Here is a 57671-nt window from a genome sequence, read left to right on the forward strand (position 1 = left end):
TACGACGTGATTGTGCTGGGCTCTGGCCCTGGTGGCTATGTGGCGGCCATTCGTGCCTCGCAATTGGGATTGAAGACCGCGATTGTGGAGCGTGAACTGCTTGGAGGCATCTGCCTCAACTGGGGCTGTATTCCGACCAAGGCGATGCTGCGCAGCGCGGAAGTCTTTCACCAGATGAACCATGCAAGCGATTATGGTCTCAAAGTCGCTGGCGAGATCGAGGCTGATCTGGAAGCGATTGTGAAACGTTCGCGCGGCGTTGCCAAACAGCTTAATCAGGGCGTCACCCATTTGATGAAGAAGAACAAAATCACCGTCCACATGGGCGAGGGGCGGCTGTCGGGTCCAACCTCGCTCACGGTGACAAGCGATAAGGGCGAGGAAGAACTCACCGCCAAGCATATCATCGTCGCCACCGGTGCGCGTGCACGCGATCTGCCTTTTGCGCCCGCAGACGGGAAGCGCGTTTGGACCTATCGCCATGCGATGACCCCGCCCGAAAAACCGACCAAACTTCTGGTGATCGGATCAGGCGCAATCGGGATCGAATTTGCCAGCTTCTACAACGACATTGGCGTTGATGTGACCGTGGTCGAGATGCTCGACCGGATCGTGCCGGTGGAAGATGCAGACGTATCGACCTTCCTTGAAAAGAGCCTGACCAAGCAAGGCATTGCGATTATGACCGGGGCAGGGGTCGAAGACCTGAAGGTTGGCGACAAGAGCGTGACGGCGACGATCAAGGACAAGGACGGCAATACCGAAACCACCGAGTTCAGCCACGTGATCACCGCGATTGGCATCGTGCCCAACACCGAAGATATCGGCCTCGACGATCTTGCCGAGATGGACAAGGGCTTTATCCAGATTGACGAATATGGCCGCACCAAGTCGGATGGCCTGTGGGCGATTGGCGATTGCACGCCGGGGCCATGGCTCGCGCACAAGGCAAGCCACGAGGGCGTGACCGCAGCCGAAGCGATTGCGCAGGAACTCGGCAACACCGAGGTCCACCCCCACGCAATGGACCGCTCGAACATTCCGGGCTGCACCTATTGCCACCCGCAAGTCGCCAGCGTCGGCATGACCGAGGCCAAGGCGAAGGAAGCGGGCTACGAACTGAAAGTCGGCAATTTCCCCTTCATCGGCAACGGCAAGGCCATCGCGCTTGGCGAAGCGGAAGGATTTATCAAGACCGTGTTCGACGCGAAAACCGGCGAGCTTCTGGGCGCGCATATGGTGGGCGCTGAAGTCACCGAGCTGATCCAGGGATACACCGTGGGCAAGACGCTTGAGACGACCGAGGCCGAGCTTATGCAAACCGTCTTTGCGCACCCGACGCTGTCAGAAATGATGCACGAAAGCGTGCTCGACGCCTACGGTAAAGCGATCCATATTTGATTGGGGAGGCCTCAAGCAGCGAAGCGGTAGGCCGCAAAGACGCGCTTCTTTACGAATTCGCGTCCCGCCACTCGCGCTTGATCTTCTTCGCAAGGCTCCATTTGTGAACTTCGGTCGGGCCATCGTAAATGCGAAAGGCGCGAACCTCACGGAACAGCAGTTCGACGATAGAATCGCCCGTGACACCAGTGCCGCCCATGCATTGCACGCAGCGGTCAGCGATCTGGAACAGGGTTTCCGCAACGAAGGTCTTGGCCATCGAGCTTTCAGTGGTCCCAAGGTCACCCGTGTCGAGCACGCCAGCGCACCAGTCGATCATCAGCTCACAAGCTTGAAGGTCGATCTTGTTCTGGGCCAGCATGAAGCCGACGCCCTCGTGGTCGACCAAAGGTTTGCCAAAAGCTTGTCGGCGGCAGGCGTAATCGGTCGCGATCTCCTGCGCACGAATGGCAAGCCCGAGCCAGCGCGAGCAGTGCGTCAAACGGGCAGGCGCAAGGCGCACTTGCGCATATTTGAACCCTTCGCCCGCTTCGCCGAGCATTTGATCGACAGGAATACGAAGGTCGTTAATGGTGATGACAGCATGACCGCCGGGCATCGAATTGTCGATTGTGTCGAGTACGCGGTCGATCTGGATCGCGGGATCGGGAAGATCGACGAGGAACATACACGCGCCGCCTTCCGAAGACGGGTCGATGGAACGGGCCATCACAATGCCGACCTTCGCACCCTCGGCCCCGGTGATAAACGCCTTTCGTCCGTTCACGACCCAGTGGTTGCCGTCGAGCCGGCAGGTGGTCTGCATCATTGAGGGATCCGAGCCCGCGCCACCTTCGCTGGCCGGTTCGGTCATGAAGAAAGCCGAGCGCGCCTCTCCCGAAACGAGCGGCGCAAGGAACCGCTCTTTGATCTGCGCATCGCCAACTTGGGAAAGCAGGTACATATTGCCCTCATCGGGCGCCATGACATTGCAGGCCAGCGTCCCTAGTGGCGACAGTCCGGTTGCGCGCAGAACCTTTGCGGTTTCTGTATGCGTAAGATGCGATCCATCCTCGAGAATGTGCGGGGTGAGAACGCCCGCCTCCCTCGCAAGACCGCGAAGTTCCTGCACCAGCTCATCGGCCGGTCCATGGTCGCCCCAGCGCGGATCGCTCTCAAACGGAACGACCTGTTCCCGAACGAAAGTTTCGACACTGTTTGCGATGGTAGAGGCGCGCTCGCTCGACATTAGCCTGCCGCCTTTGCCGCAGCGGCGTCATTGATCGATTTCGGGTCGAAGTAATACGGCTTGATCATGCAACATTTGCCATCGCGGAACTTGAAGACCTCGCAGATTTCCGAAGGCGGTATCGAGGAGTCGGCATATTGGATTTCAAGGATTGTCACCGCATAGTCGCCTCCGGTGGTGGTAACCGTGCGCGAAAGGCCGGCGATGTCGGCAAGGCTGAAGACCTTAAGGTACAGCTCTTTTAGTCCGTTTTTTCCTTTGAAATCGCCTGCCATGGGAAGGCCGGGCGCTTCGGATGCGACGAAATCGTCGGTCAGCATCGAGGCGGCCTTGTCCCAATCGCCCTCTCCAGTCGAGGCATAGAGTTCGTCAATGAAGGCAACTTTTTCATCGTGGGTCATTGTCATATCGCTTCTCCCTTTGCCTTGTGTTCTCGACTATAGCGCGTGCAATTTGACCTAGCCGATTTGATAGCCCGCCGTCAGGCCGAGAGATCGTTAGGCTAAGAGAGAGACAGAGGAGAATTACGCGTGAGCGAAAGCTGGCACCAAGTTTCAAAAGAGACCGAATTTCCCGCAGATGGCAAATTGTCGGCAAAGGCCGGTGAATGGCAGGCGCTGATCGTGCGCGAGGGGGATGAGTATTTCGCTTATAACGATTGCTGCACCCATCAGGCAGCCGCGCTGTCGGGTGGCCGCGTCCGGCGCGGTACCATCATGTGCCCCTTGCATGGTGCGCGCTTTGAAGTGAAGTCGGGCCGCTGTGTCGGCGGGGCTTACCCTGCGCTTAAATCATTCTCAGTCCGGATCAGCGACGGGATGATAGAGGTTGGCGTGCCTGCAACACCGCCGGGGCAGGGCGAAAAACCAACGCTCACAAGCTGACCTGCCTTTTCCCATAGCTGTCTTGGCGGAAGGCGCGCTCTATACCAGTTGCCACAGACGAGGGAGAGAGACGATGCCTTTTACCGGACCTTACGAGGACCGGCTCGCCATTCGCGAGTTGATCGATGCCTATGCCGATGCCGTGACGATGCGCGATGCGCAGGCGTGGGGGTCGACATGGGCCGAAGACAGCCGATGGGAAATGCCCGACTATCCGGAATTTCCGGCACAAGACGGCCGCGCAAATATCGTCGCCTTGTGGCAGGGCGCGATGGAGCAATATCCCGGCATTATGTTCGAGGCATGGCCCGGCTCCATCGAAATTGACGGCGATCGCGCCACCGTCCGCAGCTTCACCGCTGAGGTCTATGACCAGGACGGCAACACTGTGCGCGATCGCGGCCAGTACGAGGACGAATGCGTCAAGATCGATGGGCGCTGGTATTTTGCGAAGCGGTCTTTCCGCAACATTCATAAGCAAATCCAGCCCAAGGGCTGCTGAGAGAGGAACCGAAGAAATGGCAACGCGGAAATACTGGCGGCTTGATGCGCGTCCGGTTGAACATGATTATACAAGCGCGCTTTCTCTCCAGACTGAAGAGTTGGCCCCGCCCGGCAAAGGTCACGTTCAGGTCGAGGCGCAGTATCTGTCCATGGACCCGGGTGTGCGCGTGTGGATGACCGCTCGCGAAGATGGCTATTCCCCGCCTATTCCATTGGGGGAGGCGATGCAGGGACAGTTTATCGGCCGTGTGAGTGCGTCGGCGCATCCCGACTTTGAAGAAGGCGAGCTTGTTCGCGGATTTGGTCACTGGGCTTCGCACAGCACTGTTGATCCAGCGCTCGCCGGGCTCACAAAACTCGATGAGAATGTTGCCGATACTCGTCAACATTTCGGCGTTCTTGGATTGAATGGCGAGACGGCGATGTGCGGGCTGACCGATGTATTGGAATTGAAAGAAGGCGAAACCGTGCTCGTCTCTGCCGCAGCGGGCGCAACGGGAAGCGTTGCGTGCCAGATTGCGCGCAACATGGGCTGTAAGGTTATCGGCATCGCGGGCGCTGACGATAAATGTGCATGGCTAACGAACGAGCTGGGTGTCGATATCGCGATCAATTACAAGACCCAGAATGTAGCCGAAGAGTTGGCGAAGATTGAGGGCGGGATTAACGTCTATTTCGAAAATGTCGGCGGCGATCTGCTTGATGCAGCGCTCCCCAATATGGCGCTTTACGGCCGGATCGGTATTTGCGGGTTGATTACCGGATACACCAGCGAGAGCGGCAATGCGGGACCGGCCCGCTTCGATCAGATCTTGATGAAGCGTCTCACGGTTAAGGGCATTTTCCTGCCTGATTACCTTGCCCAAGGCAAAAACTACTACGCCCCCCTTCGCCAATGGTACGATGAGGGGCGTCTAGTTGGTGAATTCGATCAGACAGCCGGGCTTGAGAACACACTTACCGCGTTTACCCGCCTGATGACTGGCAAGAACACCGGCAAGGTGATCGTTGCGCTCTGACAGGAGAAGACCGCGCATCAATGCGCGGTCATTCCCCCGTCCACCACAAGCTCGGCGCCGGTCACATAACGGCTCTCGTCGCTGGCAAGGAAAAGGCAGGCGTTGGCGATATCGACCGGCTCACCCAAACGTTGCATCGGCACCGCGCCTACGACTGCATCGAAGATATCAGGATTTTTCTTCGCTTCGGCCTGCATATTGGTGTCGATCATTCCCGGATGGATGGTGTTCACGCGAATGTTCTGAGCAGCGCATTCAATAGCAACGGACTTTGACATCAAACGCACGCCGCCTTTGGTTGCGGAATAGGCGGTACAGGTCGGGACGCCAACGATGCCCCCGACTGATGAGATATTGATGATTGATCCGGGTTTCCCTGCTTCACGCATGGCCGCAACCGCGCCGCGGGTGCCGTAGAAGACGCTGTCCAAGTTGACCCTTAGCTGTTTGTCCCACCCTTCGTTCGTGAGATCTTCGATAAGGTGAAGAACTGCAATCCCGGCATTGTTGACGAGAATATCGGGCGCCCCATGGTCATTGGTTACCTTGGCAATGACCTTTTCCCAGTCTTTGGCATCAGCCACATCATGCTTCAGCGCGATCGCAGTCCCTCCGTCAGAATTGATGCTTTCAGCGACCTTTGCTGCGCCAGCCTCGTCCATGTCTGTGCAATAGACCACAGCGCCTTCCTCCGCGAACCGGCGTGCAATCGAGCTACCAAGCCCCGGCTCCGATGCAGCGCCGGTTACGATTGCGATTTTGTGTGCCAATCTCGACATAATTAGCCATCTCCCTTTTCTCTTGGGTGCTACCATCCAAGGTTTCAGGCTTCAGGCGAACTGATGTTTTATACAGGTGTCGCCAGAATTCCGCTGAGCGATGGTTGAGAGCAAAGGAGAGGATCATGAATATGAACCGTAGATTTTTGCTGCAGAGGCGACCCGAAGGCACACCCGTGCCAGAGGATTTCGAGATTGTTACCGAGCCTATTCCTGAACCGGGGGAGGGTGAGATAGTGATCCGCAATCACTACGCCTCCCTCGACCCGGCGCAGCGTGGCTGGATGGATGATGCGCCCAGCTATATGCCTCCCATCGCTCTTGGCGATCCTGTGCGCGCAACCACGGTTGGCAGGGTCCACGCCAGCAATCATCCCGACTTTGCCGTGGATGACTGGGTCATGGGATTGAACGCGCTTGAAGACTATTCGCTGGCTACGGCGGGTGGATTTACAAGCAACATCGATGTCTCTCAGGTTGAAAGTCCCACGCAGTTTCTAAGCGCAATGGGCGCGGTCGGCCTCACCGCCTATTTCGGCCTGCTCGAAGTGGCGAAGCCAAAGCCGGGCGAAACACTCATCGTATCCGGCGCTGCGGGCGCGGTTGGTTCGGTGGTCGGGCAAATCGGAAAGATCAGCGGGTGCCGCACCATCGGTATCGCTGGAGGAGCAGAGAAGTGCCGCCGTCTGACCGAGCGTTACGGCTATGATGTTGCAATCGATTATAAGGGAAAGACAGTTGACGAATTGGCGCAGGAGATTGCAGCTGTGGCCCCGCAAGGCGTTGATATAGTCTTCGAAAATGTCGGGGGCGCTGTCCTTGATGCCGAATTGCTTAACCTTGCAAAACACGCGCGGGTCGTTTTGTGCGGCCTTATCAGCGAGTATAATTCGCCCGAAAAACACGGCGCGCGCAATTTGTGGCGGGTTTTGACGCAGGAAGCGACGCTTCACGGCTATCTCATCTCTGCCTATGTCGATCGCTTCGCCGATGGCGGCGCGCAAATGGGGCAATGGATGGCAGAAGGGAGGCTCGTCATGGATGAAGACGTGCAGGAGGGACTTGAGAATGCCTATGCTGCTTTCATGCGCCTCTTCTCAGGTGCGAACACCGGCAAGCTGATCCTCAAGATCACCTGATCCCGACCAAGCTCATCAAGCCAAACAAAAAGGGCGGCGAGTTGATTGAACTCGCCGCCCTTTTTTCGTCCGGTAGGTTTGGAGTTTAGAACCGTTTGGTCAACTCGACCATGACGGTGCGTGGCAAGGTGCCAAAACCCAGCTGGTCGGCGGGAACGCCAGCTGCCGTACCGGTGCCGCTACCCGTGCCCGGACCATCGACCACCCCGGTCACGTAGAACTCATTGGTCAGGTTCTTGCCGATCACCGCGAGCTGCCAGTTGCGGTCTGCGGCACCAAAGGTGAAACCGGCATCCAGAGTGGCGTAGCTGTCTTGTTTCGAAAGCGGATTTCCGAAGCCCGAGGCAAGATAGCTGTCGCTGTAACGGACGTTTCCGTTGAAGCTGATGCGGAAGTTGTCAGACACATCGGTTTCGTAGAAGACACCAAGGTTACCCGTCCATTCAGGTGCCACTGAAAGAGGAGCACCGGAGAGGTCCTGACGCGAATCAACCGCAGAGACGGTGATGCTGCATCCAGCGGCCGGCGTTTGGCCTGCATAGCAGGGGCCGAGCGGGAAGCTATCGTACTTTGCGTCATTGTAGTTGATCGAGCCGGTGATGTTCAGACCAGGCACGGCATAAGGCGCGAATTCAAAGTCGAGTTCAATGCCTTTGGTATTCGCGTCCGCCGTAAGGGTTTGGAATGCGAAGATGGGCGAGTTGAAGAAGTCGACCTGGAAATCGTTGTAGTCGTAATCGAAGATGTTGAGCCCGAGCCGCAGTTGATTGTCCGCAAGCGTCGCTTTGACACCAGCTTCAAAACCAGAAGCAGTTTCCGGGTTGAAGGTCAGATCGCTCAGAGGGTCGGCCGACAGGCCCGAGTTGATACCGCCGTTCGAGAAACCACCAGACTTATACGCGGTCTTGTAAGCACCGTAGATCAGCAGATCAGGGGTCGGCTTGTAGGTCAACGTTACTTCAGGCGTGAAATCGCTGAAGCTCTGATCGGCAGTGATAGTGCCAAGCGGATCGCTGCCCGGACGGAAGATGCCGGTAAGCGCAGGGTTCACGTATGGCTGTGAGAAAAAGCTCTCTTTGGACTCGTCGGTATAACGGCCCCCTACCGCGAGCTCGAGGTTTTCGAGAAACTCGACACGAACCTGACCAAAGATCGCCAGCGTTTCGCCCGACGTATCGCTGATCTTTTCAGATGCGGCATAGACCAGCCCCGGACGCGGCGCGTCGGTGTTGCGCACGCCGCCGTAGTAACCGTATTGGAAGAAGTCACGCTGCGTGCTCTGGAAAAGACCGCCGATCATGAAATTGAAAATCCCGTCGAAATCCGACGTGAAACGCAGCTCTTGCGAGAACGCTTCCCATGTTGCGTCTTCGGTGGCCCAGGTCGGCGTTGCATCGCTCGTCTGGAAGTCGCACGCGCACGCCCAGCTGTTGTTGTTCCATTGGTAATTGGTCACAGAGTTGATGAGCACGTCACCTGCCACATACTCGATACCGCCGTTCACAGCCCAGCTGCGATAGCTATTGTAGAGCGCGCCATCTTCACGTGCGAAGTCGGCATCTGCTGCAATCTCGAGGGGGAAATTGTTTTGATGCGTGACGAAATCTTCCTCGCAAGGAAAACCTGTAAGCTGGCTTATTCCGCTTGGCAGTCCGCACTGGAAAGCCACATAGTTCCAGCTGTTGTTGAGCGTATCGTTGCGGTTGTGCGTAACCTTGACCGTCATGGTGAGGTCGCTGGTCGGCTCAAACTCCAAAGTGCCGCGCGCAAGGAACACTTCCTGTTGAGGCATCGGGCTCTCGACAGGAGTAGAGATCAGCGTTTCCGGATTTCCGAAGCCTGCTGCCGTATCCACGGTGGTGTAGCTGCGATTGACTGACTCGTTGCGGTAGTAGCCGCCGTCCATATCAGAGTAACGGACAGCCAAACGGATGCCAAGGGTATCGGTTATCGGGCCGCCGACGGCACCTTCGAATACATATTGTTCGGCCTTGAACTCATATCCGGCCTTGACGTGGCCTTCCCAGATATCGGTCGGACCCTTGGTGGTCAGCGAGATCACACCGGCGGTCGCGTTCTTACCGAAGAAGAGAGCTTGCGGGCCTTTCAGCACCTCAACGCGCTCGAGATCGAAAAACCCTTCCTCGATGACGCGGCCCTGGCCGTAATAGGCTCCGTCGACAACCACCGCGACCGATTGCTCAATACCAATCGACGTCGATGAAGAACCAACGCCGCGAAGCGTGATTTGAGCCGACGAACCGTTGGAAGCCCGCCCGACATTCAGGTTAGGCGTCGCAGCGGCAATTCTCTCGATGCTGGTGATGTCGCGGCGCTCGAGCACTTCGGCAGAAAGCGCAGTGACAGCGACCGGCACATCCTGAACGCTTTCCTCGCGTTTCCGCGCGGTGACGAGAATCTCGTTAAGCCCGCCTTCCTGCTGCTCATTCGCGGATGATACATCAGATTGGGCCAATGCAGGTGTTGCAGTCGCCGCAAGACCCATGGCAACCGTCGATAGCAAAGTGGCACGATTAATCATTCTCATTTCCCTCTCCCAAGAGCCTTATTTTTCTTGTGACGTAAGGGAAACGGGGCGCATAGTGCACTATCCCATTGGCTAGCTGGCACTGTGCCTAGGTGGTTTGCGGTTGATTGGCGATGCGTATTGGCACCGCCAAATCATCCGTTTCGGTGCAAAAACTAGAACTGCACCCGCTTGGTGTAACCGCCATCGACGACGATATTGCCGCCCGTCATCGGGACGCTGGCAGGTGAGGCAACAAAGGCGATCGTTCGCGCCAATTCTTTGCCCGTGGTCATGCGACCCGCCGGAATGGCGGCGATGGTCGCGTTGTAGAAGTCGGGCATCTGGTCCTTGATCTGAAGCCAGGGGCCATCGTCGGTCATCACCGGACCAGGCGTGATGCAATTCACCCTGATGCCCTCAGCGGCCATGTTTTGCGCCAGCGCAGAGGCGTAGTTAATCACAGCGGCCTTGAGCGCGTTATATGGCTGTGCTCCCATGAATTCCTCGACCGCGCCGGTCGAGCTCATGCAGATCACGCTGGCATTGTCGGATTTGTCGAGATGCGGCTTTGCGGCGGCGAGACCGCGGCGAAGCGGAAGGATGTCGGCATCCAGAACAGCCTGCCATCCTGCATCGCTGTCCTCGCCAAGGTTGGCAGAGGTAAAGCTGATGAAAATGTCGCAGCCGCCCAGTGCCTCTGCTGCTTCGTTCACAAAGGCTGGAACAGCCTCTGCTTCAGTCACATCGAGCGATTTCGCGTGGACCTTCACACCCGAAGACCCAAGCTCGCCGACCACTTTATCGACCTTGTCCTGACTGCGGCCACACAGTGCGATGTCGCACCCTTCGCCTGCCAACGCGAGCGCGACCTCGCGGCCGATACCGCCATTTGCGCCCACAAGAATGGCTTTCAAACCTTTTAGTCCCAGATCCATCGCATGTTCCCTTTTTGCAAAATGCCTATTGGAACACACGGTGAAGCAGGTCGCACGGCCGCGCCACTGTAATTTCCATTAGGCTATTTTCTCTCGTCATCTTGATATTCCGATGAAGAGAGGGAGTTAGACGATGGGACAACTCGACGGGAAAACCGCCCTGATCATCGGCGCGAGCAGTGCCGACAATATGGGCCAGCATATCGCGCGCAGGTTCATGAAAGAAGGGGCTCGCGTTCTTGTTTCAGGGCGCAAGGTCGAGCCCTTGGACGCATTTGCCAGCGAGACGGGATGTTGTTTCGCGCCCGCCGACATCACGGACGAAGACAGCGTTAACGCGTTGGTCAAAGAAGCCAGTCGTGAGCTTGGCGGAATTGACGTTGCGGTGAATGCGACAGGGTGGGGGCTGCTCACTCCGTTTCTCGACAACACGCGCGAACAATTGGAGACGATGACGCAGCTGCAGTTCATCGGACCGTTCCAGTTTTTTCAGGCATTGATCCGGGTAATGGCGCAAAGCCGCGGTGGGCGGGGCGGCTCGATCATCCAGATCAGTTCGGCCACCTCGACCATCATGCTCAACAACCACGCCGCCTATATGGGCACCAAGGCCGGCATTGATCACGTCATTCGGTGTGTCGCTCATGAATTTGGCGAGGAGGGAATTCGCGCCAACACGATTTCGCCCGGCCTCACCGAAACGCCAATGACAGCCGAGGCGCAGGAAGTGCCCGGGCTGATGGAGAGCTTCAGAGATAGCTATCCGCTAGGCCGGTGGGGCACGTCGCAAGACATTGCCGCGGCTGCCGTTTGGCTCGCCAAGGACGAATGTTTCATGACCGGCGAGAATTTACAGGTGAACGGCGGCCTCACCTTGCGGCGCAATCCGACGGCCAAGGAAATGGATGCAGCTGTTGCAGCTGCGATGGATAGGCTCTGAGCGATCTCGTCCTTCCTTTTTGCTGCGTGCCTGCATTTCGGCATTCTCAGTGTCGTTTGTGTCCTGCTCGGTGTCGCTGCCGCAGTTTGATCAGCCGTTTTCAAGTTTCGCTTTAATATCAGCGCGCAATTGGTCCTTTCGGATCTTTCCGCTGGCGGTGCGCGGGTAATCGTCGACAAATTCCCAGCGTTCCGGGATCTTCTGCTTGGCAAGGCCACTGGCGATCACATGGTCGATCAGGCTTTGAACCTCTGGCGTTTCGCCATCAGCGATGATGTAGGCGCAAACGCCTTCGCCCAGTCGTTCATGCGGCATGGCGACTACGCTGGCGTCGGTTACGTTCGGATGGGTGCGGAGCACATCCTCGATCTCGACTGCACTGATGTTTTCGCCGCCGCGAATAATCAGATCTTTCTTGCGTCCTGTCACAGTCAGAGCGCCATTTTCGTCGAGCGTACCAAGGTCGCCCGTCTGAAAATACCCATCAGGTGTGATCGCATCCCGGCTTTGCGCTTCGTCTGCATAGCCCAGCATCATTGCAGGACCGCGGGCGATAATCTCGCCCTCTTGTCCGGCCGGGACATCGCGGCCCTCGTCATCGACGATACGGACGTCATAGTCGATCACTTCGCCGTCGGTTGTTGCCGCAAGAGTTTCATTCTGAGGCCAGCCATAGGTGACGAGCGGCACTTCCGATGCACCGAATACGCGGAAAGCGCGCAGGTTGCAAAAGGCCGCATTGGCCGCCGGAATAAGATCAGGTGGCACCGCCGCCCCTCCACAAGCGAAGAAGCGGAAGCCGGGCAGCGTTTTTTCCCGCGCCCGCGCACGGTCGGCAAGCTCGACGAGAAACGGTGTTGCTGCGACTGTTCCGGCGATCTGGTGTTCTTCGATCAGATCAACCGCTTCGTCGGCGTTCCAGCTTTCCATCAATATCGTTCGCGTCCCGCAAATGAGCGGCATTTCAAGGCCATTGGCGTAACCTGAAACGTGGGTGACAGGGGATGGCATGAGGATCGCATCGCCGTCGCGAATACCCCAATGTGCGCCGCTTTTGCGGATCACATGGTCAAGCGTTGCGTGAGCGTGAAGCACGCCCTTGGGGCGCCCCGTAGTGCCCGATGTAAACAGCACCATTTTGACGGCGCCCGCTGGAACCCGAGCAGGCTCGAATGACAATTGTCGTCCGCGTTCGATCAGGGATTTGAGGTCATTTGGACCATCGCCTCGAACGGTAAAAACGTGGGCCAGATCAGGCAGATCATTGCTGAGGCGCGTTGCCATGGCGGCAAAATCGAAGCGGCGAAATTCGGTGCAGGTGAAAATCGCCTTTGCGCCGCAATCGCCCAACATCTGGCGCACTTCAGCGTCGCGATAGATCGGTACGATCGGATTGACGACCAACCCTGCAAGCACCGCAGCAAGGTTTATCACCGCAGCCTCATGCCAATTGGGCAACTGAAACGCTATGACATCGCCCGGTTCAAGACCTGCATCGGTAAGGCTCGCGGCGAGGGCGCGCGCTTCATCAAGCCATTCGCTGCGGGTCAGATTGCGAACGCCATCGACTATCGCGACAAAATCGGGGTCTTCGCTCGAGCGGCATTGCGCAAGGCTGGCGATCGTCTCTTCGCGCCACTCACCTTGTGCGTGACTGATATGATGTGCGGGCGGCTCCTTCAGCCAGCTCCACGGTGCTTTTTTGCCCATTGATGGTCATCCCTCCGCGCTGCGACCTATCGTTATGCGCATCGTGCTTCACCTCTCATCTGTAACAGCTTGTGGAGGGATACAAGCTGCGTCACAACTTGGTGCAAACTGGGAGAATTGGGACGCCATGACAAAGGTAGAACGGATCAAATCCATCGGCAACGCAGCAGAGGCGATGATCGATTATGTCGAGAATAAACACACGCATCTGACCGACAGCGTTCTGCCGATCGCTGCCGATGCCTATTCCGACCCTGAGCAATGGCAGCGCGAGATTGATGTCGTTTTCAAAAAACTGCCGCTGATGCTGGCGTTTACTGCCGAATTGAAAGAGCCGGGCAGTTACAAAGCCATGGAAGCGGTGGGGATGCCGATCCTGATTACGCGCGACAAAAAGGGCCAAGTACACGCATTCTTGAATGTATGTTCGCACCGCGGCGCGCCAGTCGCCGAGGATGGTCACGGGAGCTGTTCGCGCTTTGTGTGCCCGTACCACGCATGGACTTATGGCCTTGACGGTAAGCTGCTCGCGGTTTCGGAAAAAGAGCTGTTTGGCGATGTAGACAAGAGCAAGCGAGCCTTGCGCGAACTGCCTTGCGAAGAACGCGCGGGGATGATCTTCGTTTGCCTTGATCCAGATGGATCAATCGACATCGACGAATTCTTCCAAGGCGCGCTGGGCGATTACGAGGATATGGATCTTGCCAATTGGTCATTTCTTGGCAGCCATGAAATCCAGGGTGCCAATTGGAAAATTGCCTATGACGGTTATCTCGAAGGGTATCACTTCGCCGCTCTGCACCCAGAGACAGTTCATCCGCGCACCCCGTCGAACCGGATGCATTTCGACTTCTTCGGGCCGCATATGCGGATCGGTTTTCCGCATCACGCAATTGCCGAGAACTTGAGCAATGTCCCGCGTGAGGAATGGGGCACTCAAGAGAATAACGGCTTTGATTTTGTCCGTATCCTGTTCCCCAACGTCTCAAGCTTTATCGCGCCGGAGATCACTCAGATCGCCCAGCTTTTTCCTGGGCCGACGCCTGACAAAAATCGGACCGTTCTCAATTACCTGCGCCGCGAGCCGTATAAGGATGATGAAGACCGCGAGACGACCGAAGGTTTCATCACCTTCTTTCGCGACGTGACTTATCAGGAAGATTATCTGATGGGTGACGCTATCCAGAAGGGGGTCGAAACCGGCGCGCACAAAGAGCTGGTGTTTGGCCGCAATGAAATCGGCAATCAGCATTTTCACAAATGGCTGAACTGGTATCTTGCCGAAGATCCCGATGCGCCAAAGCCTGTCTCTTGAGTGGGGTTACGCTGATAACATTGCTCAGACGCCGCGACGGCATGAGCAAGGCGGATTTCATCGATTATTACGAGGCACAGCACCGTAAGATCGGTGAGCGCGTGCTGAAAGGCTTTGCGACGCGCTATATCAGGCGGTTTATCCATCCGCTCGATGGCGAGGATCAACCTTGTGATTTCGATGTGGTGATGGAAATCGATTTTCCCGATCGGGCGCGGATGGATGCGTTTTTCGAAAGCGCGAGCCAGCCCGATATCGCCGCGATGATCGCCGAGGATGAAGAGAAGCTCTTCGACCGAACGCGCATTCGCGTCTTTACGGTCGAAGAGCACTCCTCAGAAATCTAACCGCGTTCTTCGTGGATGATGCGATAGGCGCGGTAAGTGAAAAGCCATTGGCCCTCGCGCTTTTCCAGACGGTCGTCATACCGGCCGGTGCCGCGCACCAATTGGCCGTCGTTGTGCGGGTCCTCGTACACTTCGTGAGTATATCCGGTCGATGTGGCGGTATCGCCATCGACCTCAATCGCGCCCGGCTCCATGAAATAGACCATCGGCTTTTGCATCTTGCTCGTGCCGTAAACTTTCATGGATTCGATCCAATTGTTGACGATCGTCTCTTTGCCTTCGAACACGCCAAGGTCAGGATATTCCGGCAATTCCCAGCGCGCATCGTCCGCCCAGATTGAGCCCCAGATTTCCGGGTCTTGGCTCATCACGCCGTGAGCATGGGTGTTCATCAATTCGCGGATCGCAATCCGGTCTTCAAGAGGTCCAGTAAAGACCATCATTCGCGCTCCCTTACCAGGCGTGGTGTTCGCCATTCCAGTTGAAGAATTCGCCGCTGTCATCAATTGTCAGGCGATCAGCGAGCGTCATCGTTCCAGCAACGCTTTCCTCGGTGGTGATGTCTGCATCGGGACCGCCCATGTCGGTTTTTACCCAGCCCGGGTGGAGCAGGACGACGATGATGCCGCGTTCCTTCACGTCGATCGCAACCGAACGCATCATGCGGTTAAGGCCGTTCTTCATCGTGCCATAAGCGTACATACCGCCATAAGGCCAAGTGGATGCGGCAAGCTGGCTCGAATAATTGATGACCTTTGTGCCCTTATGCATCCGTGGCAAAAACGCCTTGAACACGGCGAGCGGCCCTTTGACCATGATCGCAAAGGCCTGGTCCCACCCATCCCAGTCGATATCGGTTTCAAGCTCGTTATTGGTGGGGCCTGTGACCCCTGCGACTATGTAAAGATAATCGACCGGCTCATCACCTGCTCCGGATGAGGCCGAAGCGACTGACGCTGGGTTGCCGATATCCATCGCATGAACGGTAATCGCACCATCGCTTTGATCGGCGGCCTCAGCCAAGTCGGACGCGCTGTCAGGTGAGCGGACGAAAGCAAAAACTTTGTCGCCGCGCGCGGCATGACGCTGTGCCAGTTCCAATCCAATCCCGCGGCTTGCGCCGACAATAAATACGTTTGCCATTAAGGCTTCCTTCCCTCGATCCAGTCGTTGAGCACTTCATGGAAAAAGCGCACTTTTGTTTCCTGCGCAGACAGATACGCGTCTGAATATCCGCGCGAATGCATCCCTGCCTGCATCCCTTCGGCAAGCTCCATGTCCTGATAGACAATCTGGCCAGACAGTTCAGGGATACCGCGCCCTTGATCAAAATCGCGATGTTCGCAGTGGGTCGCCTCTTGCAAAGGGCGGATCCCGGCCATGATCGACTCCACCTCGGTCTGCCCTTCTACGGGAAATGCCATGCACCACAGGTCAAAGTAGCATTTCTCCGGGTCTTCGGGGTGAGGCTCGCTGCGGAAGAAGACCAGGTTGTCGGGCAGGAAGCTGATCGTGACATTGGGGAACATCACCGTATGCGGACTGTCGGTGATCTCTTCTTCATTGAGGTGCTCGTAGTGGAGATAACCTTTTTCCTTCCAGAGCTTGCGTTTGGCAGCCTTAAGGTCTTTCCAGCCCTGAATCGCAAACTCTTCGTATGTCTCGTATGTCTCAGGGTCGATGTCCCATTTGCGCAGTTCGGCCTCGAACATGGCGTTACCGCCGCCTTCCGGTCTGTCAGTCAGGGAAGGGCGCATGGGCTGGACAGTGCGACCGAGCCCATTGGGCCAGATTTCAAGCCGCGCAGAATCCACATCCTGATCAATCCAGGGCGGAACCTGCGGATGGGCGGTGCGGGTGTGGTAGCTTTCCGAGAAATTGTCTGTGACGAACTTCCAATTGGCGTTGAGAGCGATGCGATACCACGCCACGCGCACGGCCTTGTCCATGTCGTAACGTTGATAAACCTCCATCATGGGATAGAGATAATCGTGCAAACTCGGCGCGTTGTCGTCCATTGTGTACCAGACAAACCCGCCCCACGTCTCGCAACGCAGCTCTTTCAGCTTTGCCTTGCCGCAAGGGTTGCCTCGCACAAAATCGTCTGCGTCTTGCGCATATTCGACCACTCCATCGAGGCCATGACGCCAGCCGTGATAAGGGCAGGTGAAGGCATCAACGCAAGAGGAATCCTGAACCAGACGCATCCCGCGGTGTGCGCAGGAATTGTAGAAAGCTTTCACTGATCCGTCGTGCTGGCGCACGCAGATCACCGATTCTTTCATAAAATTATGGACTACGAAGTCGCCTGCTTCTTCCAATTCGGCAGTGCGACCAGCGACGTGCCAAATCTTGGTCCAGAGGTGATCCCACTCCTTCTGCGCGAACTCTTTTGAGAAGTAGCGGTCACCGGTGATCGGATCACCGCGCAGGTTTGCCGGGTCGCGCCCGTTCATCGGCGGCGGAACTGAGGCTTGCTTATTCATTGCATCGTCTCCCAAACGATTTGCAGCACATATTGCAGCGCGTCCCAGGGAACGCATACTATCACTTTGGGCAGAATTCCGGCAGACCTGTCGGTTTCTAATCTTCCTCGGCGTAGAGCTGTTCGATCACTGTTATGAGCTTGTCCCTGACTGCGCTGCGGCGTGACGGGTTGCCGAGAAATGGGCGATTAACCAGCAATCCCAGATGAAGCGCCGCTGCAAAGTCGCTTGCAAGGTGCAAGGCTTCGTGCCGACCATCCCATTGCGGGAAGGCCTCCTCCATTTTGTCCATCCACTCCTTGTCGAAGGCTTTGGTCGCCGGAACCAGTAGTGCTGCCAAATCGGCATCGGTACGGGCCGCCATCGCCAGTTCGAGATAGGCGGAGTATTCGGGTGTCAAAACGCTTTGCCAGTGCAGTTCGGTAGCAAGTCGGATTGCCTCAGCTGGTTCGGCATCGCGCAAGGAACTGAGATATTCGCCTAGAAAAAATTCGAGCCGGCGATGCTGCACGAAGTCGATCAGCGCCGCGACCAGTTCGGTGCGATTGGCAAAGTGGTGGTGCATTGCGCCGCGTGAAATGTTTGCCCTTCGCACGATCTCGCTGGTGGTGAGCCCGGCGTAGCCACATTCGACAAGGCAATCGATCGCCGCCTGCATTATGTTCTCGCGGGTCATTGCAGCTTTGCGCTGCTGCCAACGAGGCTCTGCGAGATCATTTGCACCGTGGACGATGGGAGTTGGGTTCGATTGTGTCACAGTCATCTCTCTAAACTGCATCGGGCGCGGGGGCAAAAGCAGCCTAGTCAAAAGCCCAGTATCCCTTCCACGTCGCATAAGTGCACAAAACCGACAGCCCCGTCGGTTTTTCGTGGGCAGCCATATAAAGCGCCAAAAATGGCGGTCTGCCCCTCGAAGCGGCTGATGTATGGGAGGGAGAAAACTAATGGGTTATGCAGTAAGGCTGCTCGCAGGCATTTCGTTGGTTGCGTTCGGTGCTGGTCAGGTCGCGGCGCAAGATAATGATCTCGCGCAGTCAGGCGACACAGGCGGCGTAAACGAGATTCTCGTGACCGCTCAAAAAGAAGCGCAGAACATCCAGGATGTGCCGATTTCAATCACCGCGCTTGCTGGGGAAACCCTCGAAAACGCACAAGTGAACAACGTCCTCGACTTGTCCAACTCGCTGCCTAACGTGCAGATCAATTCCTTTTCTAATTCGCCCGACTCCGCAGTCTTCACGATCCGTGGCATCGGTGTGAATGATGCTGATCCTTATGTCGGCACGACTGTATCGGTGGTCGTTGACGGGGTGGTCGTAGGCGTAAACACCGCCGCACTGCTTTCGCTGTTCGATATTGAGCGCGTCGAGGTCCTTCGCGGCCCGCAGGGCACTTTGTTCGGCGCAAACACGACCGGCGGTGTCATCAACGTTGTCACCAAGCAGCCCACCGGCGTTTTGGAGGGCGAAGCGCAGCTGGTTTACGGTAACTACAACCAGATCGAGGCAAATGCCTCGCTCAATTTCCCCTTGGGCGAGGACTTCGCTGGCAAAATCAGCGTTCTGCACAACTCGAACGACGGCTACTTCCGCAACTATCTCGATGGAGAGCGGTTGGGCGCGCACAGCATCACGACGCTTCGTGGCTATCTCCAGTATGACAACGGCCTCTACGATGCGACGGTGATTGGGGAGTACTCGGCGAGCCGCAACGATTCCCAAACAGGTGTTTTGATTGCCGAGCCGGGTGAGTTGTTCTTCACACCCGGTCAGACGCAAGACCCCTTCGATTATATGCGGGGCCAGTCGAACGATCAGCCAAATTCGAATGATCGCGACACATTTTCAGCGACACTGACACAAAATCTTGAGACGTCATTCGGCACGCTGACCTCGATCACGAACTATCGCGAATACGACAATTTGCTGTTTTCCGATGATGATGCCGTAACACCCGTGCTGCTCCAGACACGGCGAGACATCAGCCACCATCAATTCAGTCAGGAATTGCGCAATCTTGTCGATTTGAGCGATACGACACGTCTGATCGCAGGGGTGTTCTATTTTGAGCAGGAATACTTCCTCGATCAGTCAACCAAGCTGGATGGCTTCGCGCTAGGTTTGGGGCAGCCACAAACGCAGGATCAGGAAAACAAATCGATCTCACTGTTTGCGCAGCTTTATCAGGAGCTGACCCCTGAACTGACTTTGCAGGCAGGGCTTCGGTTTGCGCACGAAAAGACAGAGGCGATCTCGACGAATGCCAACTCGATCAATCCTGATGGTGGGCCTGCGAAATTTGATGATCCTTTGATCCCCGGCTCTGAAGTGATCGCGACTGGCGACGAAAGCTGGGACAATGTCGGCTGGAAGATCGGCATGGATTATAAGGCAAGCGATGATGTGCTGCTTTACGGATATTATGCACGCGGGTTCAAATCGGGCGGATTTACCGGCCGTATCGTGATCGCCGAGGATATTGGCCCGTTTGATCCGGAAGAGGTGGATACCTTTGAAGTCGGCCTGAAATCGGACCTTGCCGATGGCCGGCTGCGGCTCAATCTTGCTGCCTTCCTCAACAAATATAACAATCAACAAGTGGTGCAAAACCTGACTTTCCCGTCTGGCGCGAACTCAGCCACGATCACCAATGCCGGTAAATCGGAAAGCAAGGGCTTCGAGATTGAGGCAACTGCCGTTCCCGTCGATGGCCTGACGCTGACCGGCTCGCTTGCGTACCTAGACGCTGAATATCTGGAATATGATACCCAAGTGCTCGATGCCACAGGTGCATTGGTACCGGTATCGTTTGCGGGCAACAAATTGCTCAATTCCCCCGAATGGAACGCTGCTGTTGGAGTGAACTGGGAAGGGCAAGTGGGGCCGGGCGAGCTCAATCTTGGCGGGCAATACAGCTATACCAGCTCCAAGTTCACAGGCTTCACCAACCTGCCTGTTGAGCTTGTGCCTTCGATTAATCTGGTAAACGCCTTCGCCAGTTACTCGCCAGACAATTCCGGCATCACCATCGGTGTATGGGCGCGCAATTTGTTCGACGAGGAATACTTCAACCAACGCCTGAACCTCACCGGGATCGGTACGCTCGCCTCGATTGGTGCGCCGCGCACCTATGGCGTGGATGTACGGGTTGAGTTTTGAACGGGTCGGGCATGTGGGCGTTGCGCGCCCGCCTGCCGAGCAATTTCTAGGGAGAGTTTGATGGGAAAGATGGATGGCCGAGTGGCCCTGATCACGGGCGGTGCGTCAGGATTGGGTGAAGAAGATGCGCGCACGCTTGCACGCGAGGGCGCCAAAGTGGTTATCACCGACGTTCAGGACGAGCTGGGTGAGAAGGTCGCGGCCAGCATTGATGGGTGCCTTTACCTCAATCACGATGTGCGAGACGAAGCGCGCTGGGGCGAAGTGGTCGCAGAAACCATCAAGCAGTTTGGTCGTCTCGACACGCTGGTCAACAATGCGGGCCTTGTGCGTTTCGCGACGGTTGAAGAATTGAGCTATGACGATTTCCGGCTTCAGACCGAAGTGATGATCAACGGTCCCTTCCTCGGCTGCAAGGCGGCAATCCCGCACATGTCTAAAGATGGTTCGGGCTCGATCATCAATATGGCATCGATCGCGGGGCTGAAGGGCATCAGCGCAATTCCGGCTTACTCTGCGGCGAAGGCCGGGGTAATCGGCATGAGCCGGTCAATTGCCGTCCATTGCCGTGAACAGGGCTATCGTATTCGTTGCAACGCGATTGCTCCGGGTGGAATTGCTACTCCGATGACCGCTCAGGCGATGGCCGAGCTTCCCGAGGGCAATGCAGGGCGCGATCAGGCTGAAACTCACGGGATGGGCCAACCAAGTGATGTTGCCAATATGGTGCTCTATCTCGCCAGCGACGACGGACGTCACATCACGGGAACGACTATCACAATCGACAATGGCGAAACGATGGAATGAGCGGCAGATTGGCCTTGAGAGAGGATTGAAAATATGGCCAGCATTGCATTTTCCGATACCCCCGAGCACGTACCGTCTGACCTGTTGGTGGACGTAGATATCTACGCACCGCCCGGCTTTGAGGAGGACTACCATCAAGCGTGGGCGGCGCTTCAAGCGGCCAATGCGCCGCTGGTCTGGACACCGCGTAACGAGGGGCATTGGGTGGCACTGGGCGGCGAGGTAATGGCCGAGGTGCAGTCCGATTGGGAGAGGTTTTCAAACCGCGTCATCGTCCTGCCCAAATCGATCGGTGAATTGCACGGGCTGATCCCGACCACGATCGACCCGCCTGAACATCGCCCCTACCGCAAGCTGCTCAATGCAAACCTGCAACCTGCCGCGATACGGGGGCTGCACGAAGAGATCAGGGCAACCGCAATTGAGCTCATCGAAAGCTTTCGAGCCGATGGGCACTGCAACTTCACGGAAAGTTATGCGAGCGTCCTGCCTATTCGCATCTTTCTGGCTCTGGTCGGACTTCCTGAAAGCGATGCTGTGAAGATCCGTTTGTGGGCAGAAAGCATGACCCGGCCTGATCCTGTTATGCCATTCGCGGATGCTCGCCAGGCGTTTTTCGATTATCTCGATCCAATTATCAGTGATCGGCGCGCAAACCCGGGCGAAGATATGCTTTCTCTCATGCTCGCCGCAGATCTGGACGGACGAAAGCTTACTCAAGACGAGGCGCTAGCGCTTTCAACACAGGTGCTCATTGCCGGCGTGGATACGGTCGTCAATTTCCTGAGCTTCGTAATGCTTGAATTGGCTCGCAAACCTGACGCACGGGCGGCCCTGCAAGAAAATCCGGCGGGTATGCCTGCGGCAACGAACGAATTGTTCCGCCGCTTTGGATTGGTCACTATCGCCCGCGAAGTCAGAAACGACATCGATTTTCACGGTGTCCAACTGAAAGCAGGCGACATGGTCGCCATACCGACCGCCGTTCACGGGATTGATCCTGAGGTAAACGCCTGCCCGATGGACCTCGACTTCACCCGAAAACGGCCGCGACATTCCGCATTCGGTAGCGGCCCGCATATGTGTCCAGGTCAAGAGCTTGCGCGTAGCGAAGTTGCAATCACGCTTCAGGAATGGCTGGCGCGCATTCCCGATTTCGAGGTTGCGCCAGACAGTGATCTTTCCACGCGCCCGGGTATCGTCGGCTGTATCGAGCGGCTTTGTTTGAAATGGAGCGCGTAATGACCGACGCGACGCGCGAAGGCGGCTGTTTATGCGGGGCCGTGCGGTACAGTGTCCCATGGCCGCCGCTTATGTTGCTGACCTGTGCTTGTCGAAATTGTCAAAAGCAATCCGGTGCGGCGGTTTCGGTCGTAGGAGCCGCGCCGCGAGATCGGATGACCATCAAGGGCACGCTAAAAACCTACGAGGATGAAGGCGCAAGCGGGAAGGCTGTCTATCGCCAGTTTTGCCCCGAATGTGGATCACCCGTGCTGACCGACACGCCCGGTGCCGCAGAGCAAGAGATCATTTTCTACAAGGCGGGGACGCTTGACGACACAACCGATTTGGCACCGACTGTCCATTGCTGGACCGGACGCGGGCAAAAATGGGTCAAATATTCTGACGCCGACATGGTGATGATAGAACAAGAGGGATTAAACTGATGGCAGCGTTCGACTTAGAAGCCGAAGTGCGGGATCTTGCTGCACGGCGCGACATCAATGCCGCTGTGCAGCGCTATATGCGCGGGCTTGACCGGCTAGACCCAAAGCTCCAGCGCAGCGCCTTTCACGATGATGCTCTGGTCGATGCAGGGTTATCGGCTGGCGGACCAGACGAATTTGTTACATTCTGTCAGCAGCTTCTCGGTGATATGGAAGCCTCGCACCATTTGCTGGGTCAAGTTACAATCGAGTTCACTGGCGCAGATACCGCGAGCGGCGAGTGTTATTTTCAGGCGTGGCACCATACCAATGGCGAAGCTGGCGAACCGCGCGACCTCTTTGTTTCCGGGCGTTATATCGACGAATTCGCCTGCAAGAATGGCGAGTGGCGGATCGCCAAGCGGCGGCTTATCACCGATTGGGTATCCGACCATCCTGCCGACCATTCCTTCCTCGCACAGCCCGGTATCCACCGAGGCGGGCGAAGGGGAGAGGATTTTAGCGATCAACGTGATTGGCCCGTCGAACAACAAGATTCAGGAGAAACACGATGAATGTGCAAACCGGCGCAGCGCGCTACGCCCAAGGGCAAGACCAAGAAGTTCGCGGCGATCAAATTACAGCCGAACGCTATACCTCGCGCGAGTGGATGGAAAAGGAATTCCAAAACCTTTGGCCCAAGGTCTGGCACCTTGGCGCGGTAGTCGCAGAGTTTGAGGAAGAGGGCGATATTGTCCGCCACAATTTCGCCAATGAATCGGTGATCATGGTTCGTCAGGCCGATGGTTCAATCCGCGCGTTCTTCAATGTGTGCCCGCACCGCGGAAACCGCGTTGTCCTTGGCGATCAAGGCATGGGGGAAAGGATCACTTGCGCCTATCACGGATGGCAGTTCGATTCCTCTGGAACCCTTGTCAATGTGCAGGATCCGGACGACTTTCCCGGGGGCAATCCATGCGGCAAAGTCCACCTTACAGAAGTCCGGTGCGAAACCTGGGGTCCGTTTGTTTTCTGGTGCATGGACGATGATGTTCCCCCCCTTCTGGAATGGCTTTCACCTTACCCGGAAAAGCTTGCAGAATACGGTCTTGAGAACTGGGTTCGGGTGATGAACCTGTCGTGCGATGCGGAATTCAACTGGAAGATCGTGCGCGACAATTTCAACGAAAGTTATCACCTGCCAACGATCCATCCGGAATTGGCGACTTTCATCAATGACGGCCTGCCTGACACCGAGTTTGCGATGTACGATAGCGGCCACAACTCAATGTGGATGAAGGGGCACCAGGCAACCACGCGCCAGCATTTCGAAGCCGTGCCAACCCCGCTCGATGACATTGCACGCGCGTGGGACGTTGATCCCGATGAATACAATGGCCGCACCGAAGATATTCGTGAAGCGATCATTGAGGCCAAAAGGCGCCTTGGACCTGAGCGCGGCTTTACCAATTATGACGACATGACCGATCAGCAGTTGGTTGATTATTTCCACTGCACAATGTTTCCCAATCTGACGCTGACGATGTCGCCTGAACAGTGCCAGATTTTGCGCACAGAGCCGCATCCAACTGATCCCGCGAAATGCGTTTTCCAGCATTGGTGCCTCTATCCTCCGGTTGAGGGGATGGAGACGGTCGTCACACCCATTGGCGACCTGCCCCTGGAACACGATGCCGAGGTTCGCCACTCGGTCTATGGCGACGGGGTGAGCCTTGGCTTTGTCGCGGATCAGGATTTATCCATCGGAACCAGCCAGCAACAGGGCCTCAATTCGCGCGGCTTCAAAGGGTGCATCCTGACCTATCAGGAAAAGCGTATTCAGCGTTTCCACGAGCTGCTCAACGATATGGTTCTCGGCCACCCTACCGAACCGCAGCCGCCCATCGGTGGCGAAAGCTGAGGCCTCACTCGATGGGTCAGATGCCCGAAAATGTTCGTCGCGCAATCAAGGATTTGATGGCGGACTATTCGCACAGCCTTGATGCAATGGAGGATCCGGAAAAGGTCGTTTCGATCTTTACGCCCGATGCGGTGATCGACTTTTCAGCCGTCAACTTTCCGGCGATGAATGGCGAAGAAGAAATACGCGGTTTCTTTTCTGGTTTGTTTCCCGCGATGGCGGGCCAGTTTCACGACATGGCAAATTTTCGCCCCGTGTCGTGGGATGGCGAGGTCGCCATCGTCGACACTTACGTGATTGGCATGGGGCAACCCAAAGAGGGTGAACTGATCCATGTGCAGGTCAAATACACCTGGGAATGTGTCGAGACGTCCCAAGGGTGGAAGTGCCGTAAATTCTCTCTCACTCCGATGATGCCCGCCTGATCGTAGATCTAATACGGACAAGGCCAAAATAGACAAGGAACGTCAAATGACTCAGATGCCCGAAGATGTCCGCACAGCATTAGAGCGGTTGATGATCGATTATTGCTATGCAGTCGATGGCCTTCAGGATGTGCAGCCGTTGCTCGACATCTTCACTGACGATGCAAAGGCGGACCTGACCGCTATCGGGCTGCCGATGATGAACGACAAGAGTGATATCAAGGCGTTCTTCGATGGTGTTTTTGAGCAAATGTCGCATCACTTCCACTTCATCTCCAATTTCCGCCCTGAAAACTGGGATGGTGAAGTTGGGGCAATGAGCGCCTATGTGATCGGTATGGGCCGCGCGCACGATGGCAACAGGGTCGAAGTTCAGGTCAAATACCGGATGGAATGCGTGGAGACCCAGACGGGATGGAGATGCCGCCACTACACGATCACTCCCATGATGCCGCTGCCCGGTTCGCTCGACCAAATCCACGGCGATCACTAAAACTCAAAACGGGAGATTGATTGTGGCAACGCGGCTTGGCCATTGCTCGGAAACAACTGGCACCGGGTTTTCTGGACCTGGATGACGGACCACAAATCAACGCTAATGCGCAAATTCTTGGCCCTGATAAAAAGCCTGTTCCGAGTCTATATAGTGATGGCAATTGCCCCGCTTCGCCGACATGATAGGCGTATCTGGGGGCAGCACGCACCATCGGATCTGCGCTTGTCTTTGGTTATGATGCGGGACAGCACGCAGCGGAAAACCCGATAGCTTCAGACCTGGCTGAAGCCCCCGTCGATCACCAACTCGTCACAGGTCATGAAGCTCGCCGCTTGTGAGCATAGGAACACCGCTCCGCCCGCGATTTCTTCCGGCTTGCCCATGCGGCCGATCGGGTGATTGGCCTTGGTCCCTTCAATCGCTGTTTCAACATCTGGAACAGCGCCCAGTTCGACATAGCGTTGGAAAATGGAATCGAGCATCCCTGTGTCGACACCGCCCGGGTGCAGGGAGTTCACGCGGATGTTGTAGCCAAGAGCTGCAAATTCGGCGCCCATGCATTTGCTCAACATCTTGATCGCCGCTTTGCTCGTGCAATAGGCTGCATTGAACGGCGCACCGCGAAGGCCACCGACGCTCGATACATTGACGATGGATGCGCCGCCAGAGCGCGCTTTGCCACCCTGCTGAAGAAGGGGTAGCAAGACTTGCGTCCCGATGATCGCGCTGTCGACATTGACCGCATTGACCCGGTGAAAGTCGGAAAGCGGCGTGTCTTCGAACTTGGTGACGATGGAAATACCGGCGTTGTTTACCAAAGCGTCAAGCCGGCCATATTCCTCATCGATAAAAGCGCCGATTTCGTCCCAGTCGTCGGAATTGGTGACGTCATGGCGGAAATAGTGATCCGCGCCGCTTTCGTCACTGTCCGCAAGGTCGGTTGCGATCACGGATGCGCCTGCGGCCTTCATCGCTTTGACCGTCTCGCGGCCAATTCCACCATTCGCGCCAGTTACAAGGGCGATCACATTTTCAAGACCAATGGTCATACCGCCGTGTACCCCCCATCAACAACGATTTCTGTGCCAGTGACATAGCTGGCGTCAGGCGATGCAAGGAAGAAGATCGCGCTTGCGATCTCCTCTGGCTGGGCGAGGCGGCCAACGGGGGTGTTACCCGAAACCATTGCGACCAGATCCTCCGCTTTTTCTGCCACTCCGCTGTCGACCCAGCGTTGAAAGCCAGCATTCAAAAGAGGGGTGTGAACAAAGCCGGGGTGGAGGGAATTGGCGCGGATCGGCATTTGCTTCGCCGCAAACTCAGCGGCGATCCCTTTGGTGAAAAGGCGCACTGCACCCTTGCTCGCATTGTAGGCCGAAACCTCACTCATCCCGACAAGGCCCATGATCGAGCTGACATTGATGATCGAGGAACCGCCTTTCACATCCGTGCCGCTTTGCGCCATCAGCGGAACGAGATATTTTGTGCCCAGAAAAACGCCATCGACATTGATGGCCATGATCCGGCGCCAGCTTTCCATGGTGATATCTTCGACCGCGCCGGTCAGATCGGTTCCGGCATTGTTGACAAGGATATGCAGTTTTCCATGCATTTCCTCAGTATGCTTCAAAACGCGCTGCCAATCATCTTCGCTGGTAACATCGGCTTTGAGGTAACTTGCGCTATTGCCAAGCCGCTCAAGGACAGCTTTGACCTCTGAACTCTCCTGTGCATCAAGGTCGGTGAGAATAACCTGCGCCCCTTCGGCGACAAAGCGTTCGACCGTGGCAAGGCCGATACCGCGAAGGCCGCCGGATACCATAGCAACCCGGCCTTCCAGCCGGCGTGCTCCCAGATCAGTCCCTTGCTCGCTCATAGCCCCATCATCCCTGCCGTGGTTGCGCCGTCGATCACCAGATCCGCTCCTGAGATAAAGGACGCTTCGTCAGAACCGAGATAGGCGACGAAAGCGGCCACTTCGTCGACATTGGCCATGCGTTTGAGCGGCGACATGCCTGCATAGGCTGCGCGCGTTGCCGCGGGGTCTTCGCTGCTCTCAATCAGGTTTGAAATCATTGCGGTCTCGACCACACCGGGAAGGATCGCATTGACGCGAATTTTATATCCCTGATTGCCGCAGTGAATGGCAGCAGATTTGGCCAGCGCGACTACCGCTGCCTTGGAGACAGAATAGGCGAGGAAATTGCCCATGGCGCGGTGAGCGTTCATGGACGAATTGACGATGATAGAACCCGTAGGTCCGTCGGGATTGTTTTTCATCGCCCGGATCGCATTCTGGACGGTCAACATGACACCGGTTTGATTGACGCCGATAACGCCGTTCCAACCCTCAATGCTGATATCTTCGACGTTGGAATCGCCTTTTTCACTGCCAGCGTTGGCAAAAGCGATGTCGAGCCGTCCGTGATCTTTTGCGATGCGCGCCATCAGTTCGGGCCAATCCGAAGGCTCATCGACTGTATGCTGCACGAAAGTCGCGCCGCTGCGATCGGCCACTTCTTTACCTGCATCCGCATTGCGTCCGGTAAACACGACTTTCGCACCTTCGCGCGCCAGTCGTTCCACCGTGCCAGCGCCAATACCGCTTGTTCCGCCGGTGACCAGCGCAACTTTTCCTTGCAAACGATCGCTCAACATCGCTCTCCCACTCTTGTTTTGCCGTGTTCTGCATGGGCGGGCGGGCTTTGTAACCTATGATTTGCGCAAGGTGACGCGAGGCGACAGATTTCGCAGATTGCATAGTATGGATTGAGATGCGCGTTTAAGAAGGCGCGTGACAGGAGAGGAATTGGACAATGGCCGACCGGGATCCGGAAATCGAATACGGCGAAGACCGCAGCGAAGGGATGAGCTGGAACGAGTTGATGGACAGGGATTCCAAACCTGCTCCCGAATTTCTCAAAGAGGAAGCTTACGAATATCGCGGCTCTGATCCGATCCCGGTTGAACGCTACACCAGCGAGGAGTTTGCGAAGGCCGAACGCGAGAAGATGTGGCCCTATGTCTGGCAGTTTGCTGCGCGCGAAGAAGACCTGCCCGATCCCGGCGATTTCGTGGTCTATGAAATGGCTGGCCGCTCTTACCTCATCGTGCGTCAGGATGATGGCTCGGTGCGGGCCATGCACAATGTCTGTCTTCACCGCGGGCGCAAGCTGCGGCTTGAGGATGGATGTGCAGAGAAGTTTGTCTGCCCTTTCCACGCGTTCACCTGGAACAAGGATGGCAGCTTCGATCATGCTCCATGCGAGTGGGATTTCCCGCATCTGAAAGACAAGAACATGGACCTGCCTGACCTCGAGGTTGGGCATTGGCAGGGATATATCTTCATCCGTGAAGAACGCGGTGGGCCAACGCTTGAAGAATATCTCGCCCCGCTTCCCGATCACTTCAAACGATGGAACCATGATGAGTGCGTCACGGTTATGCGCGTCGCCAAGGAAGTGCCGGCCAACTGGAAAGTGGTGATGGAGGCCTTCATGGAAGCATGGCACACCATCGTCACCCACCCCCAGCTCTTGCCGTTTACCGGCGATTGCAATTCTGCCTATCGCATTTGGGGTGACCACGTGAACGTCAACCTTGTGCCGTTCGGGGTGATGAGCCCTCACGTGCAAGAAGGGCAGGGCGAACAATGGATCGTCGATGAGTTCATCAAGTACAATGGCCGCTCATCCGACAATTACGATCCGGACGGCGATCCGATGGCGATCAAGGTGCCAGAGGACAAGACTGCGCGGCAGGCCTTAGGCGACAAGATGCGCGAGGTTTACTCCGAACAGGCCGGCTATAGCCTCATGGATGCAAGCGATGCCGAGGTGCTTGATGCGCTAGTCTATAATGTCTTTCCAAACTTTGCCCCATGGGGCGGCTATATGCCGAACATTGTCTACCGCTGGTTCCCCGGCAAGACGGCCGACACAAGCGTCATGGAGGTGCGCATTCTGGCGCGCATCAAGAAAGGCGAGCCCAAGCCACGCGGAGCAGAGCTGATCTCCCTGACACTCGACCAGAAATGGACCGAGGCAGGCGTGCTTGGCGGGCTGGGCGATGTGTTCGAACAGGACATGGAAAACTTGCCCTACGTTCAGGAGGGCTTGCACGCGCACAAAACGGGCGAAGTGCAGCTTGGCAATTATCAGGAAATTCGCATCCGTCAGTTTCAGGATACGCTGATGAAGTATCTTGAGGGAACGCTTGGTGGAGGTAACTCCTGATGGCGCCGCTCGATAACGGGGTCGACCACGGGCCGGATCCACTGGCAGAGGCAACCGAGGACAGCCACCCAAAGCGCATCGATTGTGTTCTGATCGCGGGCGGGCTGTACCATGATATCGATTTCGCGCGGTTGGAGCTGCTCAAACTGCTGGGTGAGCACCCGGAAGTTCGCACCCGCGTTTTTGAGGATTTCGAAAATCTGGAGGCGCTGCGCGGTGCCGATATTTTGATCACCTACACATGCGATGTGGTGCCATCACTTGCCGCGCAGGAAGTGCTGCGTGACTGGCTCTCAGAAGGCGGGCGCTGGTATGCGCTTCACGGGACCAATTCGATCCTGCGCCTGATGGAAGACGGTGTTTGGGAAGCGCCGCGCTGGGCGCCATTGATGATGGATTTGCTGGGAAGCCAGTTCATCACGCACCCGCCGATTGCGCCTTACACCGTGACGGTTGCCGATCCGTCGCACCCGCTGGTCGAAGGGGTCGAACCCTTCGAGACGACGGATGAGCTTTACCACCTTGAAACGCATGGCGATTTGCACGTCCTTCTGGAAACGGAATGCACCGAAGAAGGAACCGGTTTTCGCGAAGCGGCAGATGCGCCAGGCAAACATCCCGTCTTCTATCTGAAGCCCCGCGGGAAGGGCGGTGTCTTATACAACACTCTTGGCCATTGCCGTGGGCATTATGACTTGCAACCAATGGCTGAATGGTGGCCGACGCTGGACCGGTGCGCGTGGGATTTGCCGGTTTTTTACGACCTGCTGCGGCGCGGCATCAATTGGTTGAAAGAGCGTCCAGCTGGCTAAATTTACGCAGATATCCGCGCGTAGGCATCCAACGCTGCGCGCGGATCATCAGGCCAGCGCGTCAGCATAAGCAGGCGTTTATGCCCGTGCCCGATGGCAAGCTCATCGGTGACACCCATGCCGCCGTGCATCTGGATCGCCTCGTGGCCAAGCTCCAGCGCCGCCTTGGCGATGAAAGCCCGTGCGCCCTTAACGGCGACCTCGAAATTGTCTTGCGACACGATGGCCAGCTCTAAAAGAGCGCGCGATTGGGCGAGCTTTGCATATTGTGCGGTCATACGGTGTTGAAGCGCCTGGAAGCCGCCCAAAGCCTGACCGAACTGCTCACGAGTGCGCATATATTCGAGCGTGTCGGCAAACAGCCGTTCCATAACGCCTAGCATCTGCGCCGAACGGGCGAGTGAGGATAGGGTTTCCAGCCGTTCAAGAACAGCCGGTCCGTCAGGAATTTCATTCTCTGATGGTACATTCACGCCCTCGAGCGTGAGTTCCGCTGCCATCACGCCATCGGCCTGGCGCCAACTTGATGATGTCAGCCCAGCTGCGTCCGCTGGAACAAAATAGAGCGACCAATCTCCATTGGTAGCATCGCCCCCGGAACGCGCACTTACAATATATCCGTCGCAGCCATAGCCGGCGATTACGAATGGCTTGTGCCCGTGCAAAATAACGCTGTCCGAGTTTGATTGGGCGGTCGTCGCAATCGCAACGGTGTCCCCGCGTGATCCGCGTTCGGCATGAGCAAGCGCCACCCGTTTTGAACCTTCCGCGAGCGGTTGAGCCCAATCAGAAAAGCCCGGATGGCTAAGCAATAGGCCCGCGCCAAGAATAGCGTTTTCTATGACAGGCTCGGTCACCAAGCCGTGTCCTAATGCTTCGTGAATGACGGCAATGGCACTATTGTCGAGGCCAAGACCGCCCAATTCTTCGGGCTGCGAGGATGCCAAAATCCCGAGTTCGGCAAGCATATGCCAGTTTTCGATTGCAAATCCGCTGGCGCTGCTGATCTCACCATCGCCGCTGGCATTCGAAGCCCGATCAGCGACAAAACGCTCCACCGCAGCTTTCAACATTTGCTCGTCTTCGTTCAGATCGAAGTTCACGTTTTAAACCCATTCTCTCCCAAGATGCGGCTATCCTAGCAAAGGGATCGGGTTCGTCATTCTGCTCAAATGACTAGGGCGCAGTTGTCGGTAGGGGGCTCTACCGATATAGATGTGTTGGGAGAGAAACGAATGGGATCAATCAGTATCGACGACCTAGGGATTGTGCGCATGACGACGCCGGGCGATATCCGCGGGGCTGCTCAGGCATTGCACGAAATTGCGATGGAGCGCGGGTTTCGGGCGGCACCGGCGCACGATATTGCGGATAAGCGCACGCCTGTCGACGAGGATGGGAAGGTCCTTGCCGATGACGTGTTTGGCTGGGGCAATGATGAGGGTGTCTGGTGGCGCAATTCGCGAATCGCGCTCGACAGTCCGATCACGTCAGCCTGTCGTTTCGAAAGCGAGCCGTTCTGGGTGAATGAGGGCGGCTTTCACACTTTAGTGCCGAACCGCTATCTTGATGATATCAAGCTCGATAATTTCGAGAAGCGCGCCATGACTTCGGCGGCAATAGTTGTCCCGGTCCATATGGCATTCGGGCTGATCGGTGCGGTAAGCTTCAATCCGCTGGACCAGGCAAAGCTTGATCTGGAAGAAGATTTTCGCAAGCACGGCGATATATTCGGCGTTTTTGCCCGCACATTTGTTGCAAGCTATGTCCATATCATGGGTGCTCAACAGGCCCTACCACCCGGGTCGCGACTGTCGAAGCGCGAGGTTGAATGCCTGCGATGGGCCGCGATTGGCAAAACCGATATGGAAATCGGCATGATTATGTCGCGCAGTCGTGCGACGGTGCGCTTTCACATACACAATGCCTGCACCAAGCTTGATGCCGTCAATCGTAGCCAGACGCTCTTCAAAGCCGCGCAGTTGGGATACATCTCGCTAAACAACTAGTTGCTTCGGACCGGATGTTAGCGATGGTGGGATTTTGGGTGACGGATCGTCGAGGCTCGCTGCTTGATGGCCTAAGCCCGGAAAACCCCTTCGCGAAAGGTGTATCTGATGACCGCACAAGACAATGCCCTTGAAACCGTTTCTGCGAAGGGGCGAACGATCAGTCTGCGCGAGATCACCGATGCCGACCGCAATTCCCTTCTGGAGTTTGCGACGCTGGTGCCGGCCCACGATCTTCTGTTTCTCAATCGCGATATTCGCAACTCCAAGGTGGTCGAGGCTTGGGTGGGCCAGTCGCTCAACAATCAGATCTACAGCCTTGTTGCCGAAGAGGGCGAGCGCATCGTGGGCTGCGTCGCCATGGTTGGTGATGAATTGAGTTGGTCTGCGCACGTGACAAACGTGCGTCTTCTGGTCGCGCCTGATTGTCGCGGGCTTGGCGTGGGCCGCGCTTTGACACAACATTGTCTTGGCCATGCGCGAGAGCAGGGGGTGCTTAAGGTGTCTGCGCGGATGAGCCCCGATCAAGGAGGAGCGTTGCATCTCTTCGAAGAACTTGGGTTCAGACCCGAAGCTTTGCTACGCAACGAAGTCAAAGATCTGGATGGTAATTTCCATGACATTGCAGTGATGGCACTTGATCTGAACTAGACTTTGCAAATCCTTGGTTCAACAGCGCGCGCCTGCCAAGTGAGCGGCGCGTGCTCTATTTGTTTGACCGCTTCTCATACCAATAATCTCAACACCCTATCACTTTGTCGGATGGGCAAACCGTCGGTTTCGTCGTCTTATACCTTTCGAAAGGAGGCAGTGATGCGACCGATTGCAGAGAACCTGTTCACCAGCGAAGATCCACCGCGCCTGATTGGTGGCCGCGAGCGTGAAACCGGGCGTGTGGTTTTCCCTCTGCCTCAAGGGGATCGTTACGAGGCGTATCCGTTATCGCGTGAGGGAACCTTATGGTCTTACACGATCCAACGGTTTCGCCCCAAAAGCCCGCCCTATGCCGGACCTGAAACGTTCGAGCCATGGGCGCTTGGCTATGTTGAACTGCCCGGTGAAACCATCGTCGAGGCGCGGATAGCCAATGTTGATTTCGATAACATCGAGATCGGTATGCCCTTGCAGTTGACGGTCGCTGTCTTGGATCGTCCCGACGCAGATACGGTCGCGATTCCCGCATTCGAACCAGCGGAGAACGCAGCATGAGTGATGTATGCATAATCGGGGCTGGAATTCACCAATTCGGCCGTACGGACGGCGTTTCAGGCGTCGATCAGGGCGTCGCTGCGGTGCGCTCGGCGTTGTCAAATGCCGGGGTTGAATGGGAAGATATTCAGTTCGCCTATGGCGCGTCCGATGCGGCCGGTAATCCCGATACAATGGTCGACCGGCTTGGCCTTACAGGGGTGCAATTCATCAATGTGCGCAATGGTTGTGCGGCGGGCGGATCAGCGCTGTTCAGCGCGCAAATGGCCATTCGCTCTGGTGAATATGATCTTGGTATAGCGGTTGGTTTCGACAAGCACCCGCGCGGAGCGTTCGACGCAAAGCCAGCCGAATATGGCCTCCCCGAATGGTATGGCGAAGCGGGCTATATGGTCACGACGCAGTTTTTCGCGGCCAAGATCATGCGTTACATGCACCTGCACGGGCTAAGTCGCGAGGCACTTGGCCGGGTTGCGGAAAAGGCGTTCCTCAATGGCGCGATTACCCCGCACGCATGGCGGCGCGAACCGATTGATCTCGAAACGATCATGCAAGCGCCCATGATCAGCGACCCTTACTGCAAATTCATGTTCTGCTCTCCGGGTGAAGGCGGAGTGGCTCTCGTCCTTGCGAGTGAAAAGAAAGCGCGCGAACTTGGCTGCACGCCGATCCGCCTGAAGGCTGCGACTATGCGAACGCGGCCTCCGGGCAGTTTTGAGGTGTTTGCGCCAAGCGTCGATATTGAACGCGGCGGAACCGCTACCGGACTTGCGAGCAAGGCGGCGTTTGAAACCGCCGGAATTGGCCCTGAAGATATTGATCTTGCTCAATTGCAGGACACCGAATGCGGCGCAGAAATCATGCACATGGCCGAGAACGGCTTTTGTGGGGATGGCGAGCAGGAGAAGTGGTTGATCGAGGGGCGCACTCGCATTGATGGATCGCTTCCCGTGAACACCGATGGCGGTTGTCTCGCCTGTGGTGAACCGATCGGCGCATCGGGCCTTCGTCAAGTTTACGAAAATGTCATCCAACTGCGCGGTGAGGCTGGCGAACGTCAGGTCCCTGATAGTCCGAAAACCGCTTACAGCCATGTTTACGGCGCGCCGGGCGTGTCAGCTGTTACAATTCTTGAGAGGTAAGATGGATATCCAGCTTTCCAAAGCCGATGAAGAATTCCGCGATACAGTTCGCGAGTTTCTGGCCAGTGAACTTTCGCCAACGGTGCGCGAGGCAACGGCGCAAACGCCGACTGTTTTTGTCGAGCCTGACATTCACAATGCATGGGCCGCCGCTCTGAACCGGCGCGGGTGGCTCGCTTATCAATGGCCCGCCGAACACGGGGGCACAGGATGGACGCCGGTTCAGCGTTATCTGTTCGAGAAAGAATGTGCTCTGGCAGGCGCTCCCAATCTGACGGTGCTGGGGCTGAAACTGCTTGCGCCGGTGATATTCACTTACGGCAGCGAGGAGCAGAAAGCCTATTATCTGCCGCGTATTTTGTCGGGTGAAGATTATTGGTGCCAGGGTTTCTCTGAACCGGGTGCTGGTTCTGATCTTGCGTCGCTCAAAACCCGCGCGGTTCGTGACGGTGATGAATATGTCATCAATGGCTCGAAGATTTGGACCACTCACGCGCACCACGCAAACCGTATGTTTGCACTTGTGCGCACAGACAACTCCGGGCGCAAACAGCAGGGCATCAGCTTTATCCTGATTGATATGGACGCGCCCGGCGTCGCCGTACGCCCAATCCACACGCTCGCTGGAGACCACGAGGTCAATCAGGTGTTTCTTGAGGATGTTCGCGTCCCGGCCGGCAATCTGGTCGGTGAAGAAGGGCAGGGCTGGCAAATCGCCAAGTTTCTGCTCGAAAATGAGCGGGGCGGTTCGTGCCATGCGCCCAAACTTCTTTATGATCTTAGCATGGCCGAAAAGGCTGCGGCAGATGAGCCGGACGCACGAGGAGCGGCTCTGGCTGATGATCCTGAATGGCGCCGCCGGGTCGCAGAACTGCGATTGGAAGTGCAGTCCCTAGACATGATCGAGCTCAAGATCCTTGCTGACATCGCAAATGGTCGTAAGCCCGGACCGCAAACATCGCTCACCAAATTGCTCGCTTCCCAGCTTCGGCAGAAAATTGATCTGCTGGCGGTCGATTTGTACGGACCGGCTGGCTTGCAATTGCCTGCTGAGCGGCCGCTTTATGGCGACAATTCTTCGGACCCCTTCATTTCGGGAGGGGCGCAGGTTGCCTCGGCGCGCTATCTCAACAGCCGCGCATGGACAATTTTCGGCGGGACAGACGAGGTCCAGTCAACAATCATCGCGAAGACGGTGCTCGGTCTTTGACCGCACCAGTGGAGAGAGGAAGCTTCGTAAATGCAACTCAGCCGTGACGAGCTAATACAAGCCTATCGCAAGATGGCGACGATCCGTGCCTTCGAGGAACGGTTGCACGACATCATTGCAACAGGCGAAGTCGCAGGTTTCACACACCTTTACTGCGGACAGGAAGCCGTTGCAGTCGGCGTGTGTGAACACCTTGCCATCGAGGACAAGATCGTCTCGACCCACCGTGGACATGGTCACTGCCTCGCCAAGGGCTGTGATGTGACCGGAATGATGAAAGAAATCTGGGGCAGCCGCGAAGGTCTTTGCAAAGGCAAGGGCGGTTCGATGCACATCGCCGATATCGACAAGGGGATGCTTGGCGCGAACGGTATCGTCGGCGCAGGCGCCCCCATCGCAGTTGGTGCGGCAATGTCGTGCAAGCTGGATGGCGAGGGTAGGGTGGCAATCACCTTTTCCGGCGACGGTGCGTGTAACCAGGGGACCACATTCGAAGCGATGAATATGGCAGTGGTGACCAAGGCGCCTTGCATCTTCGTTTTCGAAAACAATCATTATTCCGAGCATACCGGCTTTGAGTATGCCGTTGGTACGCAAAAAGACATTGCGAGCCGCGCGGAAGCGTTCGGCATGAAAGTGTGGCGCGCTGATGGGTGTGACTTCTTCGCGGTGCATGACACGATGCGCGAAATACTGGAGTACGTGCGCGCAGGGAACGGTCCGGCTGCGGTCGAATTCGATACCGAGCGTTTTTACGGCCACTTTGAAGGCGACCCGCAAAACTATCGCGGCGAGGGTGAACTCGACCGAATTCGCGACACGCGCGACTGCCTGAAAATCTTCCGTCAGAAAGTGACGGAGGCCGGTCTTCTTGATGAGGCCGTGATCGACGAACTGAATGAGGCTGCCGAAGCCGATGTCGATGCTGCTGTCGAAGCATCGCGCGCGGCTGACCGACCCACAGCCGAAGACGTCCTCACCGACGTCTATGTAGAATATTGAGGAGAGCCGAGCGATGGCAAAAATGATGTATCGTGACGCTGTCCGATTGACGATCGCAGAGGAAATGGAGCGCAACGAAAGCGTTGTTGTTCTGGGCGAAGACGTTGTGGGCGGTATGGGCACCGATGGTGGGCCTGAAGCAATCGGCGGCATCTGGTCGACATCGACCGGGCTGTTCGACAAATTCGGCCCAAATCGGGTCATCGACACACCGATTTCCGAAAGCGCAATCGTCGGCGCAGCTGCTGGCCTTGCTCTTTCAGGCAAGCGTCCGGTGGCAGAGCTTATGTTTGCCGATTTCATCGGGGTCAGCCTCGACCAGATATGGAACCAGATCGGCAAGTTTCGTTATATGTTTGGCGGCAAGACACGCTGCCCTGCGATTATCCGCATGGCCTATGGCGGTGGCTACAACGCCGCAGCCCAGCACAGCCAATGCGTTCACCAGATTTTGACCGGCATGGCTGGTCTGAAGATCGTCATGCCTTCAACGCCCGAAGATGTCCGCGGGCTGCTTCGCACTGCCTTGCGCGGTGATGACCCGGTCATGTTCCTTGAGCACAAAGCCCTTTATGCGGTCGAGGGCGAGGTGCCCGACGGCGATTGGACCATTCCTTTTGCCCATGCGCGGCAAGTGACATCGGGCGAAGATGTGACCGTCATCGCAACCGGCCTGATGGTCGGCATTGCCGAGGCGGCTGCAGAAGCTGCTGCGGAAAACGGGATCGGGGTCGACCTTATCGACCTTCGCACGACGAGCCCGCTCGACGAAGAGGCGATCCTTGATTCAGTCGAAGTCACCGGGCGTCTGGTCATTGTGGACGAGGCACCGCCACGTTGTAGCCTTGCAACCGATCTCGCCGCTCTTGTTGCGAACAAGGCGTTTTCGAGCCTTAAGGCACCGATTGAAATGGTGACCGCGCCGCACACTCCGGTGCCTTTCGCATCGGAACTCGAGCAAGCCTATTTGCCATCGCCTGACGACGTCGAAGCGGCGGTTCGCAAGACACTGGCCTATCGTTGAGAGGAGCGCGACAATGACGAAGCTGCGCGCCTTTTGCATGCCCAAATGGGGCATCGAAATGACCGAAGGTACGCTTGCCGAATGGCAGGTGAAGGAGGGGGATAGCTTCTCCAAAGGCGACCTTTTGTGCCTTATCGAAACCGACAAGATTACCAACGAAGTGCAAGCCGAACGCGATGGCGTTCTGGCAAAAATCGTAGTCGAAGCTGGCGGAGAGGCAGAGCAGGTCGGGACGCTTTTGGCCGTTCTCGCCGACGGCCAGGCCGATGCTGGCGATGTTGATCAGTTTGTGACCGATTTCAAACCCACCGCCGCTTTGGGGACGGTGCGCAAGAAATCGGGCAAGAACGAAGGCGGCCCCAAAGAGGCTGCTGCTGCCACGCACAAACCAGCGCCTGCCTTGATTGATACCAATCGCCCGATCAGTCCCAAAGCGCTCGAACTGGCGAGTTCAGAGGGCGTGGACCTTTCGACAGTCGAAGGATCGGGCAAGGGTGGCCGGATCACGCTTCAGGATATTGAGCAGGCTGTGCGACCCGATCGCAATTTTGCGCCGCGTGGCACGGTTGATCATCCGGCTGAAGACCTCAAAATCTATGCCTCGCCGCTCGCCCGGCGGATTGCTTCGATGGAAGGCATTGATCTTTCCAGTGTGAAGGGCACGGGCCCGCGCGGCCGGATCTGTAAGAAGGATGTTCTGGCGCTGGTCGATACTTCCAGCGGTGCAGACCGGGGCGCGCCATTCCGTTTGGCCGCGAACAATGCCGATGTGAAACCCTTCGACAAAATTCGCAACGTGGTCGCAAGAAGGCTTACCCAAGCCAAGCAGGAAATCCCGCATTTCTATCTGCGAAGCTCGTTTGCCGCAGACGAATTGCTCTCTTTCCGCAAGACCGCCAATCTTGTGCTTGGGCGTAAGGCCTCGGTGAATGACTACATCGTCTTCGCGTGCGGCAAAGCCTTGGCGAAGCACCCGGATATCAATGTGCAGCTCCACGGTCAGGAACTGCACCACTATCCGCACGCCGACGTGGCCGTTGCGGTTGCGGGGCCAAGCGGTTTGGTAACACCAATCGTGCGGCAAGCGAACCGGATGCGGATCGACCAATTGGCCGAAGCGACAAGCGCACTCATTGAAAAAGCGCGCGAAGGGCGGCTGTCATACGAAGATCTCGATGGCGGGACCTTCACCGTATCCAACCTTGGAATGTTCGGGATCGAGAATTTTGATGCAATCATCAATCCACCACAGGCTGCAATCCTTGCGGTCGGTAAGGCGGATCGATGCGCGGTCGAGAAACCCGATGGCTCTGTTGGTTTTGAGACGCGCATTTCGATGACACTTTCGGTCGACCACCGTGCCATTGACGGCGCCGCGGGCGCTGGGTTCCTGCAAACGCTCAAAGAACACCTTGAAGCGCCCGAGACTTTGTTCGCCTGACCAGAAGCGGAGTATCCGATATGCCAAAGCCAGGTTCCATCGCGTCGATCGGAGACATTGCCCAAATGGCCTATGTCCCGACCGATTTCGAAGGCGCGATTGATTATTGGACGAAGACAATGGGGGTTGGTCCGTTCTTCTTGTTCGAGAACATTGCGCTCGATGACATGAAATATCGCGGCGAACCCACCGATGCGCGCTTTACGGTTGCGATTGCCTATTGGGGCAATGTGCAGATTGAACTCGTCAAACCGGAAAACGACGCCCCAGCTCATTACAACGGCGAATTCGGCATAAAGGACCGCTTGCATCACGTCCTGATCCTGACGGAAGATTTTGACAGCGCGCAAAAGGCTTTGGATGATGTCGGGGCCGAAACCATCGTGTCGGGATTATTCGGCGGCTCTCGGGTTGTTTATGCCGATCCCGGTGCAGGGGAAGGTGGCTTGGTCGAAGTGCTCGAGGTTAATCAAGACACCAAGGGCTTGTTCGCCGTGATGCAGGACGCGGCGAAAAACTGGGATGGCTCTGATCCCATCCGCAGCCTTTCGTAGCGCCTTTGCCTCCTTCCGAGGCCCACCAATCGACAATTCGCTACCCACGGCAAGGCTTGCTCAGCCTGCGTGTCCGCCGGTATGGGCGGCCAAGTTGAACTATTGCGGTGTTCCCGATAGAAGCCCCGTTCGCATGGCTGCTGCTCCCTTGGGTGTGAGTATCTTTTGCCAATCTGGAACGATGGTGAGGCCCCCTTTGTCGACGCAGCAAAGGTTGTCCCCACAAAGGCCGCACCTATGACGCAGCGGTCATCGAGAATTCGCTCCGCAAGCCAGTAATCCGAAAGGCACAGCGCACCGCTTTTATTATGAACACTCTCACACTTGCCACACTTGCTTTGTACTTTCTCGCCATGATCGGCATCGGGCTTTATGCCTGGCGCAAATCGACGGATACTTCTGAGGGCTATTTGCTTGCTGGCCGCAATCTGCCTCCGTCTGTTGCCGCGCTTTCTGCTGGTGCTTCCGATATGTCGGGATGGCTGCTGCTTGGACTTCCCGGCGCGCTTTACGCTGCTGGTTTGGTGGAGGCATGGATCGGGATCGGTCTTTTTGCCGGGGCAGTATTGAACTGGGTCATCGTTGCACCGCGCCTTCGTGAACAGACAGAGCGCTATGGCAATGCGCTCACTATTCCTGAATTCCTGGCGAACCGGTTCCCGGATAAAGGTGTCGCTTTGCGCGTCGTATCGGCGCTTATCGTAGTCGTTTTCTTCACTGTCTACACCGCCGCGGGACTGGTTGGCGGCGGGAAGCTGTTCGAAACAGCCTTTGCAGGTGTCCTGCCCAATGTTGGCATGAGCGACTATGCTCTTGGCATCTGGATTACCGCAGGAATTGTCCTCGCTTACACGATGGTTGGCGGATTTCTTGCGGTGAGCCTCACCGATTTTGTCCAGGGCATCATCATGATGCTTGCGCTCGTTATTATGCCGGTTGTTGTTATGTTCGGCAGCGGGGGCGATGCGGGCGGGTCCCTCAGCGAGGTGCCGATTGACGGATTTTTGAGCCTTACGAATGGATTGACTGCCATCGGATTTATCAGCGCGGTCACATGGGGCCTCGGCTACTTTGGGCAGCCGCACATCATCGTGCGCTTCATGGCTATCGACACCGTAGAGAAAGTGGCTGCGGCGCGTAACATCGGGCTTAGCTGGATGGGCGTTTCACTGCTTGGTGCGGTGGGTATGGGCCTTGCTGGCCGCGCCTATGCCGAGCGCAACGGCATTGTGGTCGAAGACCCCGAGACGATTTTCATAGTCCTTTCCGAATTGCTTTTTCACCCCGCGATCACCGGCTTCCTCTTTGCCGCATTGCTTGCCGCCATCATGAGCACGATCTCTTCGCAATTGCTGGTCTCGTCGAGCTCATTGACCGAGGATTTCTATCGCCTGTTCTTGCGCAAACAGGCGAGCGAGCGCGAAGCGGTGAATGTCGGACGCATCTGTGTAGCGTTGGTGGCATTGGCCGCGATTGTTCTTGCATCGGACCCCGACAGCCAGGTGCTGGGACTTGTTGCCAACGCCTGGGCAGGCTTTGGCGCTGCGTTCGGCCCGCTCATCCTGCTCGCGCTCACATGGCGCGGCATGACAGGTTCAGGCGCTTTGGCGGGTCTTGTTACGGGTGCCCTGATCGTGGGACTGTGGATTGGTCTTGGTTGGAACCAGAGCTTTCTGGGTGGCCCGGGCCTTTACGAGATCGTGCCAGGCTTTCTGGGCGCATTGATCGCGATTGTGACAGTCAGCAAGGCAACCGCGCACGACGCGCACGCTCAGCTTGCTGAATAGATCTGCGCGCAATCCGATCAAGGTCGGCACGACCAACCGGATGGGTCGGGATCGCTGTATAATCAGGTCACTTGCGTAATCGGCTTGCTTACAGCGCCCGATATTTTTTTAGCGTTTTGGAAAAGCCTACGCAGCGATTGAGCCTTTGTCGCCGCGGTGAACCTTGCCGGTAGTTTCCGTCGCCTTGCGGTCAAACTTGGAGAGCGCAGGGCGACCAAAAAGATAGCCCTGAAAGTTCGAGCAGCCCAGTTCGGTCATCACCCTGGCTTGCTCTTCGTTCTCGATGCCCTCGGCGGTTACCTCAATGCCAAGCGATTGGGCAAGCGCAACGATGGCTGCGACCATGGCCTGGCTGCGCGAGGAACCTGCTGCGGCTGATTGTACGAATTCGCGGTCGATCTTGATCATCGAGAAGTCCATCTTGTCGATGTAGTTCAGCGATGAATAGCCGCTGCCAAAGTCATCCAACGCGAAGGTCACGCCAAGACCCTTAAGGCTTTTGAGCAACTGTTCGACCTGCTCATCCATATCGAGAACGAGGGATTCGGTCAGCTCAAGGACAAGTCGATCAGGTTGGAGGCCGCTGCTCGCCAATGCCTGTGCAACGGTGTTGAGGAACGCGGGGTCGTTCATTTGCAAGGTCGAGATGTTGACGGTGAGTTTGACGTGCTCGGGCCACGTGGCCGCTTCTGTGCATGCCCTGCGCAGCATCCAGGCTCCGAGGCGCTCGATAAGCCGGCCTTCCTCTGCCACTGGAATAAACACATCGGGAGGGACAATGCCGCGCTCTGGATGGGTCCAGCGCATCAACGCTTCGTTACAGATTACGGAGCGATCCGAACCCTTCACTATCGGCTGGTAGCAGACGGACATTTGGCCGTTCTCAAGCGCGGCTTCGAGATCGGTTTCAAGGCTCGAGCGGTCTTCGAGCTTGTCGCGCATGGTGTTTTCATAAACGATTGTTCTGCCACGACCGTGATCCTTCGCTGTGTAAAGCGCAAGATCGGCGTTGGTCATGTGCACACTGGCATTGGCCGAAGAGGTGATGGGCGCAAGACCGATGGACGCGCCGATCAGAATTTCGAAACCGTCGATCTGGAACGGCTCGCTCACTTCTTGAATGACCCGGTCGGAAAGCTCTTTCGCTTCCTCAAGGCTGATCCCGGCGGGCATGATCATTGCAAATTCATCACCGCCCAGGCGGCCGATCGTGGCCTCCTCGCCGGCGGTTTCGCGGAAACGATTGGCCACTTGTGCAAGGAGTTGGTCGCCAGCGCCATGGCCAAACACGTCATTGACCTGTTTGAACCGGTCGAGATCGATAAAGGCAAGCACCGGAGGCTCTGCAAATTCTTCGCGTTTCTCGATCAAAGCTTCAAGCAGGGTTCGGAAATGGTCGCGCGAGTAAAGCTGGGTAAGCCCGTCGTGCTGGATCACGTGGGTAAGCTTCTCGTTGGCTTCCTTGATACCCTTGCGGCTGCGGTTGACTGTGCGAAGCATCAACATGGCTGCGATAAAGGCAATGATCGCGAGCACAACCAGCGCGGTCAGTAGAATGACCTGGTTTTGCGCATGGCTCAGGCGCGCCTCGTTGGCGGCCTTTTCAAGCGACAGGGTGGAAATCTGAAGCTCGCGGTTGGCAGCATCAAAGCGTGCCGCCAGAAGCGCGTTGTTCGCGGTTGAGGACAGATTGCGCGCGCGTCCGTCAATGCGATAGAAAGCCTCCAGATGCTGCGCTGCAAGTTTGTAGTTCTCGGCCTCGGAGTACACCGCATAAGCGGTTTCGTGAAAATCGCGGAAGAAGGGGGAGGTTGTCTTGAGATCCTCACCCGCAAAGGTCCGCGCGAGATACATGCGTGCATCCGCCAATTCCCCTCGCTCCACTGCGATCTGCGCCTTCACCCCGTAAAGGAACGGGCGCCATTGGGGTGCGCTTGAATTGGCGATGTTCAATCCCAGACTGACCGTGCGTTCTGCCGCGTCAAGATTGCCTGCGAGATATTGGGTCGATGCGATATTGGTCAAAATGCGCGCTTCGAGAAGCGGGCTGTTCATCTGTGAAGCGACCGTGAGCGCTGCGCGAAACTCTGCTTCTGCCGCTACCAGACGGTTCAGCTCCTTGAGCGCATTTCCGGTGTTATTATGCGCGGAAAGAGCAAGGGCCTTGTCCTCTGGATAGACCTCATTCGCCTGCTTGTAATAGCTCAGCACGCGCTCATAGTCGCGCGCATCGGAATAAAGCGAGCCGATATTCTGAAGCACGATCGCACGGCCGCGATCGTCTTTCAGTGCGTCATAGATCTCGTGCGCTTGCAGGAATGAATCGAGCGCCTTGCCATATTCGCCTTTGCTAACCGACAAGCCTGCTTCCGAGCGCAACAGGTCAGCGTGCAGTTTCGATCCATTGAAATTAAGGGTCGCTGCGTCAATCGCACTTTTAATGATCTGCGCCGCATCGTCAGCGCGGTTCAGGCGCATCAGAGCTTCAGCTTCGAGCCATTGCGCCGTCAGCCGCGCCTTTTGTGCGTCTTTGTCGTCACCTGGGAAAAGCGAGCCGGCTTTGCGCGCAAGCTCCAATGCCTCTGCCGAATCCGCCATCATCGTGGCTTTGGCTTTGTTGATGGCTGCGTCGAAGGCCTCGTGGTCCGGATGGTTCGCTGCTGCTGGCACAGCTGCCAAAGCGACAAGAATTGGCAATGCGACGCGGCGCATCTTCCTGTGGCTTTGCTTCAACATACTCATTCCCCACCCGAGCCAGAAACCCGGCACCTGCAAATTTCGGCTCATGTGCGACGGCTTCACGAGGATCAGAAGCGCAGGCTGAAGTTCCCTCCAACGACCATCCCGCCTTCATCGATTGTGTCACCTGCACTGACATAGCGACCAAAAACACCAAACTCAGAAGATCTGGTTAATTTCGTTGCATAAACTGCTTCTGTCGTGATGCGGCGCTTGGTCTCAATCCCGAAGGTTTGAGTGACCGGTCCGATTTCTCCGGTGTCACGGTTGATGATCTGATCGCTGGTGAATTGCAGATTGCCGTCTTCGATCTGGAGCGGTTGAGCGACCGAGACGCGCAGCATGTCGTCGGCTGAGAACACGCCCTGTTTCGTCGCCGAGAATTGGCCGGCGGTTGCCCAGATTGAGCCAGCGCTGGTGAAGAGCTGATCGTTTGAAGTGGCTGTGCGGGCGCCCGTCGCAGACACGTCAAGGCTGATGCCAGCGCCAAGAGCAACCGATGCCGAGAGCGTCATGGCCTCGGTTTGCGATCCGTTGCCCAAAAGCGCGTCCGACCCGGTTTGCGTGCCAAGCAGCGCATCGTCTTCATCGAGCATCGTCAGTTGAGCGCCAAAAGAAACCGCATCGCTGACCTTGTGTTCAAGGTCGAGGGTCAGAGCGTTCGCAGAGCGATCGCCCAAGGTGCTGCGCAGGAACTGAGCAACCGCGTCGTTTGGTGCGACATCGTCATCGCCTTCGGTGTTCTGTGAGTAACCCACGCGAACGGTGGTGTTCTCGGCAATCTTATATCCCATTTGAGCGAAGGTTTCACCCGACGCAAAGCCAAGAACTGGGTTCACGCCGCCAGTGAAGGGATCGTGATCGCTCATCACGCCGAAACGGTAGCCTGAAAGCGCCATCGCGCCCTGGCCGTGGCCAAAGGTGAAAGAGGCCTTGCCGGATGGTTCGGTCAGGGTCGCAGCGCCATGAACCATGCGCAACTGACCGGTTTGGTCATAACGAGGCGCCATGGCATCATAGCGCAGCGTCCATTCCCCGTTGATCTCGCCGCCGCTTTGGCGAAGCTCGCTGAAGCCTGCGAGGCCATTGCCGGCGGCATCCTTGCCCTGGCTGTTGATCCAATTGGCGAGGCGTTGACCGATGTAATCCTGAAGCCGCTCGCTGCCACGGCCAAGGGCATCCGTGCTCTTGCCATAGGCGAGGGCTGATGCAGGGATGCTGAAGTCGCGGTGAGTGTTGCCGACTGTTTCGAAGCCGGTGAAGAACACGTTCTCGGTCGCCCAATGGTCCGGGATGCCGCCATTTAGAACGCCATCGGCGGTCATCTTGGAGCTTTTCCAACCGTTGCCGCTTGCGATATACATCGAAAACGTCATCGAGTTGAAGTCGAGCGGCGATTGCGATGCCGCAACATCGAGCAAGCCCCAGCCATAGACTTCATCCGGGCCCAGCGCGCCAAGATCGCGTGCCGAACGGAAGATGATGTCGGCCGATGCCTCCGGATTTGCTGCAAGCCACGGCCAGCGGTCGTGCAGAAGCGCGATTGCACCCGAAACGAGTGGAGCAGCAAAGGAGGTGCCCGAATGGCGGGTCACGCCGCCCTGGCCGTCCGACATGAGCAACAGTTCGCCCGGAGCCACTACCGTGCGCAGATACAGCTCGTTTCCAGCCTCGCATACGCCATTGTTGAGCAGGCAAGTGTTGCCGGGGCGGTTGGAGAAGGATGAAATTTCGCCAGCTGGATTGACCGAGCCGACAAAAATCGTCGTCGCATTGTCGCGGCCGAAATACCACTCAATATCAGAGTTCTGTGTCACTCCGTCGTTGCCAGCAGCGATGACATAGACCGTATCCCGGTTGACGGTTCGAATGTCGCTGCGGGCGAAAATGTCCGCAAGACCTTGCGATGCCACCCAACCCGGTTCGCCCAGTGAAAGGTTGATGATGCTGGTGCGGCCAAACTGGTTTGCGCTTTTGAGGCCGTTTGGTTGCATGGCAAGGATGCCGGTCACAACTTCATCCCAACCGGTGTTCCCGTTCGCGTTGAACGGGTTGTAGGTGGCGATGTTAACATCTGGCGCAATGCCCATCACGCCCTCACCGTCGTGGGCGCCTGCGATCAGGCTGGCAACGCCTGCACCATGCCCGCCAACGAGTGTGTTGTGGCCACCGGCCCAAACGATGTTGTTGGAAAGGTCGGTATCGGTTGTGAAGCTGCCGTCGATGATGCCGATGATGGTGTCACGGCCATTGCCCTGAATTTGGGTGATCGCAGGGGTCCAGTTGATCGACGTCATCCAGTGATCGAGTTGATCAATGCCCGAATATTGGTTGAGCGTATCGTGCCAGTCGAGGAAAAATGCCGCGCGCTGCTGAGGCGTCCAGGTCTCGATGACCGCTTTGTGATTGGAACTGTAGGCACCATGGCGCGCGAAAACTTCATTCACCAAGCTGTCGAAGGAGTTTCCGGTCTTGGCAGTGTAGGCAGCACCAAACTGACTTTCACCTTGAGCGATCAGGTCAGCCAAAGCCGCCATCATTCTGTTCGGTGCGCCATCGCGCAGGATATCTCCGTTGATCACGGTGATCGCGTCGAATTTCGCTTCGACAAGACTGATTTGCGAGTGGTGTTGTTCCCAGAAATTCCCGAATTGTTCGAGGTGCTTACTGTCGAAAGCTACGATATCACCATAGAAAGCGCCAATATCCCCCCAGAATGGCGTGATATCGCCGTAAAATGGGCTGATGTCGCCCCAGAACGGATTAATGTCGCCGTAGAAGGGGTTGATGGTGCCATAGAACGGATTGATGTCGCCCCAGAAGGCGCCAATGTTACCGTAGAACGGGTTGATGTCGCCGTAGAACGGATTGATGTCGCCATACCGTGCTTCGATTGAGCGAAGGGTAACGGTGCCGCCTTGAGCCTGATCGCTCGTCACCAGTGTCTCGCCAGACAGCGCAGTCGACAATTGAGGTGCGCCGTTATGCGATGCGTTGAACGCCTTGAGCATTGCGCTTGGCACGAGTGCCTCGCTCGCCGTGGCTGGCTCGCCCATGATATAGGCGGCTGATGCCTTCGGCTGAACGCCGTCAGCGGCAGGAGCGTTGGCATCATCGTTTTGCGCATGGGCGGTTCCCATAAGCGAAACAGCAAGTGCGATCCCTGCGGTGCTGCGTGCAAAAAGCGTTTTCATTTCGGTTACCCTAACTCTGGAACGGCCTCAGTTGGCCTGTTCGTGCTCCTGTAATTAGGGGGGCGATATGTGCTGCCGGTTCATGGGAATGGTTAAAATTTTAACAGCTTTGCAGCCCACAACATGCGACGAATTTCAGCCGGCTTGGGGGCGATGATGCGCGTTCTTGCGGATCCTGCTGGTTAAACCTGAGTAAACGCCTGCAAGGCTGGCATCTGCATAGTGTTTGAAAGGTTCAACACGTTAACACGGTCGGTGGGTGCTATCTCTCATAACGCTTGCAAACAGCATCACGTGATTCGGGCATCAGACCCAAGATTGCATCCTTTGATTAAGGGGCGGTCGCTACGGCAGTGTCTCTATCGCCTCGTGGATGAGCTTGCGCATCTCGATCATATCCAGGAGTGCCGGCACTTCATTTTGCGAGACTGTTTTAAACAAGGCTGCATGTTTGGTGGCAACTTCATCGAGTAAGCTTCTGATTGCGAGTGTTTTTCCGCCTTGTGGGGCGCTTAATACCTCGCGCGATGTGATTGTGGCCAGCTTGTCTTCGAGCTCTGCCCGCTTCTCGATCTCCGATTGCAGATCCTGTTCAAGATCAGCCACCACCAAGCTGCGGATTGTCGCTTGTTCGTCGAGCGCTTCGTTCTCGTGCTTCAGGTTTCTGGTGCTTGATTTGCGGATTACGTGCGATTCAATGCGCGCTTTGAGCACGTCATAATCGATGGGTTTGGTAACATAGTCATCTGCACCAGCACGAAGCGCCTCAACGGTGGCCTCGCTTTCGGCCCGGGCTGTGACCATGATTACAGGAAGGCTGTCAGTTTCCGGATTGGACCTGATCCTGTGAAGCACTTCGATCCCGTTCATCTGAGGCATCATATAGTCGAGCAGGATCATGTCGGGTTTGCTGTGTGACAAATGCTTTAAGGCCTCGTGCCCGCTTTCTACCGAACTGACACGGTAAGACATCATTTCCAGCCGACGGGTCATCACCGCGCGATTGGCGTCGATGTCATCCACAATCAGAATCTGGGTTGAGGGCGAATTTGGTGCGTTTTGGGGGATGGCCGTCATGATTGCTCCTCAAGCTCTTCGCTGGATTGATCCTTCTGATGCTCGGCGATGCTATGGGCGAGCTTGCGAGGAGAAAGACCGTTCTTTGCGAGAATCCGGGTCACGGTCTCGTCGATCTCGGCCGTTTCCTCCTCGCCCAGTGCGCGCCCGGTCACGACAAACGTCGCTGGGCGGATGTCGGGCTCCATCGCGGTGATCACCTTGATAAGATCAAAGCCGCTGCCGCCCGTCATGTTGAGGTCGGTGACCACAATGTCGAAACGGCTTTCGCCAAGACGCTTGGCTGCAAGCGAGCCATTGACCACGATCTCGACCGTGTATCCCATCTGCTCCAACCCTCGTCGGTAAAGCCGAGCGATGGCGTCATGATCTTCTGCGATCAGAATACGGCCTGAACGGCGTCCCGAATACAGCTGGAGAACTTCGCTAACCTGCGAAGGGCTCACCGGTTTCGTCAGATGATCAATCGCCCCGGCTTCGACCGATTTGCTCTCGTCATCATTGACCGAGACGACAACCACGGGGATGTGTTCGATTGCCGGGTCGCTACGCGCCTCGGCCAATAAGTCCCAGCCATCCACTCTTGGCATCGCAAGATCGAGAAGAACCACGCTCGGATTGTTTGCGCGAATTGCGGCGAGCCCTTTTTCGCCGTCAGATGCCGTCTTCACGCGGTAACCTGCTTGCTCGGCAATTCGCACGATAAGCTGGCACGCGCTTGGCTGATCATCAATAACCAGAGCCAGCGGTTTGTCGCCCGCGTCCTGTGTTTCGGTTGCGTCCTCGCAATCGGGCTGCTCAACCGCTTGATCTCGCGACAGGTCATCGAGGATGCGCACCGTGAAGCACGAACCTATTCCAGGCTTTGCTTCCACCGTAACGCTTCCCTCCAGTAGGTCAGCAAAAAGAGCGACGATCGCAAGGCCCAAACCGGTGCCGCCATATTGCCGTGTGGTCGATTGGTCCGCCTGGCTAAAGGGTTTGAACAGCCGTTCCTGATCTTTTTCGCTGATCCCGATACCTGTGTCGGTGACGGAAAAGACGAGTTCACTGGCCTCGCGCCGTGCAGCGAGGATTATCTGGCCATGCTCGGTGAACTTGCAGGCGTTGGACCCCAGGTTCAGGAGAATCTGGCGCAGTTTGCCGGAATCGGTGTTGGCTTTGCCGAGGTCATCCGAAAGCGATAGGCTGATCTCGCTCTGATTGCGCTGCGCCATGGGGGCGAGCATTTTCTCAACATCGCGCAGGACTCGGGCCACTTCGAATTCGTGAACATCAATGTCCATTCGCCCGGCCTCGATTTTTGACAGATCAAGAATGCCATTGATGAGTTCCAGCAATTGCTGGGCTGAGGTATGAACCCAGCGCACGTCATCGAGAGAGCGTTCCATTCCTTTAAGCGCCAGCTCTTCGCGCAGCACTTCCGAATAGCCGAGAATAGCATTGAGCGGAGTGCGCAGTTCGTGGCTCATGTTCGCAAGGAATTGTGACTTTGCGAGATTCGCAGATTCTGCCGCATCACGCGCTTCCCGAAGGTCGTTGGCATTTTCGCGCAGTTCGACAGTGCCGCTTTCGATTTTAGCGAGCATTTCATTGAAGCTGGTCGAAATAGCTGCGAAATCCGGATCGTGCTCAACGGGCAGACGCATGGTGTAATCGCCCGAGGTTTGTAACTGTCGCATCGCGCCCACAAGCCTGTCGATGGGCTTGAACACCATCGCCCGCAGTGCACGTGCGATGATCAGAGAAAAGACCATGCAGACCGAAAACAGCAGCACAATCGTACCAATGGTCTCTTCCACTATGTCCGACATCGAGCGCGGCGTAACCACCATCTCGACAAGGCCGAGGGAAACCCCGTCGACCAGGATACTTTCGCCGATCACCTCGCCTTCTGGCAGATCGTCCGGCGCGGCATCGTCTGGCGATTTGATGAATTCTGCAAATACTGCGCCCTCGCGGTCAAAGACGTGAACGGAGCGAATGTCCTCGATCCCCCGGACCGACATCAAGGTCTCGCGCGTAACATCACGATCATCAAACAGGATTGCAGGGGCGACATTATCCGCGAGCAGGTTTGCAATCTGGTGGTGACGCTGGTCTGAGAGTTGCGCCTCGGTCTGATACTGGATCGCGAACAGGCCAAGGCAGGCGAGCAAGAGCGCCAGCGCAGCTGACGAGGTGGTCATCGCCGCAAGCTTGGTGCGGAAACGCATCGGGCCGAAGAGGGAGGCTTTCTTTGCGGCCATCATCGCCGGACCCGCGCAGCGAGGCGCACCAGTCTTGAGCTGATACGCAAACGATTGTTGCTCGCCTGTCCCAGGTTGATTTCGAAGCGGACCTGCCCCCCGGTCTTGACCAGCCCGACGGTGCCGTCTGCATCGACAAACCGGGGACCGTCACCCATGACCAAGCGACCCTGACGCTGCGCCGAACGGATTACAGATGGATTGTTGCCCGCAAGATAGACGACCTCGCAACCTGCGAACGATCCGCTGGCGATGGACCTGGTGCGAATAGCGCGTTTTCCGATGCGCTGGTTGGTGAGCGCGCGTATCTGGCGCGATGCCTCAATGCGCGGATCAATGCACAGGTCGAGCGTCGTTTCTGTGTTCCCCGGAAAATCCACAAACCGCAAAATGTTGAGCACGATTGCGGCTTTGAGTTCGCCGCTGTCACGCGACTGCGCCTGTGCGGGCGCGCCTGAAGCGAAGGTCAGCAAGGCCGCCACCAAGGCAAGGTGAGGTGAACGGCGAAGGATGAGAGTGAGCATGGTCATCCCCCCATCAAAACCGATACCGCAATTCGGCCGAAACCGAACGAGAAACAAATGACCGCACAGTCGGCAGCTCAGACGGCGGGAACTCAATGCGTTTGGGCTCGAAAAGGCCTTCGCCATTCACGGCAAACTCGGCGCCGTTTCCAAAGTCATACGCGAGGCGAAAATCGCCAGAGAGGTATGAACCAGCAGAACCGTTGCCAACCTCGTCAACGTAGCGGAGCTTGGCAGTCAGCTGCCAATTCGATGCGATCTCGACATCGTTTGTGAGCGCGGCCTGATGGCGCGGAGAATTCTCGGGCGAAAGGACAAGGTAAAATGGCCGATTGCTGAGCGGATCTTGCGCCAAATCGAAGTTGAAATGAGAATAGCTTGCCTTAACCCTCCACCAAGGGGCGATTTGGCCGGTGACGAGTGCTTCGATACCCCAGGTCTGAAGCCGGCCGCGACCCTTGAGTTGGGTTTGCTGCTCAACTGCGAGGGGGAAGGGGATGCCAGGCGCAAACAGAAGCTGCGAACTGGTCGGCGTTGGCGAAACCACCCGCTTGTAGCGATTGTAATAGCTCGCCAGATCAAGGTCCCATCCTTGAACCACGCTGAACCGAAGACCCGCCTCAAATGCTGTCAGACGCTCGCTTGGAAGGTCGGGGTTGGGCGTAAGGACCGGAAAGACCGGAAGGGGTGAAGGGTTGTCCGCCGTATTTGGCGGGATGAAGAAGACTTCGAATTGAGCCGTGCGCGCGAAACGTGATGGCGTTCGCGCAGCGCGTGAAACACTTGCCCAGATGGCGAAGTCGTCGCTGGGTCGATAGAAAATGCGTGCGCTTGGCTAAAATTCGGTGCCGGTAAAGTTGTTGTTTTCAAGCTTGGCACCGATGCTGAGGCGCAAATGATCCGGAACAAGCGTGATCTCGTCCTGAATATACCCGCTGATGATTGTGTCAGGCTCGTTGTCCTTTCCAAAGATCGCGTTGGTCGTGAACGTCTCAAAGTCATCCGATAGCCGCCGCGCGCCGATACCGATGCTGAGATCATGCGCGGGATTAGGCTTCCAGTGGATGCCAAGATCAAGGTCTGCGATCGAAGCGGTGTAGTCCGTCAGGCTCAACTCGCTCCGCACAAGGTGCGAGTAATAGGCTTGCAATCGCCAGTCGAGCCGCTCGTTTTGACGCCTCGTCCAACGGGCAAGCACGTTGGTCTGAGTGAATCCATCTTCTGTAAGTGATATGTCGTAGCCGGGCGCGAGCGGGTCCTGGTTGAACAGGGAAATGAGGTTGGCAAAGTCGCCATGGGCAAGGTCCGCTTGAACCGTTAGCGCGTCTCGCTCGCTCGCTTGCCAGTCAATCCGCGTGCCGATTTCCGCGCTTTTGCCTGCATATGGGGCCAGATTATTGCCCTGCTCATCGAGCAACATCTCATCGCGCCTGAGACTTCCGAAAGCGCGCATAGTCAGATTGTCGTCGAGGCGCAGGCCGTGCGAGACGTTGAGTTCCTGGCGCCGCGTGCTGGCCCGCCCGACCACATTCGTCCCCAATGTGTCAGCCGAATTGCGCGTGATGATATTGATGACACCATTGACCGCGTTTGCGCCCCACAAAGTTGCCCCGGGCCCGCGCACCACCTCTATGCGTTCAATATCGTACAGCGGCAGATTGATCTGGTCCCAGAACACGCCTGATAGCCCGGAGAAATACACCGAGCGCCCGTCAATCATCACCAGAAGGGAATTAGCATTTCTTCCGTTGAAGCCGCGAATGGAAACGGCGCTCGCGCCGTTGGTGATTTCGGCGACTTCAACGCCGGGCACCGTGCGAAGCAGATCGACAATCGTGTCGGCCGGCGATTTTCTGATTTGTTCTTGGGTTATGACATACACTGCTGCGGCGGAATCTTTTACGCTCTGTCGCTTTTTGGCGACCGAGGTCGTTTCGAGCACAAGAAGATCTTCAAGCGGCGCCGTGAGCAGAGCGGGATCAATTCCATGCGCGACGACGAATTCCTGATCGTCTTGCTGCGCAGTTTTCATTGGCTCTACCGACGCATCATTCGACACGGTATTCTCAGCCGGGATGGCGGGCGGCGCCACTGGATCATCGAATGCAAAAGCGACGCTTTCAACGCCGAGGGCCTGCGCGCCCAGCATGGTAAGCGCGCTGCAAGTTCGCAAGACAGATCTGTGACACTTCATTGGCCTCGCGAGAGATTTCCGCAGCCGCAAAAGAAAATTATTGTGCGGCCACGGCTTGAGTGTGCTGCGCAGATGCTGATTTTTCGGGCGGATTTATCAGCGCTCTTGCCTCGATAAGGCTGACCAGTTGCTCGAAGCTGATAGGCTTGCTTAGTAAGAATCCTTGGCCGAGGTCCGCTCCCATTGCGCTGACCATCGCCAGTTGCTCATCGGTTTCGATGCCTTCGACAACTGAATGAAATCCGAGACTGTTCGACAAATTGATGATGCTTTGCATCAACACGAATGCAGACGGCTTCCGGTCCATCGACGTAAGCAGAGACCGGTCGATTTTCAGACGTGAAAGCGGCAGCTCGGTCAGCCTGGCAAGGTTGGAATATCCGACACCAAAATCGTCAATCGCCAGCGTCACCCCGATGTCGTGGAGTTTATGCAGATTCTGCACCGTCAACGCTGGCTCACGCATCGCTGCATCTTCGGTCACCTCGATCTGAAGCAACTCGGGTGGGCAATCGCTGCGTTGAAGATGCGTTCTGATAAGCGAGATGTATTCAAGGCTGGCCAATTGTTGTGGGGCAACATTGGCGGCAATCATCAAAGGCAGCCCGCGTCGATGAAGCTCGCCTACGTACGAAATAACCTTTGCCACGCACCATTCGTTGAACGAGGTGACGAGATGCGTTCGTTCCAGCACGTCGAAAAACTCGGCCGGACGCAAGGTTTCGCCGTCGGGATGGTTCCAGCGCACCAGAGCTTCGGCGGAGACCATCTGCGAAGTGCGCAGGTCGAAAATAGGCTGGAACACGAATTCCAGCTGCTCCTGCGCAAGAGCTATGTGCAGTTCGGTTTCCAGCTTGGCAATCTTGCGTGTTTCAAGATCGAGTTCTTCATCGTAAAAGACATACTTGTGTGTTGGACTGGCCTTGGCCGCATACATGGCCGAATCTGCCGCCTTTATAAGATCGTCGAAACGCGTGCCATGTAGAGGCGCAGCCGCTATTCCTGTGCTGGCCGTCAGCGCAATCAGACGATTGTTGTGTGTGATATCGCAGGCGAGAACTTTCAGTATCCGCTTTACCACTCGCTCGATAAGCGAGGCATCGACATCGGCATCGACAAAAATGACGAATTCGTCCCCGCCAAAGCGTGAAAGAAAGACGCTTTCAGCCGCTTCATAAGACGAGCCTTGAATGATCATCTGGACAGACAATTGTAGCCGCCGCGCGCAGGCCTTCAGAACCTTGTCGCCGCAGTCGTGCCCATTTTGATCGTTGATTTCTTTAAAACCGTTCAGATCGACGAACATGAGCCAGCGGGTCGCGCCGTCGTCCGCCTTCAAAAGGCAACGTTCGACCTCTCGGCGAAAGGAAGCGCGGTTGAGTAGCCCGGTAAGTGGGTCACGGCAGGCCGATTCTTTCAGCCGGATAATCTCGTCGGCTTGCGATTGATCATCTTTGGTAGGTGCGGGCGCGGTGGCGGGTTCCTGACCCGACCCAAGCGGCTCATGGCGAGGCCCTTGAGTAACAGCAAGCGAATGCGGCTGATCTGGCGCCTTGAGTATTTCGCAGAATGTCAAAGCACAAAGCCACGTTGCGCCAAGTGCGATCAGGGCTTCTGGCAGGGGAGCCGGTTTAGTGCCAGGCGCCACGAGCCATAGCGCAGCGGCCCCGATGCTGGCGATTATCGCCAATGCGCCAAGGCGCAAAGCCATGTTTTGACTTCTGACAAAGCGCGTAAGCCGGATCATGCCCAGCGTCCTGCCGCGCGGGCGTAAATAATCAGGCGGGAGGCTTCATCGAGAAAATACGTAGAGGAGCCTTAATACCCTCTACCAAGCGGGAAGATCTTCGCTGCCGAACTGCAACACTTCTCCGGAAACTCGCAGACCCTGTGCCGTGCAGGCTTGACGCTTACGGAAACTCGTCCAAGCGTCCGCCACGCGCATTACCTTATCCCTCTCCCGTGGCGCAGAACCAGTAAAAGGTAAGTATTCATGGCAAAGTCCGCAATTCTCAAGGCCTCAAGCGCTGTCTTGGCCCTCTCGCTTTCTTCGCTTTCCACCGCTGCATTTGCACAGGCCGATAACGGTGCGGAAACCGCACAGTCGGATAACCAGGATGAGGGTGCTATTATTGTGACCGCGCAAAGGCGCGAACAGAGCATCTTGGATGTTCCAATCTCGGTTGCGACTGTTTCGGAAGAAAAACTCGACAATATTCTTGACGGCGGGGCCGATATTCGCGGGCTCTCTGCGCGAATCCCGAGCGTTTACGTCGAAGGGTCAAACGGGCGCACGGCACCGCGCTTTTACATCCGCGGCCTTGGCAATGTTGATTTCGATCTTTCCGCCTCGCAGCCCGTGTCGATTGTCACCGACGACATCGTGCTCGAAAACGTGCTTCTCAAAGGCTTTCCGATCTTTGACATTGCGCAGACCGAGATTTTGCGCGGGCCGCAAGGCACCTTGTTCGGGCGCAACACGCCTGCCGGTATCATCAAATTTGACACCGCCAAGCCTACCGACACTTTCGAAGGCTATGTTTCGGGCTCCTACGGGCGCTTCAACTCGGTAAAGCTGAACGGCGCGCTTAGCGGTCCCCTCGGAGACACTTTGTCAGCGCGCGTCGCCGGTGAGTTTACCCGCCGCGGTGACTTTGTGGAGAACGTGAACCCGGGCGCCGATTTTGCCGGTAACAACGATGGCGAAGATGATCTTGGCGGTTTTTCCTCGATCGCGGTGCGCACGCATCTGCTGTTTGAGCCTATGCCTGAATTCTCCTCGCTTTTGACTGCGCAGTATCAGCGGCTCGAAGGCACAACGAGCTTGTTCCGTGCGAACATCCTGTCGCCCGGTTCAAACGAACTCAATGACAATTTTGATCGCTTCAGCGTCGCCTATGATGGGGGCCGCAACAATATCTCGAACACCGAGATTTTTGGTCTGACATGGCGCAATGAACTGGACGCGGGGGCAGTCACCTTGACCTCTGTCACAGGCTACTATGTCGGCGATAGCGATGGCATCGGCGATATCGACGGCGGTACAGGTGCAGGCTTCTTGCCCGGTGGCTCCTTCCCCGGCTTCATCCCGTTTCCATCGGAAACCGGAAGCACCGACACCGATATCGAGCAATTCAGCCAGGAGCTGCGCATCTCGAACAATGATGGCGGTCCTTTGAGCTGGCAGGTCGGCGCGTATTACTTCACCGACGAATTCACCGCTGACAGCGCGGCTTTCGATGGGTTTGGAACGCCGGCTCCAACGATCCTGGCGATCACCACGCAAAAGAGTGACGCTTTCGCTGTATTCGGTCAGCTCAGCTATGACCTCACCAATGCGCTGACCGTTACTGGCGGCGTTCGCTACACGGACGACGAAAAGACCCTCACCGGTTCGCGTCCGATCGGTTTTCTTGGCCCGATCAATGCAAGGACCGAAACCAGCGATTCCCAAGTCAATTGGGACCTTGCGCTCAATTACGAGGTTAGCGATGGCGTGGCACTCTTCGGCCGGGTCGCCACCGGCTACCGCGGGCCATCGATCCAGGGTCGTCTGCTGTTCAGCAATGCGGTGACGGTTGCCGACAGCGAAACGGTGA

General features: G+C 56.7%; 51 protein-coding genes (1 of these 51 running past the window's edge). 29 read left to right on the forward strand and 22 right to left on the reverse strand.

Annotation, left to right across the window (positions count from 1 at the left end; genetic code table 11):
• A partial coding sequence (gene lpdA / locus MWU38_RS11635; protein ID WP_247271988.1) for a dihydrolipoyl dehydrogenase occupies window positions 1–1401 on the forward strand: 1401 nt, incomplete at its 5' end.
• A 49-nt stretch (window positions 1402–1450) separates the two neighbouring features.
• Here lpdA and MWU38_RS11640 read toward each other — a convergent pair.
• Window positions 1451–2629, reverse strand: coding sequence for an acyl-CoA dehydrogenase (locus tag MWU38_RS11640; RefSeq protein WP_247271989.1), 1179 nt, complete (start codon window positions 2627–2629; stop codon window positions 1451–1453).
• Window positions 2629–3036, reverse strand: coding sequence for a nuclear transport factor 2 family protein (locus tag MWU38_RS11645; protein WP_348646891.1), 408 nt, complete (start codon window positions 3034–3036; stop codon window positions 2629–2631). Before MWU38_RS11645 ends, MWU38_RS11640 begins: the two co-directional genes overlap by 1 nt.
• A gap of 123 nt (window positions 3037–3159) precedes the next feature.
• On the opposite strand from MWU38_RS11645, the gene MWU38_RS11650 reads away from it, so the two are divergent.
• From MWU38_RS11650 to MWU38_RS11660, 3 genes are all read left to right on the forward strand, one after another.
• Window positions 3160–3513 (forward strand): Rieske (2Fe-2S) protein, encoded by a 354-nt coding sequence (locus MWU38_RS11650; RefSeq protein WP_247271990.1) that lies wholly within the window; start codon window positions 3160–3162, stop codon window positions 3511–3513.
• Window positions 3514–3586: 73 nt separating this feature from the next.
• Window positions 3587–4015: a nuclear transport factor 2 family protein gene (locus tag MWU38_RS11655; protein WP_247271991.1), complete on the forward strand. Its 429-nt coding sequence runs from the start codon at window positions 3587–3589 to the stop codon at window positions 4013–4015.
• A gap of 16 nt (window positions 4016–4031) precedes the next feature.
• The gene (locus tag MWU38_RS11660; RefSeq protein WP_247271992.1) at window positions 4032–5036 is read left to right on the forward strand and encodes an NADP-dependent oxidoreductase; all 1005 of its coding nucleotides are present in this window, start codon (window positions 4032–4034) and stop codon (window positions 5034–5036) included.
• Between the two features lie 17 nt (window positions 5037–5053).
• On the opposite strand, the gene MWU38_RS11665 is transcribed toward MWU38_RS11660, so the two are convergent.
• Complete coding sequence (locus MWU38_RS11665) at window positions 5054–5815, reverse strand: glucose 1-dehydrogenase (RefSeq protein ID WP_247271993.1); 762 nt, start codon at window positions 5813–5815, stop codon at window positions 5054–5056.
• Between the two features lie 125 nt (window positions 5816–5940).
• Here MWU38_RS11665 and MWU38_RS11670 point away from each other — a divergent pair, with 125 nt between their 5' ends.
• The gene (locus MWU38_RS11670) at window positions 5941–6954 is read left to right on the forward strand and encodes an NADP-dependent oxidoreductase (protein WP_247271994.1); all 1014 of its coding nucleotides are present in this window, start codon (window positions 5941–5943) and stop codon (window positions 6952–6954) included.
• 85 nt (window positions 6955–7039) lie between these two features.
• On the opposite strand, the gene MWU38_RS11675 is transcribed toward MWU38_RS11670, so the two are convergent.
• Window positions 7040–9496 carry a TonB-dependent receptor gene (locus tag MWU38_RS11675; RefSeq protein WP_348646892.1) on the reverse strand — a complete coding sequence of 819 codons (2457 nt, stop codon included), beginning with the start codon at window positions 9494–9496 and terminating at the stop codon, window positions 7040–7042.
• A 161-nt stretch (window positions 9497–9657) separates the two neighbouring features.
• On the reverse strand, window positions 9658–10419 hold the full coding sequence (locus MWU38_RS11680; RefSeq protein ID WP_247271996.1) for an SDR family oxidoreductase: 762 nt from the start codon (window positions 10417–10419) through the stop codon (window positions 9658–9660).
• Between the two features lie 133 nt (window positions 10420–10552).
• On the opposite strand from MWU38_RS11680, the gene MWU38_RS11685 reads away from it, so the two are divergent.
• Entirely contained in the window at window positions 10553–11359 is an 807-nt protein-coding gene (locus tag MWU38_RS11685) for an SDR family oxidoreductase (protein ID WP_247271997.1), read from the forward strand.
• 90 nt (window positions 11360–11449) lie between these two features.
• Here MWU38_RS11685 and MWU38_RS11690 read toward each other — a convergent pair whose 3' ends face one another.
• Entirely contained in the window at window positions 11450–13069 is a 1620-nt protein-coding gene (locus MWU38_RS11690) for an AMP-binding protein (protein ID WP_247271998.1), read from the reverse strand.
• A 127-nt stretch (window positions 13070–13196) separates the two neighbouring features.
• Here MWU38_RS11690 and MWU38_RS11695 point away from each other — a divergent pair, with 127 nt between their 5' ends.
• Together MWU38_RS11695 and MWU38_RS11700 are read left to right on the forward strand one after the other, a co-directional pair.
• On the forward strand, window positions 13197–14384 hold the full coding sequence (locus tag MWU38_RS11695; RefSeq protein ID WP_247271999.1) for an SRPBCC family protein: 1188 nt from the start codon (window positions 13197–13199) through the stop codon (window positions 14382–14384).
• Between the two features lie 41 nt (window positions 14385–14425).
• The gene (locus MWU38_RS11700) at window positions 14426–14731 is read left to right on the forward strand and encodes an EthD domain-containing protein (RefSeq protein WP_247272000.1); all 306 of its coding nucleotides are present in this window, start codon (window positions 14426–14428) and stop codon (window positions 14729–14731) included.
• On the opposite strand, the gene MWU38_RS11705 is transcribed toward MWU38_RS11700, so the two are convergent.
• The 4 genes from MWU38_RS11705 to MWU38_RS11720 form a co-directional block, all read right to left on the reverse strand.
• Window positions 14728–15174, reverse strand: a complete 447-nt coding sequence (locus tag MWU38_RS11705; protein ID WP_348646893.1) for a nuclear transport factor 2 family protein — start codon at window positions 15172–15174, stop codon at window positions 14728–14730. The two genes, MWU38_RS11700 and MWU38_RS11705, sit on opposite strands and share 4 nt — an antisense overlap.
• 10 nt (window positions 15175–15184) lie before the next feature.
• Entirely contained in the window at window positions 15185–15874 is a 690-nt protein-coding gene (locus tag MWU38_RS11710) for an SDR family NAD(P)-dependent oxidoreductase (protein WP_247272001.1), read from the reverse strand.
• Complete coding sequence (locus MWU38_RS11715; RefSeq protein ID WP_247272002.1) at window positions 15874–17217, reverse strand: aromatic ring-hydroxylating dioxygenase subunit alpha; 1344 nt, start codon at window positions 17215–17217, stop codon at window positions 15874–15876. Before MWU38_RS11715 ends, MWU38_RS11710 begins: the two co-directional genes overlap by 1 nt.
• A 97-nt stretch (window positions 17218–17314) precedes the next feature.
• Window positions 17315–17980: a TetR/AcrR family transcriptional regulator gene (locus MWU38_RS11720; RefSeq protein WP_247272003.1), complete on the reverse strand. Its 666-nt coding sequence runs from the start codon at window positions 17978–17980 to the stop codon at window positions 17315–17317.
• A 181-nt stretch (window positions 17981–18161) separates the two neighbouring features.
• Here MWU38_RS11720 and MWU38_RS11725 point away from each other — a divergent pair, with 181 nt between their 5' ends.
• The 8 genes from MWU38_RS11725 (at window position 18162) to MWU38_RS11760 (ending at window position 25667) form a co-directional block, all read left to right on the forward strand.
• Complete coding sequence (locus tag MWU38_RS11725) at window positions 18162–20375, forward strand: TonB-dependent receptor (protein WP_247272004.1); 2214 nt, start codon at window positions 18162–18164, stop codon at window positions 20373–20375.
• 60 nt (window positions 20376–20435) lie between these two features.
• Entirely contained in the window at window positions 20436–21182 is a 747-nt protein-coding gene (locus MWU38_RS11730; protein ID WP_247272005.1) for an SDR family oxidoreductase, read from the forward strand.
• 33 nt (window positions 21183–21215) lie between these two features.
• On the forward strand, window positions 21216–22424 hold the full coding sequence (locus MWU38_RS11735; RefSeq protein WP_247272006.1) for a cytochrome P450: 1209 nt from the start codon (window positions 21216–21218) through the stop codon (window positions 22422–22424).
• A gap of 71 nt (window positions 22425–22495) precedes the next feature.
• Window positions 22496–22849: a GFA family protein gene (locus MWU38_RS11740; RefSeq protein WP_247272576.1), complete on the forward strand. Its 354-nt coding sequence runs from the start codon at window positions 22496–22498 to the stop codon at window positions 22847–22849.
• A complete protein-coding gene (locus MWU38_RS11745) occupies window positions 22849–23403 on the forward strand; it encodes a nuclear transport factor 2 family protein (RefSeq protein ID WP_247272007.1) in 555 nt (184 codons plus the stop codon). The genes MWU38_RS11740 and MWU38_RS11745 overlap by 1 nt, the downstream gene beginning before the upstream one ends.
• Window positions 23400–24749: an aromatic ring-hydroxylating dioxygenase subunit alpha gene (locus MWU38_RS11750; protein WP_247272008.1), complete on the forward strand. Its 1350-nt coding sequence runs from the start codon at window positions 23400–23402 to the stop codon at window positions 24747–24749. Before MWU38_RS11745 ends, MWU38_RS11750 begins: the two co-directional genes overlap by 4 nt.
• Before the next feature lie 11 nt (window positions 24750–24760).
• Window positions 24761–25174: a nuclear transport factor 2 family protein gene (locus MWU38_RS11755; RefSeq protein WP_247272009.1), complete on the forward strand. Its 414-nt coding sequence runs from the start codon at window positions 24761–24763 to the stop codon at window positions 25172–25174.
• Window positions 25175–25220: 46 nt separating this feature from the next.
• The gene (locus MWU38_RS11760; protein WP_247272010.1) at window positions 25221–25667 is read left to right on the forward strand and encodes a nuclear transport factor 2 family protein; all 447 of its coding nucleotides are present in this window, start codon (window positions 25221–25223) and stop codon (window positions 25665–25667) included.
• A 275-nt stretch (window positions 25668–25942) separates the two neighbouring features.
• Here MWU38_RS11760 and MWU38_RS11765 read toward each other — a convergent pair whose 3' ends face one another.
• The 3 genes from MWU38_RS11765 to MWU38_RS11775 are packed head-to-tail and all read right to left on the reverse strand — an operon-like array spanning window position 25943 to window position 28328.
• Window positions 25943–26719 carry an SDR family oxidoreductase gene (locus MWU38_RS11765; protein ID WP_247272011.1) on the reverse strand — a complete coding sequence of 259 codons (777 nt, stop codon included), beginning with the start codon at window positions 26717–26719 and terminating at the stop codon, window positions 25943–25945.
• Entirely contained in the window at window positions 26716–27546 is an 831-nt protein-coding gene (locus tag MWU38_RS11770; protein WP_247272012.1) for a glucose 1-dehydrogenase, read from the reverse strand. The genes MWU38_RS11765 and MWU38_RS11770 overlap by 4 nt, the downstream gene beginning before the upstream one ends.
• Entirely contained in the window at window positions 27543–28328 is a 786-nt protein-coding gene (locus MWU38_RS11775) for an SDR family oxidoreductase (protein WP_247272013.1), read from the reverse strand. Before MWU38_RS11775 ends, MWU38_RS11770 begins: the two co-directional genes overlap by 4 nt.
• A gap of 158 nt (window positions 28329–28486) precedes the next feature.
• Between MWU38_RS11775 and MWU38_RS11780 the strand changes: the two genes are divergently transcribed.
• Both MWU38_RS11780 and MWU38_RS11785 read left to right on the forward strand, forming a co-directional pair.
• A complete protein-coding gene (locus MWU38_RS11780; RefSeq protein WP_247272014.1) occupies window positions 28487–29905 on the forward strand; it encodes an aromatic ring-hydroxylating dioxygenase subunit alpha in 1419 nt (472 codons plus the stop codon).
• Entirely contained in the window at window positions 29905–30717 is an 813-nt protein-coding gene (locus MWU38_RS11785; RefSeq protein ID WP_247272015.1) for a ThuA domain-containing protein, read from the forward strand. The genes MWU38_RS11780 and MWU38_RS11785 overlap by 1 nt, the downstream gene beginning before the upstream one ends.
• A 2-nt stretch (window positions 30718–30719) precedes the next feature.
• Here MWU38_RS11785 and MWU38_RS11790 read toward each other — a convergent pair whose 3' ends face one another.
• Complete coding sequence (locus MWU38_RS11790) at window positions 30720–31820, reverse strand: acyl-CoA dehydrogenase family protein (protein WP_247272016.1); 1101 nt, start codon at window positions 31818–31820, stop codon at window positions 30720–30722.
• Between the two features lie 132 nt (window positions 31821–31952).
• Between MWU38_RS11790 and MWU38_RS11795 the strand changes: the two genes are divergently transcribed.
• From MWU38_RS11795 to putP, 10 genes are all read left to right on the forward strand, one after another.
• Window positions 31953–32726: a helix-turn-helix transcriptional regulator gene (locus MWU38_RS11795; RefSeq protein WP_247272017.1), complete on the forward strand. Its 774-nt coding sequence runs from the start codon at window positions 31953–31955 to the stop codon at window positions 32724–32726.
• A 108-nt stretch (window positions 32727–32834) separates the two neighbouring features.
• Window positions 32835–33377 carry a GNAT family N-acetyltransferase gene (locus tag MWU38_RS11800; protein WP_247272018.1) on the forward strand — a complete coding sequence of 181 codons (543 nt, stop codon included), beginning with the start codon at window positions 32835–32837 and terminating at the stop codon, window positions 33375–33377.
• A gap of 162 nt (window positions 33378–33539) precedes the next feature.
• Complete coding sequence (locus MWU38_RS11805; protein WP_247272019.1) at window positions 33540–33935, forward strand: OB-fold domain-containing protein; 396 nt, start codon at window positions 33540–33542, stop codon at window positions 33933–33935.
• On the forward strand, window positions 33932–35077 hold the full coding sequence (locus tag MWU38_RS11810; RefSeq protein WP_247272020.1) for a thiolase family protein: 1146 nt from the start codon (window positions 33932–33934) through the stop codon (window positions 35075–35077). Before MWU38_RS11805 ends, MWU38_RS11810 begins: the two co-directional genes overlap by 4 nt.
• A 1-nt stretch (window position 35078) precedes the next feature.
• Complete coding sequence (locus MWU38_RS11815) at window positions 35079–36287, forward strand: acyl-CoA dehydrogenase family protein (protein ID WP_247272021.1); 1209 nt, start codon at window positions 35079–35081, stop codon at window positions 36285–36287.
• A gap of 30 nt (window positions 36288–36317) precedes the next feature.
• On the forward strand, window positions 36318–37289 hold the full coding sequence (locus MWU38_RS11820) for a thiamine pyrophosphate-dependent dehydrogenase E1 component subunit alpha (protein WP_247272022.1): 972 nt from the start codon (window positions 36318–36320) through the stop codon (window positions 37287–37289).
• Between the two features lie 13 nt (window positions 37290–37302).
• Window positions 37303–38313, forward strand: a complete 1011-nt coding sequence (locus MWU38_RS11825) for an alpha-ketoacid dehydrogenase subunit beta (protein WP_247272023.1) — start codon at window positions 37303–37305, stop codon at window positions 38311–38313.
• Window positions 38314–38326: 13 nt separating this feature from the next.
• A complete protein-coding gene (locus tag MWU38_RS11830; RefSeq protein ID WP_247272024.1) occupies window positions 38327–39754 on the forward strand; it encodes a 2-oxo acid dehydrogenase subunit E2 in 1428 nt (475 codons plus the stop codon).
• A 20-nt stretch (window positions 39755–39774) separates the two neighbouring features.
• Window positions 39775–40308 (forward strand): VOC family protein, encoded by a 534-nt coding sequence (locus tag MWU38_RS11835; RefSeq protein WP_247272025.1) that lies wholly within the window; start codon window positions 39775–39777, stop codon window positions 40306–40308.
• A 308-nt stretch (window positions 40309–40616) separates the two neighbouring features.
• Window positions 40617–42095, forward strand: a complete 1479-nt coding sequence (gene putP / locus MWU38_RS11840) for a sodium/proline symporter PutP (RefSeq protein ID WP_247272026.1) — start codon at window positions 40617–40619, stop codon at window positions 42093–42095.
• 126 nt (window positions 42096–42221) lie between these two features.
• Here putP and MWU38_RS11845 read toward each other — a convergent pair whose 3' ends face one another.
• From MWU38_RS11845 to MWU38_RS11880, 8 genes are all read right to left on the reverse strand, one after another.
• Window positions 42222–44831 carry an EAL domain-containing protein gene (locus tag MWU38_RS11845; protein WP_247272027.1) on the reverse strand — a complete coding sequence of 870 codons (2610 nt, stop codon included), beginning with the start codon at window positions 44829–44831 and terminating at the stop codon, window positions 42222–42224.
• Between the two features lie 71 nt (window positions 44832–44902).
• Complete coding sequence (locus tag MWU38_RS11850) at window positions 44903–48028, reverse strand: S8 family serine peptidase (protein WP_247272028.1); 3126 nt, start codon at window positions 48026–48028, stop codon at window positions 44903–44905.
• Between the two features lie 345 nt (window positions 48029–48373).
• A complete protein-coding gene (locus MWU38_RS11855; protein ID WP_247272029.1) occupies window positions 48374–49105 on the reverse strand; it encodes a response regulator in 732 nt (243 codons plus the stop codon).
• Window positions 49102–51294, reverse strand: a complete 2193-nt coding sequence (locus MWU38_RS11860) for a response regulator (RefSeq protein ID WP_247272030.1) — start codon at window positions 51292–51294, stop codon at window positions 49102–49104. The genes MWU38_RS11855 and MWU38_RS11860 overlap by 4 nt, the downstream gene beginning before the upstream one ends.
• Window positions 51295–51353: 59 nt before the next feature.
• Window positions 51354–51884, reverse strand: coding sequence for a YfiR family protein (locus MWU38_RS11865; protein ID WP_247272031.1), 531 nt, complete (start codon window positions 51882–51884; stop codon window positions 51354–51356).
• A gap of 7 nt (window positions 51885–51891) precedes the next feature.
• Window positions 51892–52701, reverse strand: coding sequence for a TonB-dependent receptor (locus MWU38_RS11870; RefSeq protein WP_348646918.1), 810 nt, complete (start codon window positions 52699–52701; stop codon window positions 51892–51894).
• Between the two features lie 12 nt (window positions 52702–52713).
• On the reverse strand, window positions 52714–54072 hold the full coding sequence (locus tag MWU38_RS11875; RefSeq protein ID WP_247272032.1) for a TonB-dependent receptor plug domain-containing protein: 1359 nt from the start codon (window positions 54070–54072) through the stop codon (window positions 52714–52716).
• A 37-nt stretch (window positions 54073–54109) separates the two neighbouring features.
• Window positions 54110–55819, reverse strand: coding sequence for a bifunctional diguanylate cyclase/phosphodiesterase (locus MWU38_RS11880; protein ID WP_247272033.1), 1710 nt, complete (start codon window positions 55817–55819; stop codon window positions 54110–54112).
• A gap of 246 nt (window positions 55820–56065) precedes the next feature.
• Here MWU38_RS11880 and MWU38_RS11885 point away from each other — a divergent pair, with 246 nt between their 5' ends.
• Window positions 56066–57671: the 5' portion of a TonB-dependent receptor gene (locus tag MWU38_RS11885; RefSeq protein WP_247272034.1), read on the forward strand. Its footprint extends 674 nt past the window's final position; only the first 1606 of its 2280 coding nucleotides appear in the window; its start codon is at window positions 56066–56068; its stop codon lies beyond the right edge, outside the window.

Origin of the sequence: Qipengyuania sp. S6317L1 (assembly GCF_023015615.1) — a bacterium.
GTDB lineage: Bacteria > Pseudomonadota > Alphaproteobacteria > Sphingomonadales > Sphingomonadaceae > Erythrobacter.

What these genes read in the sequence shown, in the direction of transcription:
- MWU38_RS11865 (WP_247272031.1), bottom strand. Translation starts at nt 51,884, where the DNA reads ATGACCATGCTCACTCTCATCCTTCGCCGTTCACCTCACCTTGCCTTG.
- MWU38_RS11740 (WP_247272576.1), top strand. Translation starts at nt 22,496, where the DNA reads ATGTTGCTGACCTGTGCTTGTCGAAATTGTCAAAAGCAATCCGGTGCG.
- MWU38_RS11810 (WP_247272020.1), top strand. Translation starts at nt 33,932, where the DNA reads ATGAGTGATGTATGCATAATCGGGGCTGGAATTCACCAATTCGGCCGT.
- MWU38_RS11785 (WP_247272015.1), top strand. Translation starts at nt 29,905, where the DNA reads ATGGCGCCGCTCGATAACGGGGTCGACCACGGGCCGGATCCACTGGCA.
- MWU38_RS11820 (WP_247272022.1), top strand. Translation starts at nt 36,318, where the DNA reads ATGCAACTCAGCCGTGACGAGCTAATACAAGCCTATCGCAAGATGGCG.
- MWU38_RS11765 (WP_247272011.1), bottom strand. Translation starts at nt 26,719, where the DNA reads ATGACCATTGGTCTTGAAAATGTGATCGCCCTTGTAACTGGCGCGAAT.
- MWU38_RS11725 (WP_247272004.1), top strand. Translation starts at nt 18,162, where the DNA reads ATGGGTTATGCAGTAAGGCTGCTCGCAGGCATTTCGTTGGTTGCGTTC.
- MWU38_RS11720 (WP_247272003.1), bottom strand. Translation starts at nt 17,980, where the DNA reads ATGACTGTGACACAATCGAACCCAACTCCCATCGTCCACGGTGCAAAT.
- MWU38_RS11770 (WP_247272012.1), bottom strand. Translation starts at nt 27,546, where the DNA reads ATGAGCGAGCAAGGGACTGATCTGGGAGCACGCCGGCTGGAAGGCCGG.
- MWU38_RS11645 (WP_348646891.1), bottom strand. Translation starts at nt 3,036, where the DNA reads ATGACAATGACCCACGATGAAAAAGTTGCCTTCATTGACGAACTCTAT.
- MWU38_RS11805 (WP_247272019.1), top strand. Translation starts at nt 33,540, where the DNA reads ATGCGACCGATTGCAGAGAACCTGTTCACCAGCGAAGATCCACCGCGC.
- MWU38_RS11860 (WP_247272030.1), bottom strand. Translation starts at nt 51,294, where the DNA reads ATGACCACCTCGTCAGCTGCGCTGGCGCTCTTGCTCGCCTGCCTTGGC.
- MWU38_RS11655 (WP_247271991.1), top strand. Translation starts at nt 3,587, where the DNA reads ATGCCTTTTACCGGACCTTACGAGGACCGGCTCGCCATTCGCGAGTTG.
- MWU38_RS11775 (WP_247272013.1), bottom strand. Translation starts at nt 28,328, where the DNA reads ATGTTGAGCGATCGTTTGCAAGGAAAAGTTGCGCTGGTCACCGGCGGA.
- MWU38_RS11815 (WP_247272021.1), top strand. Translation starts at nt 35,079, where the DNA reads ATGGATATCCAGCTTTCCAAAGCCGATGAAGAATTCCGCGATACAGTT.
- MWU38_RS11845 (WP_247272027.1), bottom strand. Translation starts at nt 44,831, where the DNA reads ATGTTGAAGCAAAGCCACAGGAAGATGCGCCGCGTCGCATTGCCAATT.
- MWU38_RS11875 (WP_247272032.1), bottom strand. Translation starts at nt 54,072, where the DNA reads ATGAAGTGTCACAGATCTGTCTTGCGAACTTGCAGCGCGCTTACCATG.
- MWU38_RS11730 (WP_247272005.1), top strand. Translation starts at nt 20,436, where the DNA reads ATGGGAAAGATGGATGGCCGAGTGGCCCTGATCACGGGCGGTGCGTCA.
- MWU38_RS11760 (WP_247272010.1), top strand. Translation starts at nt 25,221, where the DNA reads ATGACTCAGATGCCCGAAGATGTCCGCACAGCATTAGAGCGGTTGATG.
- MWU38_RS11755 (WP_247272009.1), top strand. Translation starts at nt 24,761, where the DNA reads ATGGGTCAGATGCCCGAAAATGTTCGTCGCGCAATCAAGGATTTGATG.
- MWU38_RS11675 (WP_348646892.1), bottom strand. Translation starts at nt 9,496, where the DNA reads ATGATTAATCGTGCCACTTTGCTATCGACGGTTGCCATGGGTCTTGCG.
- MWU38_RS11835 (WP_247272025.1), top strand. Translation starts at nt 39,775, where the DNA reads ATGCCAAAGCCAGGTTCCATCGCGTCGATCGGAGACATTGCCCAAATG.
- MWU38_RS11780 (WP_247272014.1), top strand. Translation starts at nt 28,487, where the DNA reads ATGGCCGACCGGGATCCGGAAATCGAATACGGCGAAGACCGCAGCGAA.
- MWU38_RS11710 (WP_247272001.1), bottom strand. Translation starts at nt 15,874, where the DNA reads ATGGCAAACGTATTTATTGTCGGCGCAAGCCGCGGGATTGGATTGGAA.
- MWU38_RS11880 (WP_247272033.1), bottom strand. Translation starts at nt 55,819, where the DNA reads ATGATCCGGCTTACGCGCTTTGTCAGAAGTCAAAACATGGCTTTGCGC.
- MWU38_RS11670 (WP_247271994.1), top strand. Translation starts at nt 5,941, where the DNA reads ATGAATATGAACCGTAGATTTTTGCTGCAGAGGCGACCCGAAGGCACA.
- MWU38_RS11695 (WP_247271999.1), top strand. Translation starts at nt 13,197, where the DNA reads ATGACAAAGGTAGAACGGATCAAATCCATCGGCAACGCAGCAGAGGCG.
- MWU38_RS11795 (WP_247272017.1), top strand. Translation starts at nt 31,953, where the DNA reads ATGGGATCAATCAGTATCGACGACCTAGGGATTGTGCGCATGACGACG.
- MWU38_RS11850 (WP_247272028.1), bottom strand. Translation starts at nt 48,028, where the DNA reads ATGAAAACGCTTTTTGCACGCAGCACCGCAGGGATCGCACTTGCTGTT.
- MWU38_RS11735 (WP_247272006.1), top strand. Translation starts at nt 21,216, where the DNA reads ATGGCCAGCATTGCATTTTCCGATACCCCCGAGCACGTACCGTCTGAC.
- MWU38_RS11700 (WP_247272000.1), top strand. Translation starts at nt 14,426, where the DNA reads ATGAGCAAGGCGGATTTCATCGATTATTACGAGGCACAGCACCGTAAG.
- MWU38_RS11750 (WP_247272008.1), top strand. Translation starts at nt 23,400, where the DNA reads ATGAATGTGCAAACCGGCGCAGCGCGCTACGCCCAAGGGCAAGACCAA.
- MWU38_RS11830 (WP_247272024.1), top strand. Translation starts at nt 38,327, where the DNA reads ATGACGAAGCTGCGCGCCTTTTGCATGCCCAAATGGGGCATCGAAATG.
- MWU38_RS11690 (WP_247271998.1), bottom strand. Translation starts at nt 13,069, where the DNA reads ATGGGCAAAAAAGCACCGTGGAGCTGGCTGAAGGAGCCGCCCGCACAT.
- MWU38_RS11665 (WP_247271993.1), bottom strand. Translation starts at nt 5,815, where the DNA reads ATGTCGAGATTGGCACACAAAATCGCAATCGTAACCGGCGCTGCATCG.
- MWU38_RS11705 (WP_348646893.1), bottom strand. Translation starts at nt 15,174, where the DNA reads ATGATGGTCTTTACTGGACCTCTTGAAGACCGGATTGCGATCCGCGAA.
- MWU38_RS11640 (WP_247271989.1), bottom strand. Translation starts at nt 2,629, where the DNA reads ATGTCGAGCGAGCGCGCCTCTACCATCGCAAACAGTGTCGAAACTTTC.
- MWU38_RS11685 (WP_247271997.1), top strand. Translation starts at nt 10,553, where the DNA reads ATGGGACAACTCGACGGGAAAACCGCCCTGATCATCGGCGCGAGCAGT.
- MWU38_RS11680 (WP_247271996.1), bottom strand. Translation starts at nt 10,419, where the DNA reads ATGGATCTGGGACTAAAAGGTTTGAAAGCCATTCTTGTGGGCGCAAAT.
- MWU38_RS11715 (WP_247272002.1), bottom strand. Translation starts at nt 17,217, where the DNA reads ATGAATAAGCAAGCCTCAGTTCCGCCGCCGATGAACGGGCGCGACCCG.
- MWU38_RS11660 (WP_247271992.1), top strand. Translation starts at nt 4,032, where the DNA reads ATGGCAACGCGGAAATACTGGCGGCTTGATGCGCGTCCGGTTGAACAT.
- MWU38_RS11745 (WP_247272007.1), top strand. Translation starts at nt 22,849, where the DNA reads ATGGCAGCGTTCGACTTAGAAGCCGAAGTGCGGGATCTTGCTGCACGG.
- MWU38_RS11855 (WP_247272029.1), bottom strand. Translation starts at nt 49,105, where the DNA reads ATGACGGCCATCCCCCAAAACGCACCAAATTCGCCCTCAACCCAGATT.
- MWU38_RS11800 (WP_247272018.1), top strand. Translation starts at nt 32,835, where the DNA reads ATGACCGCACAAGACAATGCCCTTGAAACCGTTTCTGCGAAGGGGCGA.
- MWU38_RS11825 (WP_247272023.1), top strand. Translation starts at nt 37,303, where the DNA reads ATGGCAAAAATGATGTATCGTGACGCTGTCCGATTGACGATCGCAGAG.
- putP (WP_247272026.1), top strand. Translation starts at nt 40,617, where the DNA reads ATGAACACTCTCACACTTGCCACACTTGCTTTGTACTTTCTCGCCATG.